The organism is Micromonospora reichwaldensis, assembly GCF_031845925.1.
Lineage (GTDB): Bacteria > Actinomycetota > Actinomycetes > Mycobacteriales > Micromonosporaceae > Micromonospora > Micromonospora reichwaldensis.
The window spans coordinates 230,687-288,357 of sequence record NZ_JAVRFL010000003.1; the positions used below are offsets into that span (position 1 = coordinate 230,687).

Annotated in this window: 44 protein-coding genes (2 of these 44 running past the window's edge); 31 read left to right on the forward strand and 13 right to left on the reverse strand. The window is 74.0% G+C overall.

Going from position 1 to position 57,671, the window contains the following annotated elements; translation table 11 throughout:
• The 7 genes from RM555_RS03420 to RM555_RS03450 all read left to right on the forward strand — a co-directional run.
• Positions 1-1,736: the final stretch of a non-ribosomal peptide synthase/polyketide synthase gene (locus RM555_RS03420; RefSeq protein ID WP_311410395.1), read on the forward strand. It extends 21,628 nt beyond the left edge of the window; the window shows 1,736 of its 23,364 coding nt (coding positions 21,629-23,364); its start codon lies off the left edge, out of view; its stop codon occupies positions 1,734-1,736.
• Positions 1,736-2,719, forward strand: a complete 984-nt coding sequence (locus tag RM555_RS03425; protein WP_132238375.1) for an ornithine carbamoyltransferase — start codon at positions 1,736-1,738, stop codon at positions 2,717-2,719. The genes RM555_RS03420 and RM555_RS03425 overlap by 1 nt, the downstream gene beginning before the upstream one ends.
• The gene (locus tag RM555_RS03430; protein ID WP_311410396.1) at positions 2,716-4,044 is read left to right on the forward strand and encodes an MFS transporter; all 1,329 of its coding nucleotides are present in this window, start codon (positions 2,716-2,718) and stop codon (positions 4,042-4,044) included. The genes RM555_RS03425 and RM555_RS03430 overlap by 4 nt, the downstream gene beginning before the upstream one ends.
• Positions 4,045-4,100: 56 nt before the next feature.
• Complete coding sequence (locus RM555_RS03435) at positions 4,101-5,036, forward strand: TauD/TfdA family dioxygenase (protein WP_132238371.1); 936 nt, start codon at positions 4,101-4,103, stop codon at positions 5,034-5,036.
• Positions 5,037-5,061: 25 nt separating this feature from the next.
• Positions 5,062-5,868, forward strand: a complete 807-nt coding sequence (locus RM555_RS03440) for a thioesterase II family protein (RefSeq protein ID WP_311410397.1) — start codon at positions 5,062-5,064, stop codon at positions 5,866-5,868.
• A 35-nt stretch (positions 5,869-5,903) separates the two neighbouring features.
• Positions 5,904-7,082 carry a class I SAM-dependent methyltransferase gene (locus tag RM555_RS03445; protein ID WP_311410398.1) on the forward strand — a complete coding sequence of 393 codons (1,179 nt, stop codon included), beginning with the start codon at positions 5,904-5,906 and terminating at the stop codon, positions 7,080-7,082.
• 224 nt (positions 7,083-7,306) lie between these two features.
• The gene (locus RM555_RS03450; RefSeq protein ID WP_311410399.1) at positions 7,307-8,110 is read left to right on the forward strand and encodes an SGNH/GDSL hydrolase family protein; all 804 of its coding nucleotides are present in this window, start codon (positions 7,307-7,309) and stop codon (positions 8,108-8,110) included.
• A 698-nt stretch (positions 8,111-8,808) separates the two neighbouring features.
• Here the strand turns inward: RM555_RS03450 and RM555_RS03455 are convergent.
• Entirely contained in the window at positions 8,809-9,612 is an 804-nt protein-coding gene (locus RM555_RS03455) for an aminotransferase class IV family protein (protein WP_311410400.1), read from the reverse strand.
• 26 nt (positions 9,613-9,638) lie between these two features.
• Here RM555_RS03455 and RM555_RS03460 point away from each other — a divergent pair, with 26 nt between their 5' ends.
• The 4 genes from RM555_RS03460 (at position 9,639) to RM555_RS03475 (ending at position 11,619) form a co-directional block, all read left to right on the forward strand.
• On the forward strand, positions 9,639-10,016 hold the full coding sequence (locus tag RM555_RS03460; protein ID WP_311410401.1) for a MerR family transcriptional regulator: 378 nt from the start codon (positions 9,639-9,641) through the stop codon (positions 10,014-10,016).
• A gap of 120 nt (positions 10,017-10,136) precedes the next feature.
• The gene (locus RM555_RS03465) at positions 10,137-10,358 is read left to right on the forward strand and encodes a hypothetical protein (protein WP_311410402.1); all 222 of its coding nucleotides are present in this window, start codon (positions 10,137-10,139) and stop codon (positions 10,356-10,358) included.
• Between the two features lie 96 nt (positions 10,359-10,454).
• On the forward strand, positions 10,455-10,652 hold the full coding sequence (locus RM555_RS03470; RefSeq protein WP_311410403.1) for a hypothetical protein: 198 nt from the start codon (positions 10,455-10,457) through the stop codon (positions 10,650-10,652).
• Between the two features lie 406 nt (positions 10,653-11,058).
• Positions 11,059-11,619, forward strand: a complete 561-nt coding sequence (locus tag RM555_RS03475; RefSeq protein WP_311410404.1) for a hypothetical protein — start codon at positions 11,059-11,061, stop codon at positions 11,617-11,619.
• Between the two features lie 68 nt (positions 11,620-11,687).
• On the opposite strand, the gene RM555_RS03480 is transcribed toward RM555_RS03475, so the two are convergent.
• The 4 genes from RM555_RS03480 to RM555_RS03495 form a co-directional block, all read right to left on the reverse strand.
• Positions 11,688-12,962 carry a rod shape-determining protein MreC gene (locus RM555_RS03480; RefSeq protein ID WP_311410405.1) on the reverse strand — a complete coding sequence of 425 codons (1,275 nt, stop codon included), beginning with the start codon at positions 12,960-12,962 and terminating at the stop codon, positions 11,688-11,690.
• On the reverse strand, positions 12,955-13,476 hold the full coding sequence (locus RM555_RS03485; protein WP_311410406.1) for a SigE family RNA polymerase sigma factor: 522 nt from the start codon (positions 13,474-13,476) through the stop codon (positions 12,955-12,957). Before RM555_RS03485 ends, RM555_RS03480 begins: the two co-directional genes overlap by 8 nt.
• Before the next feature lie 40 nt (positions 13,477-13,516).
• Positions 13,517-13,684, reverse strand: coding sequence for an NUDIX domain-containing protein (locus RM555_RS03490; protein WP_311410450.1), 168 nt, complete (start codon positions 13,682-13,684; stop codon positions 13,517-13,519).
• Between the two features lie 276 nt (positions 13,685-13,960).
• Entirely contained in the window at positions 13,961-15,574 is a 1,614-nt protein-coding gene (locus tag RM555_RS03495; RefSeq protein WP_311410407.1) for an RICIN domain-containing protein, read from the reverse strand.
• A gap of 500 nt (positions 15,575-16,074) precedes the next feature.
• Here RM555_RS03495 and RM555_RS03500 point away from each other — a divergent pair, with 500 nt between their 5' ends.
• From RM555_RS03500 to RM555_RS03565, 14 genes are all read left to right on the forward strand, one after another.
• Positions 16,075-19,344 (forward strand): amino acid adenylation domain-containing protein, encoded by a 3,270-nt coding sequence (locus tag RM555_RS03500; protein WP_311410408.1) that lies wholly within the window; start codon positions 16,075-16,077, stop codon positions 19,342-19,344.
• On the forward strand, positions 19,337-20,395 hold the full coding sequence (locus RM555_RS03505; RefSeq protein WP_132238361.1) for a TauD/TfdA family dioxygenase: 1,059 nt from the start codon (positions 19,337-19,339) through the stop codon (positions 20,393-20,395). Before RM555_RS03500 ends, RM555_RS03505 begins: the two co-directional genes overlap by 8 nt.
• Positions 20,392-21,408, forward strand: a complete 1,017-nt coding sequence (locus RM555_RS03510; protein ID WP_311410409.1) for a TauD/TfdA family dioxygenase — start codon at positions 20,392-20,394, stop codon at positions 21,406-21,408. The genes RM555_RS03505 and RM555_RS03510 overlap by 4 nt, the downstream gene beginning before the upstream one ends.
• Complete coding sequence (locus RM555_RS03515; protein WP_311410410.1) at positions 21,405-26,750, forward strand: non-ribosomal peptide synthetase; 5,346 nt, start codon at positions 21,405-21,407, stop codon at positions 26,748-26,750. The genes RM555_RS03510 and RM555_RS03515 overlap by 4 nt, the downstream gene beginning before the upstream one ends.
• Positions 26,743-27,495, forward strand: coding sequence for a thioesterase II family protein (locus RM555_RS03520; RefSeq protein ID WP_311410411.1), 753 nt, complete (start codon positions 26,743-26,745; stop codon positions 27,493-27,495). Before RM555_RS03515 ends, RM555_RS03520 begins: the two co-directional genes overlap by 8 nt.
• A complete protein-coding gene (locus tag RM555_RS03525) occupies positions 27,492-28,196 on the forward strand; it encodes a thioesterase II family protein (protein ID WP_132238353.1) in 705 nt (234 codons plus the stop codon). Before RM555_RS03520 ends, RM555_RS03525 begins: the two co-directional genes overlap by 4 nt.
• The gene (locus RM555_RS03530) at positions 28,189-29,031 is read left to right on the forward strand and encodes an SDR family oxidoreductase (protein WP_132238351.1); all 843 of its coding nucleotides are present in this window, start codon (positions 28,189-28,191) and stop codon (positions 29,029-29,031) included. Before RM555_RS03525 ends, RM555_RS03530 begins: the two co-directional genes overlap by 8 nt.
• The gene (locus RM555_RS03535; RefSeq protein WP_311410412.1) at positions 29,028-31,847 is read left to right on the forward strand and encodes an amino acid adenylation domain-containing protein; all 2,820 of its coding nucleotides are present in this window, start codon (positions 29,028-29,030) and stop codon (positions 31,845-31,847) included. The genes RM555_RS03530 and RM555_RS03535 overlap by 4 nt, the downstream gene beginning before the upstream one ends.
• Positions 31,847-33,622, forward strand: coding sequence for a condensation domain-containing protein (locus tag RM555_RS03540; protein WP_311410413.1), 1,776 nt, complete (start codon positions 31,847-31,849; stop codon positions 33,620-33,622). The genes RM555_RS03535 and RM555_RS03540 overlap by 1 nt, the downstream gene beginning before the upstream one ends.
• A gap of 12 nt (positions 33,623-33,634) precedes the next feature.
• Positions 33,635-38,611: a non-ribosomal peptide synthetase gene (locus RM555_RS03545; protein ID WP_311410414.1), complete on the forward strand. Its 4,977-nt coding sequence runs from the start codon at positions 33,635-33,637 to the stop codon at positions 38,609-38,611.
• Positions 38,604-39,488: an AzlC family ABC transporter permease gene (locus RM555_RS03550; RefSeq protein ID WP_311410415.1), complete on the forward strand. Its 885-nt coding sequence runs from the start codon at positions 38,604-38,606 to the stop codon at positions 39,486-39,488. Before RM555_RS03545 ends, RM555_RS03550 begins: the two co-directional genes overlap by 8 nt.
• Positions 39,489-39,493: 5 nt before the next feature.
• A complete protein-coding gene (locus tag RM555_RS03555; protein WP_132238343.1) occupies positions 39,494-39,823 on the forward strand; it encodes an AzlD domain-containing protein in 330 nt (109 codons plus the stop codon).
• The gene (locus tag RM555_RS03560; RefSeq protein ID WP_311410416.1) at positions 39,820-40,665 is read left to right on the forward strand and encodes a carbon-nitrogen hydrolase family protein; all 846 of its coding nucleotides are present in this window, start codon (positions 39,820-39,822) and stop codon (positions 40,663-40,665) included. The genes RM555_RS03555 and RM555_RS03560 overlap by 4 nt, the downstream gene beginning before the upstream one ends.
• Positions 40,666-40,786: 121 nt before the next feature.
• Positions 40,787-41,962 carry a trans-sulfuration enzyme family protein gene (locus RM555_RS03565; RefSeq protein WP_311410417.1) on the forward strand — a complete coding sequence of 392 codons (1,176 nt, stop codon included), beginning with the start codon at positions 40,787-40,789 and terminating at the stop codon, positions 41,960-41,962.
• A gap of 21 nt (positions 41,963-41,983) precedes the next feature.
• On the opposite strand, the gene RM555_RS03570 is transcribed toward RM555_RS03565, so the two are convergent.
• Entirely contained in the window at positions 41,984-42,913 is a 930-nt protein-coding gene (locus tag RM555_RS03570) for a diacylglycerol/lipid kinase family protein (protein ID WP_311410418.1), read from the reverse strand.
• Between the two features lie 122 nt (positions 42,914-43,035).
• Between RM555_RS03570 and RM555_RS03575 the strand changes: the two genes are divergently transcribed.
• Positions 43,036-43,356 (forward strand): hypothetical protein, encoded by a 321-nt coding sequence (locus RM555_RS03575; RefSeq protein ID WP_311410419.1) that lies wholly within the window; start codon positions 43,036-43,038, stop codon positions 43,354-43,356.
• Positions 43,350-43,643, forward strand: a complete 294-nt coding sequence (locus tag RM555_RS03580; protein WP_132238335.1) for a hypothetical protein — start codon at positions 43,350-43,352, stop codon at positions 43,641-43,643. The genes RM555_RS03575 and RM555_RS03580 overlap by 7 nt, the downstream gene beginning before the upstream one ends.
• Before the next feature lie 75 nt (positions 43,644-43,718).
• Here the strand turns inward: RM555_RS03580 and RM555_RS03585 are convergent, their stop codons facing one another.
• The 4 genes from RM555_RS03585 to RM555_RS03600 all read right to left on the reverse strand — a co-directional run bounded on the left by RM555_RS03585 (position 43,719) and on the right by RM555_RS03600 (position 48,333).
• A complete protein-coding gene (locus RM555_RS03585) occupies positions 43,719-45,119 on the reverse strand; it encodes a GH1 family beta-glucosidase (RefSeq protein WP_311410451.1) in 1,401 nt (466 codons plus the stop codon).
• A gap of 25 nt (positions 45,120-45,144) precedes the next feature.
• Positions 45,145-45,984, reverse strand: coding sequence for a carbohydrate ABC transporter permease (locus tag RM555_RS03590; RefSeq protein ID WP_132238333.1), 840 nt, complete (start codon positions 45,982-45,984; stop codon positions 45,145-45,147).
• On the reverse strand, positions 45,977-46,963 hold the full coding sequence (locus RM555_RS03595) for a carbohydrate ABC transporter permease (protein ID WP_311410420.1): 987 nt from the start codon (positions 46,961-46,963) through the stop codon (positions 45,977-45,979). The genes RM555_RS03590 and RM555_RS03595 overlap by 8 nt, the downstream gene beginning before the upstream one ends.
• A gap of 71 nt (positions 46,964-47,034) precedes the next feature.
• The gene (locus RM555_RS03600; RefSeq protein ID WP_311410421.1) at positions 47,035-48,333 is read right to left on the reverse strand and encodes an ABC transporter substrate-binding protein; all 1,299 of its coding nucleotides are present in this window, start codon (positions 48,331-48,333) and stop codon (positions 47,035-47,037) included.
• Positions 48,334-48,552: 219 nt separating this feature from the next.
• On the opposite strand from RM555_RS03600, the gene RM555_RS03605 reads away from it, so the two are divergent.
• From RM555_RS03605 to RM555_RS03620, 4 genes are all read left to right on the forward strand, one after another.
• Entirely contained in the window at positions 48,553-49,791 is a 1,239-nt protein-coding gene (locus RM555_RS03605; protein ID WP_311410422.1) for an ROK family transcriptional regulator, read from the forward strand.
• A gap of 174 nt (positions 49,792-49,965) precedes the next feature.
• The gene (locus RM555_RS03610; RefSeq protein ID WP_311410423.1) at positions 49,966-52,590 is read left to right on the forward strand and encodes a discoidin domain-containing protein; all 2,625 of its coding nucleotides are present in this window, start codon (positions 49,966-49,968) and stop codon (positions 52,588-52,590) included.
• A 145-nt stretch (positions 52,591-52,735) separates the two neighbouring features.
• Entirely contained in the window at positions 52,736-53,356 is a 621-nt protein-coding gene (locus RM555_RS03615) for an acyl-CoA-like ligand-binding transcription factor (protein WP_311410424.1), read from the forward strand.
• Between the two features lie 66 nt (positions 53,357-53,422).
• Entirely contained in the window at positions 53,423-55,018 is a 1,596-nt protein-coding gene (locus RM555_RS03620; protein WP_311410425.1) for an MDR family MFS transporter, read from the forward strand.
• A gap of 82 nt (positions 55,019-55,100) precedes the next feature.
• Here the strand turns inward: RM555_RS03620 and RM555_RS03625 are convergent, their stop codons facing one another.
• The 3 genes in view from RM555_RS03625 to RM555_RS03635 are tightly spaced (each overlapping or abutting the next) and all read right to left on the reverse strand, a layout consistent with a single transcriptional unit that may run on beyond the window.
• Complete coding sequence (locus tag RM555_RS03625; protein ID WP_311410426.1) at positions 55,101-56,024, reverse strand: STM4011 family radical SAM protein; 924 nt, start codon at positions 56,022-56,024, stop codon at positions 55,101-55,103.
• Entirely contained in the window at positions 56,021-57,343 is a 1,323-nt protein-coding gene (locus RM555_RS03630) for an STM4012 family radical SAM protein (protein WP_311410427.1), read from the reverse strand. The genes RM555_RS03625 and RM555_RS03630 overlap by 4 nt, the downstream gene beginning before the upstream one ends.
• Positions 57,340-57,671 carry the final stretch of an STM4013/SEN3800 family hydrolase gene (locus RM555_RS03635; protein WP_311410428.1) on the reverse strand. 472 nt of this gene lie beyond the right edge of the window, so the window shows 332 of its 804 coding nt (coding positions 473-804); the start codon falls outside the window, past its right edge; the stop codon is at positions 57,340-57,342. Before RM555_RS03635 ends, RM555_RS03630 begins: the two co-directional genes overlap by 4 nt.

The window sequence follows — 57,671 nt, forward strand, 5'->3', positions numbered from 1 at the left end:
CCGGCCGGCCGGACCTGACCGCCGACCGGTTCGTGCCCGATCCGTTCGCCGCGGACGGCGGGCGGCTGTACCGGACCGGCGACCTGGGGCGCTGGCTGCCGGACGGGCAGCTCGACCTGCTCGGCCGGGTCGACGACCAGGTGAAGATCCGAGGCCACCGGGTGGAGCCCGGCGAGGTCAGGGCGGTGCTGGTGGCGCATCCGGGCGTGCGGGACGCGGTGGTGACCGTCGAGTCGACGGGCGCCGGCGGACCCCGCCTGGTGGCCTACCACGTCGGCGACGCGCCGGACCTGGCCGCGCACTGTGCCCGATGGCTGCCGAGCCACCTGGTCCCGAGCGTCTTCGTCCCGGTGCCGGCCATCCCGCTCAACGCCAACGGCAAGGTCGACCGTCGGGCGCTGCCCCCGGTGGACCTGGCCGCGGCGGCCGACCACACCCCGCCCCGCCCCGGTCTGGAAAAGCTGATCGCCGACATCTGGGCCGGGGCCCTGGAGATCGACCGGGTGGGCCGGCACGACCGCTTCTTCGCCCTGGGCGGGCACTCGCTGCTGGTCGTACCGGTGGTCACGGCGGCCCGGCAGGCCGGAGTTCCGCTGACGCTGCGGGCGGCGATGCTCGACCGGACCCTGGCCGAGCTGGCCGCCTCGCTCGCCCCGACCGGGGCGGCGGCGTCCGTCGAAGCGGCAGATCCGGCGGTACGCGCCGGCGTGGCGCGGGCCGTGCCGGTGCTGCCGGCCGTCGAGCCGCTGCTCGCCGCCCACCGGGTGCCCGGCGCCTCGCTGGCCCTGCTCGCCGACGGCGAGGTGGTGGAGGTCCGCGCCGCCGGGCACCGCGCGGCCGGCGGCGGCTCCCCGGTGACCCCGGCGACCATCTTCCAGGTCGGCTCGGTCAGCAAGCTGGTCACCGCGGTGGGCGCGCTGGTCCTACTCGGGCGGGGGCAGCTCCAGCTCGACACGGACGTCAACGCGTACCTGAAGGGCTGGCAGCTGCCGGCCGAGCGGCCGGTGAGCCTGCGGCAGTTGCTCTCCCACGTCGCCGGGCTGACCCCGACGGGCAGCACCGGACACCCGCGTGGCGGCCCCGTGCCGAGCCTGTCGGACGTGCTGCACGGCCGGGGCGTGCCCACCGGTCCGGTCCGGGCGCTCGACGCGCCCGACGCGGTGGCCGTGGAGCGCAACAGCCACTTCGTGGTGGTGCAGCAGCTCATGGAGGACGTCACCGCGACGCCCTTCGCCGACCTGATGGCCGAACTGGTCTTCGGACCGGCGGGGATGACCGGCAGCAGCTTCGACCAGAGCTTCCCGGAGACGTCCGGCCGGCCGGTGGCCGTCGGGCACGACGAGCGGGGCGAGCCGCTCCCGGGCGGCTGGCAGGTGCGTACGGACCTGGCGGCGGCCGGCCTCTGGACCACCGCCACCGACCTGGCCCAGCTCGTCAGGGAGATCCACCTCGCGTACCGGGGCGACCCGGCCCTGCTGAGCCGGGAGCTGGCGGTGGCGCAACTGACCACCGGAACGGGCGGCGTCTTCGGACTCGGCTGCATGGTGGACCGCATCGACGGGCCCGCCGGGGTACGGGTGGAGTTCACCCACCGGGGCCGCATCCCCGGCTACCAGGCGCTCACCGCCGGCCGGGTGCCCGACGGCTCCGGGCTGGTGGTGCTGACCAACGGCGACCAGGGCCACGGGGTCGTGTCGCGGCTGGCGTCCGACATCGCACTGACGGAGGAAATGTGATGACGACCGTACCGAGCATCCTTGCCACGGTCACCGACCCACCGACCCGGCAGGTGCGGCACCTGGTGTCGATCCGCGACCTGACCGACGACGACCTCTACTCGATCGTGGCCCGGGGGGCGAGGTTCGCCGCCGGCGAGTCCGCCAGCCCGCTGGCCGACCGGGTGGTCGGCACCTACTTCGTGAAGACCTCGACCCGGACCCGGACCGCGTTCACCGTGGCCGCGCTGCGGCTCGGCGCGAAGACGATCCAGTACGGGCCGAACGACCTCCAGGTCAACACCGGGGAGTCCAGCGAGGACACCGGCCGGGTGCTGTCGGGCATGCTCGACGTGTTGGTGGCGCGGACCGCCGCCGACCCGGGGGAGATGCGCGACTGGTCGCGCCAGCACCGGATGGCCGTGATCAACGCGATGAGCGCCGAGGAGCACCCGACGCAGGCGCTGGCCGACCTGACCACCCTGCTTCGGCGCTTCGGCCGCATCGAACACCTGCGGCTGCTCTACCTGGGCGAGGCGAACAACACCGCGACCGCACTGGCCCTGGCACTGACCCGCTTCCCCGGCGTCGAGCTGGAGCTGCGCACGCCGGCGGGGTACGGGCTGCCGGCGGAGATCGCGGCGGTCGCGCGGGAGCAGGCCCAGCGCTGCGGCGCCCACCTCGTCGAACGGCACCACATGGACGACCTGCCGGGTGACCTGGACGCCATCTACACCACCCGCTGGCAGACCACCGGCACCAGCAAGCCCGACCCCGACTGGCGGACGCGCTTCGCCCCGTTCCAGGTGGACCGGGAGCTGTGGCGGCGCAGCCCGCACGCGGTCTTCATGCACGACCTCCCTGCGCACCGGGGAGAGGAGGTGACCGCCGAGGTCCTGGACGGGCCGGCCAGCATCGCCTTCCAGCAGGCGGAGAACAAGCTCTACAGCGCGATGGCCGTGCTCGACTGGTGCCGGGCCACCCCCGCCGGGTCCGCGTCGTGAGCGCGGTCGGGCACCCGGCGGCCACGTCCCGGCAGCCGGGGCGCCTGACCGGCAACCGCGACTTCCTGCTGCTCTGGGTCGGCTCCGGGGTCTCCGCGCTGGGCTCCCGGGCCACCTCGATCAGCTACACCCTGCTGGTCTTCTGGTCGACCGGTTCGGCCACGGCGGCCAGCCTGGTCACCTTCGCCGCGCTGCTGCCCAACCTGGTGACCCAGTTGCCGGCCGGCGCGCTGGTCGACCGCTGGGACCGGCGCCGCACGATGGTCCTCTGCAACGTCGGGCGGATCGTCGCGATCGGCAGCGTCGCGGTCGCGGTCGCCCGGGACTCGGTGTGGCTGCCGCACCTGATGGCGGTCGCGTTCGTGGAGGCCAGCCTGGGCATCTGCTACGCCCTGGCCGAACGCGCCGCCGTGTTCAACGTCGTCCCGGCCGAGCGGTACGGCGCCGCGACGGCGGCCAACGAGTCGCGGGCCAACGCGGCCAGCATCCTCGGCCAGCCGGCCGGCGCCGGGCTGTACGCGCTGACCCGCTGGGCGCCGTTCGGCTTCGCCGTGCTGATGCACGTGATCTCGCTGGTCACTCTGCTGTTCGTGCGGCGGGACCTGCAGGCGCCGAAGGCGCGCGCGGACGAGCCCGGTGGCCTGCTGACCCGGGTGCGGGAGGGCTTCGTCTTCGTCTGGGGCCAGCTCTACCTGCGCCGCGCCCTCGGCCTCTTCGCGGCGAGCAACATCCTGTTCCAGGTGCTGGGCCTGGGCCTCGTGGTGATCGTCAAGAACCTGGGCGGCTCGTCAGCCACGGTCGGGATGCTGCTGATGGTGAACAGCGTCTTCGGCATGGCCGGCGCGATGACCAGCAACTTCTACCTGAGTCGCTGGGGGATCCGCCGGATCATCATGGGGGTCAACATCGCCTGGGCGGTGCTGATGCCGCTGCTCGCGCTGGCACCGGGACTCGCGCTGGCACCGGGACTCGTCGTCCTCGGCGCGATCTTCGCGTTGATCCACTACGGCGCCGGCATCAGCAACGTGGCCGGCATGTTGTACGTGCTCCAGAGCGCACCTGACCACCTGCGCGGGCGGGCCGGATCGATCGTCATGCTGCTCAGCTCGGGAGCCAACTCGCTGGGGGCGCTGTTCGCGGGCTTCCTGCTCGACTCGACGAGCATCACCCAGGCCATGCTGATCGTGGGCGGGGCGATGGGGGTGATCGCGGTGCTCGCGGTGCTCGGCTTCGGCGGTCGGGCCCGGGCCGAGGCGGAACGGGCGGAGGCCGCCGAGCGGGCGGGCCGCGCGACCCGGGACGGTGGCGATATGGACGGAATATAGCGGAGCGGCAGAGCCTGGGAGGGATCGCACAGCTTGGGACGGTGAGGAGCCCCGGAATGAACGAGCACGCGAGCTGGAAGCCGTTGGAGATCACCCCGGAGAGCGCCGGCTGCGCGCCGAGCGCCGAGGGACTGGTCGGCCACCTGCGCGAGCTGGACCTGGCGGAGGTGCTCACGGCCGAGAAGGCGCTCGTCTTCCGTGGCTTCGGGGTGCGGCCGGAGACCCTGGACCCGGTGATGGACCTGCTGCTGCCGAGGCGACTGGCGTACGTGCACGGCAACTCGCCCCGCACCAAGGTGGGCCGCAACGTCTACACGTCCACCGAGTACCCGTCCCGGTACACCATCTCCATGCACAACGAGCTGTCGTACGCGGCGCAGTGGCCGGCCCGGCTGCTCTTCTTCTGCCAGATCGCCGCCGAGACCGGCGGCGCCACCCCCGTTGTCGACGCCGAGCTGTGGCTCGACTCCCTGGACCCGCAGCTGCGCGCCGACTTCGCCGGTGGGCTGCGCTACCAGCAGAACCTGCACGACGGGATGGGGCTGGGCAAGAGCTGGCGGGAGACTTTCGAGACCGACAGCCGCGACGAGGTCGAGGAGTTCCTCGCCGGTGCCGGCGCCACCTGGGAGTGGACCGCCGACGGACTGCGCGTGGTCCAGCTGCGGGAGTCCACCCTGCGGCATCCGGTCACCGGGGCCGAGGTGTGGTTCAACCAGGCCGACCAGTGGCACCCGGCCGGCCTGGACGACGACATCGCCAGGGTGATGACCCAGGTGATGGGCCCGGACGAGTTGCCCCAGTCGGTGACCTTCGCCGACGGCTCCCCGATCCCCGACGAGTACGTCACCCAGATCCGCGACCGGGGCCTGGAGGCGGCGGTCGACGTCGACTGGCGGGTCGGCGACCTGCTGCTGATCGACAACGTGCTCACCGCGCACGGCCGGCGCCCGTACACGGGCGACCGCCGGGTGCTGGTGGCGATGTCGGACTGAGCGGCGCGACCGGGAAGTGCCCCAGATGTCCCTGTCCCGCCCGACCGGCGGCGATCCCTGGCTGCGGGTGTTCCGGGGCGGCGCGCACGCGGGCCTGCGGTTGGTCTGCCTGCCGCACGCCGGCGGCTCGGCCGGGTTCTTCCAGACCTGGGCGGCGCGGCTGCCGGACCCCGTCGACGTGCTCGCCGTCCGCTACCCGGGCCGGCAGGACCGGCTCTCCGAGCCGTGCGTCGACCGGATGGACGTGCTCGCCGACCGGGTCACCGAGGCGCTCACCGGGTACCTGGACCGTCCCCTCGCCCTGTTCGGCCACAGCATGGGCGCCTCGGTCGCCTACGAGGTGGCCGTCCGGCTGGAGGAGCGGTTCGGCGTCGTGCCGGAGTTCCTGTTCGTCTCGGGGCACGGGGCACCGCACGTCACCCGGATCGACCAGCACCCCGACCACCTCGACGACGAGGAGTTCCTCGTCCGGATCGCCGCGCTCGGCGAGGTGGATCCGGTGGTCTTCCGCTCGTCGAAGCTGCGGGAGCTGGTCGTACCGGCACTCCGGGCCGACCTGCGGCTGATCCACGGCTACCTGCCGCGCGCGCCGCGGACCGTGTCCGCGCCGATCACGGCGTACCTCGGCACGGGGGATCCGGCCTGCGACCGGGAGTCGGTCTCCGCCTGGGCGGAGCTGACCACCGGCGGCTTCCGGCTGCGGGCGTTCCCCGGCGACCACTTCTATCTCGTGCCGGCGCGGGCGGAGTTGCTCGCGGACCTGACCGCGCAGCTCGCCGGCCGGCCGACCGTATCCCGTGCCGCGGCATCCGTGGCCGCGCACCTGACCTGACCGGCACCGCCGGATTCGCACCTGGAGGGCGCATCGTGACCGCACCGGACGTCGAGGCGACGCCGCAGCCGCTCGTGGACGTGGACCAGGAACGCCACGCGCGGTTCCGTACCTCCTTCGAGGCGGTGACGGACTTCGGGCGGCGGCTGCTGGCGGCCCGGTTGGCCGCCGCGGGCGTCCTGCCCGCCCCCGGGGCCGTCGCCGGCCGGGAGGAGATCCTGGCCCGGCTCGCGGTGGCTCCCGGCTACCAGCGGCTCGGCGACGCCCTGCTCGACCTGCTGGCGGACGCCGGCCTGCTGCGTTGGCAGGGCGACGGGCTCGCCGTGACCGGACGGGTCGCCGAGGCGGCCGGGTTCGCCGAGGACGACGCGGTCGACGCGGCGGCGGCGACGCTGCGCCGGGAGCACCCGGAGGCCGCCGGATACGTGCCGCTGCTGGTCGCCTGCCAGACGCAGCTCGTCGAGGTGGTGCGGGGCGACCGGCCGGCCAACGAGGTGCTCTTCCCGGGCGGCTCCGCCGACCTGGTCTCCGCGATCTACCGGGACAACGTCCAGCTGGACTTCTACAACCGGCTCTGCGCGGCGCGGGTGCGGGAGCACGTCCGGCAGTTCCTGCGGCGCTATCCGCGGTCCTACGCCCACGTCATGGAGGTGGGCGCGGGGACCGGTGGCACCAGCGGCCCGGTGCTCGACGCCCTGACGGACCGGACGGAGCGGCTGCGGTACTTCTACACCGACGTGGGGCCCGCGTTCCTGCGGCTGGGACGGCAGCGCTTCGGCGTCGACCGCCCCCACGTCGACTTCGCCCGCTACAACGTGGAGGGCGCACCCGAGGACCAGGGCTTCGAACCCGGCTCGATGGACGTCGTGCTGGCCAGCAACGTCCTGCACGCCACCCTGCGGATCTCCGCCGCGCTGCGGCACTGCCACGCGCTGCTCAAGCCGGGCGGCATCCTGGTGGTCAACGAGATGACCAGCCGCCTCGACTACAACACGCTGACCTTCGGCCTGGCCGAGGGCTGGTGGCGGCACGCGGAGGACGAGCCGCGGGTGCCGGCGTCCCCGCTGCTGGACGTGGCGGGCTGGCGGGCCGCCCTGGGCCGGGCCGGCTTCGTCGACGTGCGGGCGCACGCCGTGCCCGGGCTCGACGCCGCCGATCAGGTGCAGACCATGTTCGTGGCGACGGCCACCGGTGGGGGCGGCGCGTCCCGCTGAGGTCCCGCTCCCTCCGCGTACGCCCCGACCGGGGTCGCGACTCGCGGCACCCCGCGGCCGGGACCCCGGTCGGGGCGTACGCGACCCCTGTGCAGCAACGGTTTCGGCGCCTGAACCCGGTAGGTCTCTACCGGCACCCCTATATGTTCCGGCAAGATCTTTCGTTCACGAATATTCGGTGATATCAATCTCGCACTCGATTCCTCTACCCCCGGAGTTGCGACGTGCGGAGAACCCGTCTCGTTTCCCTCGCCCTGAGCCTGGCCACGGCTTTCGGCGTCAGCCTCACCATGGCAGCCCCCGCCCAGGCCGCCGCCACCGACCGCTACGTGGCGCTCGGTGACTCGTACGCCTCGGGCGTGGGCGCCGGCAGCTACACGAGCGAGAGCGGTTCCTGCCAGCGCAGCACCAACGCCTACCCGGCGCTGTACGCGGCCAACATCAAGCCCGCGTCGTACCGCTCGGTCGCCTGCTCCGGTGCCACCACCACCAGCGTGATCAACACCCAGCTGTCGGCGCTCAGCTCGACCACCACGCTGGTCAGCGTGACGGTCGGCGGCAACGACGTCGGCTTCGCCAACATCATGTCCACCTGCGTGCTCCAGGGCACCACGCAGTGCGTGGCCGCCGTGCAGGCCGCCCAGGACAAGGCCCGGGCCCAGCTGCCCGGCCTGCTGCGCAACGTCTACAACGGCATCAAGACCCGGGCGCCGAACGCCCGCGTGGTGGTCGTCGGCTACCCGGTCTTCTACCAGCTCGGCACGGTCTGCGCCGGCCTGAGCGCCACCTCGCGGACGAAGATCAACGAGGGCATCAACCTGGTGGACGACATCACCCGCAGCGCCGCCGTCGCCGCCGGCTTCAAGTTCGCCGACGTGCGCGCGCAGTTCGTCGGGCACCAGCTGTGCAGCTACGGCACGAAGTGGCTGCACGCCCTCAACTTCGCCTCCCTGGGCGTCTCGTACCACCCGACCGCGGCCGGCCAGTCCGGCGGTTACTACCCGGTCTTCCGCTCCGTCGCGGGCTGACCGACGCGCTCCGTCCGGACGCTCCCGGTCCCGCCCCCTCGGGGCCGGGAGCGCCCAGGACGGGAGGACGGGGCACGATCGCCCGCGCGGGCGACCGTGCCCCGGCCGACCCACCCGGTCGGCGCCCCAGCGCTGCTGCAGCTTGCGGCCGACAGCATCGAGTTGGGCGCCGGTAGTGAACACGTCGTCGACACTAGGGCCTGTTTCATAAGGGCGGTCGAGCCGAGGCGGAGTTCGGGCGGTGATCCGGCAATGCGCGGTTTCGTCCGGATACCGGTGTTGTATCCGGACGAAACCGCAACGCCGCCGGTCGTCGTCCGGGCCCGCCGCAGGCCGGCCAGTTCTTATGAAACAGGCCCTAGCAGTACCCGGGCGCCGGCCAGCTCGTCGCGGATCCCGCGGCGGGCCCGCACGGCAGCGGCATGTCGCCGCGCGGCGTCCTGTTTCGCTGCGAGGTCGCTGCCGGCGGAACGCGGTGTCGGCCGGACCTTGACCAGTCCGCGCGGGTGGATCGGCCACCGCTGCTCATCGTCCGCGTCCGCCGCGGCCGCCAGCATCAGCTCCACGTGGGGGTACGGCTGCCGCTCACGGTACGACGGGTTGGGCAAGATCGGGTCGTTGCGGCCAGCCCAACCCGGATGGCCGGCGGTCACGAGCGGGTGACCGCCCACGCCGTTACACCACGGCGCTCTCGACGATCACAGGGCGACCGCAGGCTCTTCGGCATAGGCAGCGTTCAGAATGCGCAGGAATTCCTGGTTTTGAACGAGCGGCTCGTCGCCGAGTCGCGCGACCGCGATGCCCGGCGTCCACGAGTTCATCACCGCGGCCGCGAGACGCCCGCCGAGCTCGCCGCGCCTGACCTCCTGCGTCCGTTGAGGGACTCTTAGTGCGTCGAGTCGGCGCGTCAGGATCTGCATCGTGACGCCGGGGAGGACCTCGGCGCACGGCCAGATGACGGCCTCTCCGTCCCAGAAGGCGAGGTTCCAGATGGTGGCCTCGCTCAGCCGACCCGATCGGTCGGCGAACGCGGCGTCGTCGAAGCCCCGGGCGCTCGCGCGCCTGAGCAGCAGTGTCTTGGACACCTCGCCGACGTGCTTGACGCGGGGGAGATGCCGCTCGTGCACGACGACGTCGAGCGAGAGAGGTCCGGACGGCGCAGTCGCGGGATCGGTGACCTTCACCAGCACGTCGAGGTCAACGTCGTCCCCAGCGGGGGCGAACTCTCCCGGCCGCGAGGAGACGAAGCATGTCAGCGACGCGTCCGGGGGAGCGGCCGCCAGAGCGCTGCGCATCTGCTCGAGGATCGTCTCGTCAGCCAGGTGGCGGCCGAAGAGCTCGTCGCTGGCTTCCCGGAGACGGGCCAGGTGCAGGTCCAGCCCCCGCACACGATGGTCCCGGACCTGCATCGCGGTGAAGTGGGCGAACCCGGCGAAGGCCAGTGGCGCGAGGTCCGCTGCCTCGGCCGCCCTACCATTGAACAGAGTGATCGATGTGGTCATGCAAGCGACCGTAGGAGTTGACACCAGTGGCAGGGGCAAGCGGCGCGACCCAGGGAACGGCGCTGCGGACCGGCGATGTCGCGGCTCTCACGTCGGCCACGCCGCGGATGCTGCGTCACTACGAGAACCAGGGCCTCATCGCCGCGGAGCGCTCGTCCGCCGGCCAGCGCCTGTTCGACCCGTCCGTCGTCGAGCAGGTCCGTTCCATCCGGTGGCTGCTCGGCGCAGGGTTGCCCGTGGAGGCTATCCGTGAGCTCCTCGACTGCATCCACGACACCGACCGCCTCGAACCGTGCGCAGTTCCGCTGCTCGTGGAGCATCTCCAGGCGTACGACGGCCGCATCGCTGAGCTCACGACGACGAGGGACGCGCTACAGGGGCTCATCGACGCGTCGAACGGGTGATGATCGACCATCTGCGTCCCTGATGGCGGCTTGGATCACCGCCGACACGACGTCGTTTCACGTATCAGCGCACGAGCCTCCGCCGATACTTGGATCCGGCGCACCGCCAAAGTGGTGCAGATGCACCTGATCGAGGACCACACCCGTCAACAGGATGCGCCCGACGCTTCATTGATGGACTCCGCCGAAGACCTGCACTGGGCGGTCATGCCGTACGCGGACCCCGAACTGTTCGCGGACGTCGTCGCCAGGCACCCACCGAGCGGAGGCGAGTCATCCGGCCGCAGGGCTCGCGGGATCCTCTCGCTTCTTGGACAAGATCGGATACGGATCCCAACGTGATTGCGGTCGCCGCAAACCACTGCGACCATCGCAATAGAATTGCGCAGAGTTCGAGTAGATCGAGCGGTCGCTTGCCGAGGACGGGCAGGCAACGGCTTGAGCACGCCGGCCTGCCTCTGCCCGATCCGCTGGCGGCACCTCTACGCCATGATCGACGGCATCCGCTACGAGATGGAACCAAGCTCCGTCGACACCGCGACCAGTCTGCTGTTCCGGGCCTGGTGCACCTGCTGCGGTATCGAGTACACCCATCCGTTTCGCCTCAGCGCCACGCGTCACCAGGCGGCGGTCTGATCAGGTGACGTGGGCCAGCTACGCAAGCGCGGACCTAAGCGTTGTTTTTGGTCCGGAAACTACGGGCGACCCCTTCCAACAGCCGAACGGGTCGATGAAACCGGGCAGGTCGACCTCAACGCGTGCCAGCCGACTGTCGAGTTGTTCGCGCAGGCCTCCCTCGCGTTGGCACGTTTGCCAGAGCCGCTTCCCGAACCACCCCCTCACGTAGAGACTCCTGGCGATACCACATGCCCTCCGGGCGCGTTGACCCAATACTGGTGAGAAGTCGCACAAAGATAGACCGTGACCGTTCTTGTAGTGAAGGCCCGATTAATGACAGGGTCGGGTTGTCACATAAACCGCACGGGAGGATCACAGAGTGTCACACTCGCTGGTGAAGCGGTCTCTTGGAACCATCGCTGCCGTGACCACAGGATTGCTGCTGATGGCTGCTCCGGCCCAAGCGGCACCTAAAACCGAAGCGACCGGCGGCGAGCCGGCGAAAATGACGGTTAGTGCCGCCGAGATCGAGGCGAACAATGCCGCCGTGTGGGCGTCGCTGCCGCCGAACGTGACCATGAAGGTTGTCGGGAAGATGCCCAAGCTTCAGGGCCCGATCGACCACTACACCCAGAACGGCCCTACGGTCACGACGGGGGCGATTCCTTTCGCGGTGTCCACAATTCCATTCTCCTTCACCTTCGATGGAGTGTGGAGCATGGACGGCCGAGACTTCAAGTCCACGCAGACGAGTTTCTGTAAGGACATCAAAGCCACGTGGGATTACCCCCAGGGGTCGCACCATCAGTTCAAGGTCAGCCTTTCGGCGGGTGGGACCATCACCGTTCCCACTGACGGCGTAACGCGCACCTGGTGCTGGTCGAGCGTTCCGACGAACACAACGATGCACTTCACCTACTTCTCTACGGGTAACTCCGCCGGTGACATCGCAAAGGCTTCCGGCAGCGGCTCGGTCCACTACTGACCTGTCGACCTGTTGAGGATGCGCGGAGGCGACTCGCCTCCGCGCATCCTCACATGGTCGGGTCGCCGTCAGGGGGCGGACGGCGTCATGATCGACAATCTGGTCAGGTTGGCAAGGTCGGCTGTCGGCGTAAGCTCCACCGTGGTCGCGCCTGCCGCCTTGTCCGCAGACGCTCGCCCGATCGTGACAGCGCCAACCTGACTGCTCTGCTGAGACGGATCCGGCATCAAGACACGGTTGGTCTGGTAAACCTCACCGTCTGCGGGAACGCCTTCCATGACCAGCTTTCCGCCGGTGCCGCGTACGGAACCCGGAACATTACTGATGTTCGTGTACACCTGGCCGGTGAATCCGGTGCTGGTGATGAGGTCGACAGTGGCTTCGCCGCGGACGGCATCGACTGCCGTTACGCGTCCCACCAAACCTTCGGCGACCACGGCTAGTTGCCCCCGCCGGACTCCCTGATCCTTCGGGAACGCCACGACTATCTGTTGGCCGCTCCTGCGGAGCACCTCAGCGGGTACGGCCCGCGCGTCGCCGTCCACACCGTCCTCACCAGGCACCTCGAACACCTTCGTGAGGCTGGCGAACGGTCGCTTCGGCTTGATGAACCCCGCGATCGTCGTCGTCTGCGCGGTCGCAGCGATCGGGAGTTCTTTTAAGATAAGGCGACTGGTGGGTCCGTCTGGCTCTTGTATCATTTCATTATCGACTGCGGTACTCGACACCCGCACCGCTGTCACGCCCGGCATGGCGATGGCGATGGCATAGGTGCCCCAGGGGTCATTACTAACCTCGCCGACGGCTCCAGACAACCGTGGACTGACCAGACTTATCACCTGAGTCTTCACCGGGTCGGGCGCCGGCCGATCAACCCTCATCCGCAAGGCGTCCGCCGCACCAAGATCACCGGTGAAGAACGCCAACCGCGCGTCGCCCTGCTTGTCGTATCCCTGCAGCACGACCACCGTCGACCGTAGGCGTTGATGGCGCGTCGCGACAAGGGCCCGAACATCAGTGTGCGGACCTGCCGAGTTGGTGCGGTCCCAGACGCTGGTGGCCTCACGCACCAGGCCAGCGTCCACGTCTCCCACCGGGGACCAGCCCAGAAACGGGCCATCCGGCGGCGGTGCGGCCAGTTGCGGTGCGGGCCCGAATCCGACAACCCGAAACATCGTGACCAGCACCGCCACGCACACGGCGGCTGCGGCTGCGGCGGCGATACGCCGCCGCCCGCGACGCCGCTCTGCCCGCCGCATGATCCTGCCTTCATAGCCCTCGGCCGGTACCACCGACTCGGCCAGATCCGCCAGGCCGTCACGCAACTTGGTCGTGTTATGCATAGCGCACCTCTTCATCAGCAACAGCGTCGGCCTCAACCCACTGCTTACGCAGAGTCCGCAGACCCCTTGATGAAAGACTCTTGACCGTGCCGACCGAACAACCCAGGACGTGCGCCGTGTCCTGCTCGGACAGGTCCTCGTAGAAGCGCAGTACGACGGCGGCACGCTGTCGTGCCGGCAGCCCGTCCAACGCCCGGCGAAGCAGGTCCCGCTGTTCCACCCCCACGTACTCGTCGCGTGCCTGACTCTCCACCAGCCGGCCCAAGGGCTGTTCCCACCAGGATCGGCGCCGCCTCCAGGTCACGAAGGTGTTGACCAGAATGCGCCGGACGTAGTGATCGACGCCTTCCGACCGTTGCAGTCGAGGCCACGCCACAACCGTCTTGGCCAACGTCGTCTGGACCAGATCCTCGGCCTTCCCTCGGTCTCCGCACAGCAGGAAGGCGGTCCGGAGCAGCGCTCCGTACCGCGCCCGCACAAAGGCCGTCACCTCCTTGTCCTCGCGATCATGCATCAGCCACCCGCACCCTCAGCTTCGATCTCACGGCCACTACTTACGCTCTCGACCCCAGCAAACGTTGCCGTGACTCCGGGACTTTTTGACGATCGATTGTCTCGACCCGCGGGTCGGTGCAGGTGACGACCAGCCCGGTTTCCTCGGTCAGCTCCCGGGCCGCCGCGTCGGCCGCGGTCTCGCCCGGCTCGACGTTGCCGCCGGGCAGGGCCCACCCGCCGCCGTCGCGGCGCTTCGATCATGACGATCCACCGGCCGCCGGTGGTGTCGATGGCGGTCACCGCGCGGCCTCTGGCTCGCGATCGCCACCCTGGCCGCCATCATCGTCGGCGCGACCGCCGGCCTGCTCGCCTGGTCCGGCGGCCTCAACCTACCCACCGCCATCGCACCCGGGCCGGCATAGCGGCCGTCGACCCGGCGTCCCGGTCGACCGTCGACGCCGGACGGCCGGAGCGACCCCGGCGAGCGCGCCGGGGCCGCCCGGTCAGCACCGGACGATCGTGGAGTTGCTCAGCCCGACGTTGCTGATGGTCAGGTTGTCCGCGCAGGGGTTCTCGACGATCCGACTGTTGACCAGGGTGAAGTTGCGCAGCGTGATGTCCCGGTTGCCGGGGAACTCGGTGCGCTCGGCCAGCCGCACCTCGCCGCCGCCGCTGATCGTGCCCCCGCCGGCCGCGATGTCCACGTTCTGGCAGTTCTCGATCAGGACCGCGTTGTTGCCGGTGTTGGCGATGTCCACCCGGTCGATCACGGCGCCGCCGGACTCGGAGACGCAGAAGATCCCCCGGCCGCCGCCGCGCGCACGGACGGTGCCCACCCGGACGTTGGTCGGGTAACCGGAGCCCACGCGTCCGTTGCGGTTGGCCATCCGGAAGGCGGCGTACCCGGTGCCGGCGCCGGCGTTCTCGGCGTCGACGGTGGTGACCGTGGCGTTGATCGTCTGGTTGAGCAGCAGGCCCGACTCGCCCACGTCGCGCGCCGTGACGGTGCCGATGGTCAGCCCGTCCACGCCGTAGGTCTCGACGGCGTGGGAGCTGGCGCCGGAGACGTACGCGCTGTCGATCCGGACGTTGCGGGTCCACTGGCTGGTGTCCCCGCGGTTGTCGATGCGGATCCCGAGCCCGCTGTTGAGCCGCATGTCGATGCGGCCGAGGACGACGTTCGTCACGTTGCGCAGGAAGATCCCGTAGAGCGGGGTGCCGGTGACGGTGAGGTGCCCGACCTCGACGTTTGTGGTGCCGCGGGAGTAGATGGGCGCCTGGTCGCCGCTGCCCGAGCCGGTGACGTTGATGGTGCCGCAGACGTCGATCGCGGTGTGGCTGGGCAGGGAGATCCGTGAACCGGCGCTGATCGAGCCGGAGCCGCGGACGACGACGCGCTGCTTGCTGGTCCGCCCGGCGCTGAGGCTGTTCACGGCGGCCTGGACGGCGGCGCGCATGTCGCTTCCGGTGTAGACCGTGCTGGCGCCGTTGCGGGCGGTCCAGGTGCCGCCGCTGAGCACCGCCTCGGCGTGGAACGTGCCGCTGCCGCAGCCGGTGCCGCCGGAGCCGAGGTTGACCAACCGCCACTGCTGGTTGGCGCCGCCGAGGTCCTGGTACTGGGAGATCATCGCGCCGTCGGCGGTCGACCACTGCCACACGTCCAGCGCCTTGTCGGAGTGCCGGTTGACGAGGCGGACGTGGCCGCCGTCGGAGTCGGCGAGCCGGAAGTGCTGCCGGGTGTTGCCGCTGGCGGCGGTGTTCTGGACGAGCTGGACCCCGTCCTCGGCGCTCGGCAGTTCCAGCACCTTGCCGCTGTGCGCCGAGCGGATCTGGTGGTATCCGCCGCCCACGTCGACGAACCGCCACTGCTGCACGGCCAGGTCGTTGCGGGTGAACTGGTTGACCGGCGCGCCGTCGGCGGTGGACCAGCCCCACAGGTCCATGGCCTTGCCGCTGTGCCGGTTGACGAGGATGTAGGTGGCGCCGGGGTCGACCGTGGCCGCCGCGGCGGGCCGCGGACCGACGGCCACGGCGGCGCCGACGAGCGCCAGCACGGCCGTGGCCACCAGGCCGAGGCGTCGACGGGTGGGGTGTCTGTGCGTGTCGGGGGACCTCATGTGGCTCCTTCGGTTGGCGCGGGGCGGCGGGAGGGGCGCGCGACCACCCCGTCGAGGCCGCCAGCGATCCAATCCCGTCGATGCATAGATGATGGTAAGCGCTTTCCCGTCCCGGCGCGAACGCCGCCGACGCGACCGGCCGCCGGTGGTCGGGGGAGCTGCCCGATACCTGACAGTCGCCAGGTGCCCACATCGGACCCGCTGATCGCGCGGCGGGACGTCTGCCGTGGTGGGGCCCGTCGGGGTGGCCCGGCCACCCGCGGGATCGGCCGGATCTGGGATTCCACGCGGGCGCCACTCGTGTCCCGAATCCTGGGAGACGTCTTGGCAGTGGAATCGGCGGTCGTGGACTCTCTCTGCGGAGAGCGATGGCCCGGTGGCTCATGGTCACGATGTGTCACCCTCTCCGGTCGTCGACCTGGCAGTGGGCGCGCGACCGATCACCGTCGGTAGTGGGGGGAGTGCTCGGTGGGACGCGCCATGCCAGTTTGCGGCTCGCGGTGAGCGCACCCGCGCGCCCCGCCGGGCCGGTCCGTCGGCCCACCCCGTCCCGCCCCGCCGTCCGACCGTCCACCGTCGACACCCTGCACCGGATGGTCGAGGCCCAGGTCGACCGGACCCCGGACGCCGACGCCGTGTGGTGCGACGGGCAGGTCCTCACCTACGGCGAGCTGGACGCGGCGGCCAACAGCTTGGCCGCGCTCCTCGTCGACCGGGGGGTGCGTCCGGGGGACCGCGTCGGCGTCTGCCTGCCCCGCAGCCCCCGGCTCGTGGCCGCGCTGCTGGGCGTGCTCAAGGCCGGTGCCTGCTACGTGCCGCTGGACCCCGCCTATCCGGCCGCCCGGGTCGCCTTCATGACCGAGGACTCCGGGGCCCGACTGGTGCTGACGGTGGCCGACCTCGCCGACCGGTTCGCCGACGCCGCGCTGCGTCTCGACGACCCCGACCGCGACCCCGACGCCCGCCCGGCGGCCCGGCCCGGCCTGCCCGGCGACCCGTCCGACCTGGCGTACGTCATCTACACCTCCGGCTCGACCGGCCGGCCCAAGGGCGTCGCCGTCGAGCACCGCTCGGCCTCCGTGCTCATGCACTGGACGCGGGAGACCTTCACCGACGTCGAGCTGGGCGGCGTGCTCGCCGCCACGTCCGTCTGCTTCGACCTGTCCGTCTTCGAGCTCTTCGGCCCGCTCTGCTGGGGCGGCCGGGTGGTGCTCGTCCGCGACGCGCTGGCCCTGGCCGCGCCGGACGCCGACCGGCTGCCCGTCGCCCTGGTCAACACCGTGCCGTCGGCGATGAGCGAGCTGCTCGCGGCCGGCGCGCTGCCGGGCAGCGTCCGCACCGTCTGCCTCGCCGGCGAGCCGTTGACCGCGGCGCTCGCCGCCCGGGTGCTCGCCCGGCCGCACGTACGCCGGCTCTGCAACCTCTACGGGCCGTCCGAGGACACCACCTACTCGACTTGGGCGGAGGTGCCGGCCGACGGGGGAGACCCGCCGATCGGCCGTCCGTTGCCGGGCACCCGCGTCTACCTGCTCGACGAGGACGGCCGGCCGGTGCCGCCCGGGGAGCCGGGAGAGCTGTACCTGGCCGGCGCCGGGCTGGCCCGGGGCTACCTCAACCGGCCGGAGGAGACCCGGGCGCGTTTCCTGGCCGATCCGTTCCGCCCAGGGGAGCGGATGTACCGCACCGGCGACCGGGTCCGGCTGCGCCCGGACGGGCAGTTGCAGTTCCTCGGCCGGCTGGACGACCAGGTGAAGCTGCGCGGATACCGCATCGAGCTGGGCGAGGTGGCCGCGCGGCTGGCCGCCCTGCCCGGCGTACGCGAGGCGACCGCCGCGGTGCGGACCGGGCCGAGCGGCGACCCGCTGCTCGTCGGCTACCTCGTCGGCGAGCGCCGCGACGACGTGCGGGACCTGCTGCGGGAGGCGGTCCCCGCCCCGCTCGTGCCGTCCGCCGTCGTCTGGCTGGACCGCCTGCCGACCACCCCCAACGGCAAGGTCGACCGGGCGGCGCTGCCCGCTCCGGAGGTCGCCGCCGCCGCGAGCGACGGCGACGGCGCGCCGCTGGCCGGCTCCGCCGCCACGGTCGCCGGCGTCTGGCGCGACGTGCTCGGCCGGCCGGTGGACCGGGCGGAGGCCGACTTCCTCGCCCTCGGGGGCGACTCCCTCCTGGCCGTACGCTGCGCCACCCGGCTCGCCGCCGCGACGGGCCTGCCGGTCGCCCCGGCGGCGCTGTTCGCGCACGCCACGGTGGAGGCGCTCGCCGGCCACCTCGACGACCTGCGTCGGGCCGCCGGACCCGCCGCCGCCACGGGCACCGCCGCGTCCGCCAGCGCCACCGCGTCCGCCGGGGCCGCACCCGGGCCGGGGCACCCGTCGGCTGGCGGCACGCCACCCGCGGCGCCCGTGGACACGGCCCCCCTCTCGGCCGCGCAGACCCGGCTGTGGTTCCTGCACCAGCTGGACCCGGCCGACACCTCCTACCTGGTGTCGTTCGCGGTCCGGCTGCCGCCGGGGACCGACCCGGGGGCGCTCGGCCGGGCACTGCGCCGCGTGGTGGCCCGGCATCCGGCGCTGCGTACCGTCTTCCCGTCGACCCCGGACGGCCCGGTGCAGCGGGTCCGCGACGACCTCGACGTCCCGCTGGTCGTCGACCCGTCCCGGGCCGGGGTGTCGCTGGACGAGCAGCTCGACCAGCTCGCCGCCGCCGAGGCGCGTACCCCCATGGACCTCGCCACCGGCCCGCTGCTGCGCGCCCGACTGGTCGCCGCCGACGACGGGCGGGCGGCGCTGCTCCTGGTCGCCCACCACATCGTCTGCGACGACTGGTCGTTCAGCGTCATCGTGCGGGACCTGGGCCGCGCCTGCGAGTCCGAGTCGGCGGGCGCCGGGGCGGGCCCGCCGTGGCCGGCCGGTCCGGCGACCGGCCCGGCGGAACTCGCCGTGGCCCAGCGGGACTGGCTGGCCGCCCCGGCCGGCCGGGAGGCCGTGGCCGCCGTGGTCGCCGCGCTGCGCGGCGCGCCGACGGTCCTGGACCTGCCCGCCGCCGCACCGGCGCTCGCCGTCGCCACGCCGCCCCGCGCGGACCGGTCCCCGGCCGGGGCCGCCCTGCGGACCCGCATCGACGACGACACCGCCGCCGTGGTCCGCGACCTCGCCCGCGCCAGCCGCGCCAGCCTGCACATGGTCGGGCTGGCCGCCTTCGCCGCGCTGGTCGCCGCGGAGACCGGCCGCACCGACGTGCTGATCGGTGTCGCCTTCGCCGGCCGGACCAGCGTCGCCGCCGAACAGAGCGTCGGCTGCTTCGTCAACACCATGCCCCTGCGCCTGCGGCCCGGCCCGGAGCGGTCCTTCGCCGACCTGGTGGACGAGGCGCGCCAGGTGACCCTCTTCGCCGCCGCCCACCAGGACGTGCCGTTCGACGTCGTCGTCGAGCGGCTCCGCCCAGCCCGGCAACCGGGCCGCAACCCGCTGGTCCAGGTCGCGTTCGGCGTGCAGAACGCCCCGGCGGCCCGGCACGTCGACGCCTCCGGCGGCGAGTTCGTCGGGGTGGAGCTGACCCCCGACACCGCCCGGCTCGACCTGACCCTCTGGCTCGACGAGCGCCGCGACGGGCTGGCGGCGCTCTGGACCTACCGCACCGACCGCTTCGACGGCGAACTGGTCGCCACGTGGCACCGCCGCTTCACCGCACTCCTACGCGACGCGGCCGCCGATCCCCGGCGCAGCCTCGCCCGATGTGCCCACACCCTGGGGGGAACGAGAGATGAGTGAGCAGACCCCGGTCGCGCCGGTGATCCCGCGCCGCGGCCGCGAACGGTCCCTGGTCGACGTACGCCCCGACTGGCCCGGCGGGCCCCTGCCGGCCCTCGTCCTGGCCAACGTGCCCGACGTGGACCTGGCGGCCTGGCTGGCCGGCAACCGGTCCACCGTGGACGAGCTGGCGCGCCGCGCCGGCGCCGTGCTGTTCCGTGGCTTCGCGGTGGACGGCGCGGCCGACTTCCGCACCGTCATGGCCGCCCTCTCCGACGACGTGCTCAGCTACGGCGAGCGCTCGTCGCCGCGCAGCGAGGTGACCGAGGGCGTCTACACTTCTACCGAGCACCCGGCCGACCAGCCGATCGTGCTGCACAACGAGCAGTCGTACACGGTGAACTGGCCGCTGCGCATCGTCTTCCACTGCGAGACCGAGCCCGCCGCCGGTGGGCGCACCCCGCTGGCCGACAGCCGCCGGGTGCTCGCCCGGCTGCGCCCGGAGACGGTCGCCGGATTCGAGCGCCGGGGCGTGCTCTACCGGCGCAACTACCTGCCGGGGATCAGCCTGCCGTGGCAGACGGCGTTCCAGACCGACGACCGGGCCGAGGTCGAGGCGTACTGCGCCCGCGCGTTGATCGACGTCGAGTGGGTCGGCGAGCAGCAGCTGCGTACCCGCCAGGTCCGCCCCGCCGTGCGGGAGCACCCGGTGACCGGGGAGCGGACCTGGTTCAACCACGCCCTGTTCTTCCACGTCACCTCGCTGCCGGCGGAGGTCAGCGCGGGGCTGCGCGCGTCGCTGGCCGAGGAGGACCTGCCCTACCAGACCGCGTACGGCGACGGCACGCCCATCGGCGACGACGTGCTGGCCGAGCTGCGCGCCGCGTACGCGGCCGAGACCCGCTCCTTCGCCTGGCGGCGCGGCGACGTGCTGCTGGTGGAGAACATGCTGGCCGCGCACGCCCGGGAACCGTTCACGCCGCCCCGCCGCATCCTGACCGCGATGTCCGACCCGGTCGCCGCGCCCGAGCTGGCCGCCGCCACCGTGACCTCAACGGGGGTGCGGTCGTGACGGGGCCGGCGCCGCGCCGACGGGGCAGCGGCGCGGTCACCTCGCCGGTGTCCCGCCGGGTGCTGGTCGACGACACGTTCGTGCTGCTGGTGGAGGCCGCCGTGCCGGACCTCGACCTGGCCGGCTGGCTGGCGGGGCGCCGTGACGAGCTGCTGCGCGACCTCGACGCCCACGGGGCGGTCCTCTTCCGGGGCTTCGAGGTGGCCACGGCCGACGACTTCAGCCGGGCCGCCCGCGCGGTCAGCCCGGACCTGCTCGGCTACCTGGAACGCGCCGCGCCCCGGCACGAGGTCGCGGAGAAGGTCTTCACCTCCACCGAGTTCAACGCCGAGCAGTGGATCCCGCTGCACCACGAGATGTCGTACTCGCACAACTGGCCCACCCACCTCTACTTCTGGTGCGCCCAGCCGGCCACCGGCAGCGGCGGCGCGACCCCGCTGGCCAGCGAGCGGGTGGTGAGCCCGCGCATCCCCGCCGAGGTACGCCAGCGGTTCCTCCGGCACGGGGTCAGCTACGTGCGCAACTACGGCCCCCACCTGGACCTGCCCTGGCAGGAGGCGTTCCAGACGACCGACCGCGCCGAGGTGGAGAAGTACTGCGCCGACTCGGCCACCGAGTACACCTGGCTCGACGGCGACGGGCTGCGGACCCGGGCCCGCCGGCAGGCGGTGGCGACCCACCCGCGCACCGGCGAGACGGTCTGGTTCAACCACGCGCACCTGTTCCACGTCTCCAACATGCCCGCCGAGGTCTCGGCCGCCCTGCTGCGCGAGTACGGGCCCGAGGGGCTGCCCCGCAACGCCTACTACGGCGACGGCGAGCCGATCCCCGACGAGGTGGTGGCCGGCATCCGGGACCTGTATCGGGAACACGCGGTGTCGGTTCCCTGGCAGCGCGGCGACGTGCTGGTGGTGGACAACTTCCTCGCGACCCACGGTCGCGAGCCCTTCAGCGGCGACCGGCAGATCCTGGTCGCCATGTCCGACCTCTACCTCAACCGGAGCGTGGTGTGAACGGCTACCGTCTGTCCCCGATCCAGCGGCTGGCCTGGTCCGGGGCGCAGGACCTGGTCCGCGCCCGGGTGCTGCTCGACCGCCCGCTGGACCGGGCCCGGTTGCAGACCGCCCTGGACGCGGTGGTCGCCCGGCACGAGGCGCTGCGCCTGACCCTGGTGCACCACCCCGGGCTGCGGGTGCCGTTGCAGGACGTCGACGACGGCCGCAGCGTCGTCGTCGGCGCCCAGGGCGAGCTGTCGGTGACCGTCACCGACGACGCCCTGGAGCTGGCCGCCACGCCGTTGATCGCCGACCCGGCGAGCCTGCGGCTCGTCCTCGCCGACCTGGCCCGCGCGTACGCCGACGGCCGGCTGGCCGACGACCCCGACGCCCTGCAGTTCCTCGACGTCACCGAGTGGCAGCTGTCGCAGCGGCAGGAGGCCGACCCGTTCGGCGCACCCGCCGCGCCGGCCGCGCGGCTGGTCACCCCGCACGGGGACGACCCGGCCGAGGTCGGCACCGCGACCGCGCCCGCCGCGGCGCTGAGCGCCGCCGCGCGGGAGGCCGGCGTCGGCGTCGCGAACCTGCTCTTCGCCGCCTGGGCGCTCGCGCTGTCCCGCCGGGCCGAGCCGCCCGCCGGGGTCGACGACGCGGACCTGGTGCTGGCCCGGTGGAGCGACGGGCGGCAGGCCACCGGGACGGCCGGTGTCGTCGGCCCGCTGGGCGGCCACGCGCCGGTCCGGCTGGGCCTGCCCCTGCCGGCCGCGCCCAAGGCGCTGCTCGACGAGGTACGCGCCGCCGAGTCCGCCGCCGAGGAGGCGTTCCACCTGGTCGACCCCGTCGGCGAGCACTCCGACGCGGTCGCCGGTTTCGCCGTCGTACCGGCCGGGGACCCGGCGGCCCTGGGTGGCCTGGGCGCCACCGCCGTCGAGGTCTCCGCGCCGCCCGCGACGGCCGGCCCGCAGCTGACCGCCGTGGTCGGCGACGACGAGGTGACCCTGCGGGTCGTCGGGGGCCGCTGGTTGCTGGAGGGTCTCCTGGCGATCCTGGGGTCGCTGCCCCGGGCGCTGGCCGACGGCACGCCGCTGGTGTCCATCGGCGAGGGGGAGGCCCGCTGGCTCGCCGACGCGGCCGGCGGGCCGTCCCGCGCCGCGGTGCGCACCCTCGTCGAGCTGCTCGACGACGGGCTGGCCGGCGCCGACCAGCACAGCCCGGCGGTGGTCGCCGCCGACGGCACGTACACCGTCGGGGAGCTGCGCGACGTCGCGGCCCGCGTCGCCGCCGGCCTGGTCGAGCGGGGGCTGCACCGCTCGCCTGTGGGCGTGCTCGCCACCCGGTCCCGGGACACCGTCGCCGCGTTCCTCGGCGTGCTGCGGGCCGGCGCGGTGTACGTACCGCTGGATCCGGCGGCGCCGGCGGAGCGGCTCGCCGCGCAGGTCCGCGCGGTCGACGCCGGGCTCGTCGTCGGCGTGGGCGGCCCGGCGGGGCTCGCCGGCGCCACCGTCGCCGAGCTGGCCGCCGGCACCGCGACGGCGGCCGTGCCCCCGGCCGCGCCCACCGATCCCGCCTACGTCATCTTCACCTCCGGCTCCACGGGCACGCCGCGACCGGTCCAGGTCCCGCACGGCGCCGCGGCCCACCTGGCGTACGCGCTCGAGGAGACCGTGTACGCGGGCAGCCGGGCCGGGCTGCGGGTGGCGGTGAACGCCCCGCTCACCTTCGACGCCTCGGTCAAGCAGCTCGTGCAGCTGGCCCACGGCCGCAGCCTGTACCTGGTGCCCGAGGACGCCCGGCGCGACGGCGCCGAGCTGGCCGCGGCCCTCGCCGACAACCGGGTCGACGTGCTCGACCTGACCCCCTCCCAGCTGCGCATCCTGCTCGCCGGGGCCGGCGACGCCCGGCTGCCGGAGCTGCTGCTGGTGGGCGGCGAGGCGATCCCGCCGGACCTCTGGGACACCCTCGCCGCGCTGCCCGGCGTCCGGGCGGTCAACCTGTACGGGCCCACCGAGTGCACCGTGGACAGCACCGCCGCCGAGATCCGCCCCGCGACGGCGCCGACCATCGGCCGTCCGCTGCCGGGCGTCGGCGTGTGGGTCCTCGACGAGCGGCTGCGGCCGGTGCCGCCCGGCGTGGCCGGCGAGCTCTGCGTCAGCGGGCCGCAGCTGGCCGACGGCTACCTCGGCGACCCGGAGACGACGGGCCGCCGGTTCGTCCGGGCCGCCCTGCCCGGCGGCCGGACGGAGCGGGTCTACCGCACCGGCGACCGGGTGCGCTTCGACCCCGAGGGGCGCCTGTGCTACCTGGGCCGGCTGGACGACCAGGTGAAGATCCACGGCTTCCGGGTGGAGCCGGGCGAGGTGGCCGCGACGCTGCGGGCGCACCCGGAGGTCGCCGACGCGGCGGTCGTGGCCCGCGACGACGACGGGCACGGCGACCGCCTCGTCGGCTACGTCCGCCCGGCCGCGCCGGCCGTCGACGTCGACCTGGACCGGGTCGCCGGGATCAACCCGCACGAGACCCGCTACCTGTACGACGAGATCTTCACGCAGCGGGTCTACCTGCGCGACGGCATCGTGCTGCGCCGGGGCGCGACGGTCTTCGACGTCGGCGCCAACATCGGCATGTTCTCGCTGTTCGTCCACGCGGCCTGCCCGGACGCGACCATCCACGCCTTCGAGCCGGTGCCGTCGGTGGTGGCGGCCCTGCGGCGCAACGTCGAGGAGTTCGGCGTGCCGGCCACCGTGCACCCGGTGGGCCTGTCCACCGCGCCGGGGCAGGTCTCCTTCACCTACTACCCGGGCTACTCGATGATGTCCGGCCAGGCCGCGTACGCCGACCCGGCGGCCGAGGTCGCCGTGATCAAGCGGTTCCTCGCCAACGAGCGCGACCGGGGCGAGTCCGACCGGGACACCCTGCTGGAGCGGGTCGACGAGCTGCTGGCGGAGCGCTTCGACGGCGCCGAGGTGACCGTGGACGTGCGCCCGCTGTCGGAGGTCATCGACGAGGTCGCGCCGGAGCGCATCGACCTGCTGAAGATCGACGTGCAGCGGGCCGAGGCCGACGTGCTCGCCGGCATCGAGGAGCGGCACTGGCCGCTCATCGCGCAGGTCGCCATGGAGGTGCACGACGCCGTCGGCACCGACACCGAGGGGCGCCTGGACGAGCTGATCGCCCTCTTCGAGGACCGCGGGTTCGACGTGGTCACCCGCCAGGACGACCTGCTCACCGGCACCGACCGGCACACCCTGCACGCCGTGCGCCCCGAGTACGCCGCCGACCCGCGGCCCGCGGTGGCGGTCCCGGACGGCCCGGCCGCCGGCCCGCTGGAGGCCCGGTTGACCGACTGGCTCGCCCAGCGGCTGCCCGCCCACCTGGTCCCCGCGGCCGTGGTGCTCCTCGACGACCTGCCGCTGACCCGCAACGGCAAGCTCGACCGGGCCGCGCTGCCCGCGCCGGAGCTCGACCGGGCCCGGCGGGAGCCGGCCGTGGCGCCGGTCAACCGGGCCGAGGAGATCCTCGTCGAGGCGTGGCGGGAGGTCCTGGGCACGCAGTCGGTCGGGGTGACCGACAGCTTCTTCGCCCTCGGCGGCGACTCCATCCGCAGCATCCAGATGCAGGTCGCGGCGAACCGGCGCGGGCTGTCGTTCCGGCTCGGCGACATCTTCGTGCACCAGTCGATCCGGGAACTGGTCGCGCACGGCGAGATCACCCTCACCGGGCCCGACGCCGACGCCTCCGACGCCTCCGACGTGGCCGGGGCGGCGGAGCCGTTCGCCCTGGTCGCCGCCGCCGAGCGGGACCGCCTGCCCGCCGGGCTGGCCGACGCCTACCCGATGACGGCGCTGCAACAGGGCATGGTCTACCACTGCGAGCTGACCGGCGACCCGGCGATGTACCACAACGTCACCGCGCACCGCGTCGACGCGCCGCTGGAGGCGGAGGCGCTGCGCGCCGCGCTGGCCGACCTGGTGGCACGCCACCCGGTGCTGCGGACCGGCTTCTCCCTCGGCGCCTTCAGCGAGCCGCTGCAACTGGTGCACGCCGAGGTGCCGGTCGAGGTGCCGGTGACGGAGCTGACCGACGCCGACGGGGCCACCCGCCGGGCCCGCGTCGACGAGCTGGTGGCGGCCGAGCGGGTGCGGCCCTTCGACTGGGACCGGCCGCCGCTGCTGCGGCTGCACGCCGTCCGCGACGACACCGACACCTTCACCCTGATCGTGGCGGAGTGCCACGCGATCCTCGACGGCTGGAGCCTGCACCTCCTCCTCGGCGAACTGCTGGCCGCGTACGACCGGCGCCGCGCCGGGCTGTCCGTGCCGCACCGCCCGACGTTGCCCTTCCGCGCGTACGTGGCGGCCGAACGCGAGGCCGTGGCGGACGCGGAGTCGCGCCGGTTCTGGCTCCAGGGCGCCGGCGGCGTGCCGCCGCTGCTGCTCGGCGGGGCGGAGCCACGGATCACCACCACCCGGCGGGTGCCGCTGGCGGCGTCCACCACCGACGCCGTCACCGAGGCCGCCCGGGCCGTCGGCGTACCGGCCAAGTCCTGGCTGCTCGCGGTCCACCTGCGGGTGATCGGGGAGGTCGCCGGCCGGGACGAGGTGGTCACCGGGCTGGTCGTCGGCGCCCGGCCCGAGGCCGAGGGGAGCGACGCCACGCTCGGGCTGTTCCTCAACACCCTGCCGGTGAGCGCCGTGCTGGGCACCCGGTCGCTGGCCGAGCTGGCCGCCAACGCCTGGCAGGCGGAGCGGTCGCTGATGGGCCACCACCGGTTCCCGCTCGCCGAGATCGTCCGGGCGGGTGGGGCCGGGCCCCGGTTCGACCACTTCTTCAACTGGACCCACTTCCACGGCGGCGCCGAGGACGGCGAGGGCGGCGAGGGCCGTGGCAGCCGCATCGTCGACAGCCGGGGCATCACTGTCGACGTGGCGTTCAGCCTCGCCGTCGACGTGGAGGTGGACCCGGCGACCGGCCAGCTCGCCCTGACCCTCCAGTACGACGCCCGGCACGTCGACGAGGCGCGGGCCGACCGGCTGGCCGAGGCGTACCGCCGGCTGCTGGCGACCGACCCGACGGCGCCGCTGCCGGCAGTCGGACCGTCGGGTCCCGTCGTCCCCGCCCCGCGCGACGGGGACGCCCGGGACCGCTGGGCGGCCCGGGTGGCGTCGGTCTGGCAGGAGGTCGTCGGCGTGGCGCCGCGCGGCGAGCGGGCGGAGTTCCTGGCCGCGGGCGGCGACTCGCTGCGCGCGCTGCGCCTGGTCACCGCGCTGCGGCAGCGCCACGGCAGCACCATCACCCTGCCGGAGTTCGTCGCGCTGGGCAGCTACGGCGCCATCGTCGAGCGGGTGAGCCGCGATGGCTGAGAACCCGTGGCTGGTGGTCCGGGCGCCCGTCGCCCGGCCCGCCCTGCGCCTGTTCTGCCTGCCCTACGCGGGCGGCAACGCCGGGGCTTTCGAGACCTGGCGGGCGGGGCTGCCGCGCGCCGTCGAGGTGAACGCGGTGCAGTACCCGGGCCGCCGCGAGCGGGCCGCCGATCCCGCGCCACGGCGGATGACGCCGCTGGTGCAGGCCCTCGAGGCGGCCCTGGCGCCGCACCTGGACCGGCCGTACGCTGTCTACGGCGACTGCCTCGGCGCGTACGTGGCGTTCGAGCTGGTCCGCCGGCTGGAGCGACGCGGGCACCGCCCGGCCGATCTGCTGGTGGTCTCCTCGGCCGTCGCCCCGCACCGCGCCGAGGTCGAACCGGACCACTCCGGCGCCGACGACGCCACGTTCCTCGCCGAACTGGTCGCGCTGGGCACGATGCCGGCGGCCGTCGCCGCGCACCCGGAGCTGGCCGCCGCCGCGCTGCCGGCGGCCCGCGCCGACTTCGAACTCGGCCGCAGCTACCGATACCGCGACGCCGGCCCGATCGGCGTGCCGGTCACGGCGATCCGCGGCGACGCCGACCCGCACGTCGACGACGTCGGGACGGCGGCGTGGGCCGACCTCACCACCGCCGGCTGCACCACCGTCACCGTCCCGGGCGGGCACGACCTGCTCGCCCGGGCCGACCCCGGACTGCTCGGCGCCGTCCGGTCCGCCCTCCTCGGCAAGGAGCCGTCTTGACCGTCACGTCACTGCTCTGCTTCCCGTACGCCGGCGCGGGCGCCTCGGTGTACCAACCGTGGCAGCGGGTCGCACCGCCCGACCTGGAGATCCTCCCGGTGCAGTTGCCGGGCCGGGAGAAGCGCTTCGTCGAGGAGCCGTACCGCCGGATGGACCAGGCCGTCGACGGGCTCCTCGACGAGGTGCTCGAACTGGTCGCCGGCCGTGACCGCGTGGCGCTGTTCGGCCACAGCATGGGCGCGGTGCTCGCGTACGAGATGGCCGGCCGGCTGGCCCAGGCGGCCGGGGTGCGGCTGGCGCACCTGTTCGTCAGCGGCTCGCCCGACCCGTGGTCGGGCCGCGACCACACGGCCGCCGACCTGCCCGACGACGAGTTCGTGGCGCGGGTGGAGGAGTTCGCCGGCTACACGCACCCGGCGCTGGCCGACCCCGACATGCGGGAGCTGCTGCTGCCGACCCTGCGCGCCGACGTGGAGCTGCACGAGGGCTACCGGCCGGGCGGCGACAAGCGGCTCGACGTGCCGGTGACCGCGCTGCGCGGCGCCGACGACACCCTGGTGGCCGCCTCCGCGCTGGCCGGCTGGGACCGGGTCACCTCCGCCGGGTTCGCCTCCCTCACCGTCGCCGGTGGACACATGTACCTCGCCGACGACCCGGCCGAGCTGCTGGCGCTGGTGCGACGGAGGCTGGCCGGTGCCTGAGCCGACGCCGGGCCGGCTGGCCGGCCGGACCGCGATCATCACGGGCGCCGCGCGGGGGCTGGGCCGGGCCTGCGCGACCGCCTTCGCGGCGCAGGGCGCCGACCTGGTCCTGGTGGACGTGGCCCACGACCTGCCCGACGTGCCGTACCCGCTCGGCTCGGCCAGCCAGCTCACGCACACCGCCAAGCTCTGCGCGGAGCTGGGGGTGGCCGCGTACCCGGTCGAGGCCGACGTGCGGGACCTCGACGCGGTCCGGGCCGCCGTCGCGCTCTGCCTGGACCGGTTCGGCCGGATCGACGTCCTGGTGAACAACGCCGGCATCGCGGCGCCCTCCGGCAAGCCGGTGCACGAGATCAGCGAGGCCGAGTGGCAGCTCATGCTCGACGTGGACCTCTCCGGCCCGTGGCGGATGGTCAGCGCGGTCGGCGCGGTGATGTGCCGGCAGCGCGCCGGGAGCATCGTCAACGTGGCGTCGACCGCCGGCCTGGTCGGCTACCGGCACTTCGCCGGGTACGTCGCCGCCAAGCACGGCCTGGTCGGCCTGACCCGGGCCGCGGCGCTGGACTACGCGCCGCTGAAGGTGCGGGTCAACGCCCTGTGCCCCGGCTCGGTGCGCGACGACCCGTACGTCGAGGGTCGGATGCTGGCCGAGATCGCCCGGTCGCTGGAGGTGCCGGTCGCCGAGCACGAGGAGACGTTCGTCCAGGCCCAGCCGATGAACGCGCTGATCGAGCCCGACTCGGTGGCCCAGGCCGCACTCTGGCTGGCCTCCGACGAGTCGTCGCAGGTCACCGGCTCGGTCATCACCGTCGACGGAGGATTCACGACCCGATGAGCAGCCGTCCACAGCCCACCCGACAGCAGTCCGACCCGGGCCGCTCCTGCCACGCGGCGGCGGTGGCCGTCGCCGGGGACCCCGACGAGGTCGCCGCCCGGTTCGCCGCCGCGCTGGCGCGGCGGGGCCTCGACGTCGCCCGGCTCTGGGTGGACCGGGTGCCCGCGTCGGCGGCCGCCGCGCGCCGCGCCGCCGAACTGGCGCGACCGCTGCCCGCCGACGGTCCGCCGGTGCGGGCGGTGCTGCTGCGCCACGACGCCGGCGCCGACCTGGTGCTCGTCGCCCGGCGTGGCCCGCTCACCGGCCGCGCGCTGGGCGAGCTGGCCGTCGAGACGGCCGGGACCGCGCCGCCGGCCGGGGCGGAGCCGACCGCCGGCCCGGGGCCCGGGGACCGCACCGAGGATGTCGAGCCGGAACCGGCCGGGCAGCCGGGGCCGGCCGGGCAGGCGGAGTCGCCGGGGAGCGCCGCCGGGGAGACGGCCGGGACCGGGGCCGAGGACGACGGGAAACACGAGGGCGACACCGCCTGGCGGGGCGGGAACCCGCGCGCCGACCGGACCGCGTCGTACGCCTTCGCGGTGCCCGCCGGGACCGACCTGCTGGCGCTGACCGGCGCGGTCGGCGCGGTGCTGGCCCGCTTCGGCGGCGTGCGCCGGGTGCGGGTCGGCACGCTGCGCGACGAGGGGCCGGCGGTCGTGCCCGTATCGGTGGACGGCACCCTGCGCGCCCTCGCGGCCCGGCCCGCCGAGCCGGCCCCGTGGCCCGCCCCCGGGCGGACGCCCGACGCCGGGCCGCCGGAGGCCGTGGTCGGCGTGCTGACCGCCGACAGCCCGGCGGACACCTACCTGCCCAGCCTGACGCCGCCGTGGCCGCTCACCCTGACGCTGCGCGGCAGCACCGTCACCTGCGACTTCCGCACCGGCGTGTGGTCCGCCGAGGTGGTCGCCACGGTGGCGGGCTACGTCACCCGCGTCCTCGGCCAGCTCCTCGCCGACGGCGACCGCGCGCTGGCCGACTGCGACCTGTTCGACGACGCCGAGCGGGACCGGGTCGCGGCGCTCGGCGGGGCGGCCGTCGACCTGCCCGAGCTGACCGGCGGCATCCACGAGCGGGTGGCCGGGTGGGCGCGGGCCACCCCGGACGCCCCGGCGGTGTCCTACGGCGACGACCGGCTCACGTACGCCCAGCTCGACGCCCGCGCCGGACGGATCGCGGCGGCGCTGCGGGCGCGGGGCTGCGGCCCGGGCACCCGGGTCGGCGTCTGCCTGGAACGCTCCGTGGACCTGGTGGCGGCACTGCTCGGCGTGCTCAGGGCCGGCGCCGCCTACGTGCCGATCGACCCCACCTACCCGGCCGAGCGCATCCGCTACACCGTCGAGGACTCCCGCGTGAGCCTGCTCGTCGGCGCCGACGGCGTGGAGGTCGACGAGTTGCTCGCCGACGACACCGACGACGCGACGGGCGGCGGGGCGGCGACGGCCGGCCCGGACGACCCCGCGTACGTCATCTACACCTCCGGCTCCACGGGCCGGCCGAAGGGGGTCCAGGTCCCGCACCGCAACGTGCTGGCCCTGGTCGCCGCGACCCGGGACGAGTTCGGGCTCGGCCCGGCGGACACCTGGACGATGTTCCACTCCAGCGCGTTCGACTTCTCGGTCTGGGAGATCTGGGGCTGCCTGCTCACCGGCGGGCACCTGGTCGTCGTTCCGCACCTGGTGGTCCGCGACCCGGCCGAGTTCCACGCCCTGCTGCGCGCGGAGCGGGTCACCGTGCTCAACCAGACCCCGTCGGCGTTCGCGCAGCTCGTCGACGCCGACCGGCGCGCCGCGGACCGGCTGGGGCTGCGCCTGGTGGTGTTCGGCGGCGAGCCGCTGGACGCCGGCATGCTGACCGGCTGGTTCGACCGGTACCCGGAGCGCGACTGCCGGATGGTCAACATGTTCGGCATCACCGAGACCACCGTGCACGTCACCGCGCAGACCATCGACCGGGGCCTGGCCCTGGCCGGCACCCGCTCCGTGGGCCGCCCGCTGCCCGGCTGGTACGTCCACGTGCTCGACCCGGCGGGGCGGCTGCTGCCGCCCGGCGCCGCCGGGGAGATCCACGTCGGCGGCGCCGGGGTGGCCGACGGCTACCTGCACCGCGACGAGCTGACCGCCCAGCGCTTCCTGCCCGACCCCTGGCGGGGTGGGCGGATGTACCGCAGCGGCGACCGGGGCCGGCTGCTCCCGGACGGGCGGCTGGAGCACCTGGGCCGGCTCGACGACCAGGTCAAGATCCGGGGTTACCGGATCGAGCTGGACGAGATCCGCCAGGTGCTGCTCGACGACCCGGACGTGCTCGCCGTGGCGGTCACCGTGGACACCGTCGACGCCCGGCTGCACGCGTACGTGGTGCTCGCCGACGGGGCCGACCCGCCCGCCGAGCTGCGCCGCCGGGTGGCCCGGATCCTGCCCGAGTACATGGTGCCGGCCACGGTGACGCCGCTGCCCGCGCTGCCGCTCACCGCCAACGGCAAGCTCGACGCCGCCCGGCTGCCCGCGCCGGCCGCCCGGCCCCTGCCCGCCGCCCGGGAAGCCGCCGACCCCGGGGCGGGACCCGGCCGCGCCGAGCGGATCCGGGTGGTCTGGGAGCGGGTGCTCGGCGCCGAGGTGGGGCCGGAGGACAACTTCTTCGACCTCGGCGGCAACTCCCTGCTCGCGTTGCGGCTGCTGCGTGAACTGCGCGCGCAGGGCCTCGGCGAGTTCACCCCCCGCCACCTGTACGTGCACCCCACGGTGCGCGCCCTGGTCGGCGCGACCGGTACGGAGCGGTGATGGCCGACGTCGACACGCTGACCCGCCTCTGGCCCCAGGTGCGCGAGGTGGCCGTGAAGGGCGGCTGCGCGTACGTGGTGTCCGACGACTACCTCGACCCGCTGCACCTGCGCGGCCTGCTCGCCCGGGAACTGCCCGACGCCGAGCTGCCCCGGCACATCGTGCAGGTCGACTCCCTCGACCCCGCCGACCTGGTCGAGCCGGACGACCGGTTCGGGGCGTACCTGCCGCCGCGCGACGACACCGAGCGCGTCCTGGTGCGCATCGCGGAACGCCTGCTCGGCGTGCCGAAGCTGGGCGTGCTCGACGACTTCTACGCCGCCGGCGGCGACTCGCTCGCCGCGACGGGACTGGCCGTCGAGGCGCAGCGGGCCCTCGGGGTGGGCGTCTCCCTCGCCGCGGTGCTGCGCCACCCGACGGTGGCCGGTCTCGCCGAGGAGATCGGCCGGGCCCGGGCGGCGGTGCCGCTGCCCCGCGCCGAGGCGGCGGACGCCTACCCGCTCTCCCCGCAGCAGCGCCGCGTCTTCCTCGCCCAGTCCCGCGACCCCGCGTCGGTGACCTACAACCTGCCGCTGCTGGTGCCGCTGCCGGCGGACGTCGACGGCGCCCGGCTGGCGGACGCGTTCCGCGCCGTCATCGCCCGGCACGACATCCTCCGTACCGCCTTCGGCACCGAGGGGGGCCGGCCGGTGCAGCGGGTGCTGCCGGCCGTCCCGTTCGACCTGCCGGAGGTCGAGGGCACGGGGACGCTGCCGGTCGAGCCGTTCGACCTGGCCGCCCCGCCGCTGCTGCGGGCCGGCCTGCGGCGTACCGGCGACGGCCCGGTGCTGGCGTTGGACCTGCACCACATCGTCACCGACGGCCTCTCCCTGGCGTTGCTGCTGCGCGAGGTCGACACCGTCTACGCCGGCAACGAGCCACCGCCGGTCCCCGCCCAGTACGCCGACTACGCGGTGTGGGCCACCGCCGGGGAGCCGCCCGGGGGCGACTACTGGCGGCGCCGCTTCGCCGAGCCGCCGGCGCCCCTGCGGCTGCCCACCGACGCGGCGCGGCTGACCGGCCGCCCGGCGACGGCGCGGGCCGGCACGGTCGAGTTCGACGTCGGGGCAGAGCGGACCGCAGCGCTGCGGGCGCTGGCCCGGCGCGAGGGCGTGACCCTGTTCCAGGTGCTGCTCGCCTGCTACGCGACCTTCCTCGCCGCGGCGACCGGCGGGACCGACGTCACGGTGGGCACCCCGGTGGCCGGCCGCGGCGCGCCGGGCCTGGACGCGACCATGGGGATGCTGGTCAACACGGTCTGCCTGCGGCACCGGGTGCGGCCGGAGGCCACCTTCCGGGAGTTGCTGACCGAGGTGGCGCACGACGTGGTCGACGCGTTCGCGCACCAGGACTACCCGTTCGACACGCTGGTCGCCGAGGTGCTGCCGGTCCGCGACCAGGACCGGCATCCGCTCTTCGACACCCTGTTCGCGATGCAGCACGCCGAGGTGGCCGCCGCCGACTTCCTGGGGCGGCGGGTCGAGTTGGCCGTCGCGCCCACCGGTCAGGCCATGTTCGACCTGGACATGCAGGTCTACGAGCGCGCGGACTCGCTGCGCGTGCACTGGGCGTACGACGCCGGGCTGTTCCTGCCCGGGACCGTGCGGGCCTTCGCCGACCTCTGGCTGGAGATCGCCGACACCGTCCTGGCCGACCCCGGGGTGCCGGTCGGCGAGCTGACCGGGGCCCGCCGGGTCGCCGCCGGGGCACCCTCCACCATCGACATCGAGTTGTGAGCCGGAGAGATCATGCAGTCGCTGATGACGCGGGGCCAGCTCAAGATCGCCGCGGCGCGCCGCCCGGAGCACGCCCGCCACTGGCGTGCCGTGCTCGGCTCCGGCGCCGACCCGGTCGGCTTCCCCGCCGACCGCACCCCGGCGCCCGGCGCCCCGCCCGAGCCGGCGGCCGTCACCGTGCCGCTCGACGAGGCGGTGGTCGAGCGGCTCGCCCGGGCCGGCCGGGGCGGCGAGGACGCCCGCCAGGTCCTGGTGACGGCCGCGGTGGCCGCCCTGCTGCGCCGCTACACCGGCGCCGACGACATGCTCGTCGGCCGTCCGGGCGCGCCGGGGCAGCTGGCCGGGATGCTGCCGTTGCGGGTGCGCTGCGCGGCGGAGAGCAGCTACCGCGACCTGGTCGGGCAGTTGCGCACGGCGGTGCCCGAGGCGGCGCGCCACGCCGACTACCCGGTCGAGCTGCTGGCCGAGGAACTGGCGGCGGACGCCGGTCCCGGCCCGCACCCGCTCGTCGACGTGGCCGTGGGGGGCGGCGCCCCGGACGGCGCCGGGGTCGGGGTGTTCTTCGCCCTCGGCGCCGCCGAGGTGACGGTCCACCACGACGCCCGCCGCTACGACGGCGCCACGGCCGAGCGGATCGGCGCCCACCTGGCGCTGTTGCTGGGTCGGGCGCTGGCGGAGCCGGACGCGCCGGTGGCGGACCTGAGCCTGCTGACCGACGGCGACCGGGACGTGCTGCGGGAGGTCAACGACACCGGCGTCGGCCAGGACCCGGCCGGCCGGCCGGACGAGTGGGTCGCCCGGTGGGCCGCCGCCCGCCCGGACGCCGTCGCCGTGCGCACCGCGGCCGGCAGTTGGACGTACGCGGAACTGGAGGCCCGGGTGGCCGCGTACGCCGCGCGGCTGCGCGGCGCCGGGGTGGGCGCGGAGTCGATCGTCGGCGTGCTCGCCGAGCGCTCCCGCGAGCAGTTGGTGGCGATCCTGGCCACCCTGCGGGCCGGCGGCGCCTACCTGCCGGTCGACCCCGGTTACCCGGCGGCGCGCGTCGCCTACCTGCTCGACGACAGCGGGGCCGCCGTGGTGCTCGCCGCCGACCCGGCGCGGGTCCCGGACGGCGTGCCGGTGCTCCCGCTGCCGACCGCCGGCCCGGTGCCCGCCGCCGTCGGGTCGCCCGGCCCCGACGCGCCGTGCCACGGGGAGGACCTCGCGTACGTCATCTACACCTCCGGCTCGACCGGCGCCCCGAAGGGCGCGATGATCGAGCACCGCTCGCTGGCCAACCGGCTGGCCTGGATGCAGCGGCTGTACCCGATCGGCCCCGCCGACGTGATCCTGCACAAGACCCCCACCACCTTCGACGTGTCGGTGTGGGAGCTGTTCTGGTGGGCCCGCGAGGGCGCCTCCGTCTGCCTGCTTCCCGCCGGCGCGGAGCGCGACCCGGAGGCGATCATCGGGGCGGTCGAGGCGCACGGCGTCACCACCGTGCACTTCGTGCCGTCGATGCTGGGCGCGTTCCTCGACTACCTCGGCACCGCCGACACCGACCGGCTGGCGAGCCTGCGGCAGGTCTTCGCCAGTGGCGAGGCCCTCGGTCCCCGGCAGGTGGACCGGCTCGCGGAGCTGCTGCCCGGCGCGACGCTGGTCAACCTGTACGGGCCCACCGAGGCCACCGTCGACGTCACCCACCACCGCTGCCGGCCCGGCCGGGAGCGGGTGCCGATCGGCCGGCCGGTGGACAACACCCGCCTGTACGTGCTCGACGAGCGGCTGCGCCCCCAGCCGGTGGGGGTGCCGGGCGAGCTGTGCGTCGCCGGGGTGCAGCTCGCCCGGGGCTACCTGAACCGCCCGGAGCTGACCCGGGACCGCTTCGTCGCCGCGCCGGAGGTGGGCGAGGAGCGGGTGTACCGCACGGGCGACCTGGCCCGGCTGCTGCCCGACGGCACGCTCGACTACCTCGGCCGCCTCGACCACCAGGTGAAGGTGCGCGGCTACCGCGTGGAGCTGGGCGAGGTGGAGGAGGCGCTGCGTGGGCACCCGGCCGTCAAGGACGCGGTGGTGGTGGCCCGCGACGGCAACCTGATCGGCTACGTTGTCGCCGACGAGCCGGTGGGCGAGGCGACGCTCACCGCCCACCTGGGCACCCTGCTGCCGGGCTACCTGGTCCCCGCCCGGGTGGTCGAGCTGGCCGAGTTCCCGCTGTCGGGCAGCGGCAAGCTGGACCGGCGGGCGCTGCCCGAGCCGGCCGCGCCCGAGCGGCCGTACGTGGCGCCGCGCACCGGGCCCGAGCGGATCCTCGCCGACATCTGGGCCGAGGTGCTGGGTCTCGACCGGGTCGGCGTGGAGGACAACTTCTTCGCCATCGGCGGCAACTCGATCCACTTCGTCACCGTGCTGGCCCGGGCGCACGCCGCCGGCGTGGACCTCACGTTCCAGCAGCTGTTCCGCCACCCGACGATCGCGGCGCTGCTGGCGGCCGGCCCGCCGGGCGCGGAACGGGCGGTGACGCACCCGCCGTTCGCCCTGCTCGACGAGGCGGACCGGGCCCTGCTGCCGGACGGGGTGGTCGACGCGTACCCGCTCGGGCAGCTCCAGGCGGGGCTGATCTACGAGAACGAGCTGTCCCGGGGCGCCGCCCAGTACCACGACATCATCAGCTTCCTGATCAACGCGCCGTTCGACGAGGCGACGTTCACCGAGGCGGTGCGGATCCTCGTCGCGCGGCACCCGATCTTCCGGACCAGCTACCACCTGACCGGCTTCGGCGAGTACCTGCAACTCGTGCACGCCGACGCGCCGAGCCCGCTGTGGGTGGTGGACCTGCGCGACCGCGACCCGGCCGAGCAGGAGCGCTGGCACGCCGACTGGCACGCGCGCGAGCAGTCGTACCGGTTCCGCTGGCAGGAACCGGGCCTGGTCCGCATCCACGTGCACGTCCTCGGCGACGAGCTGTACCGCTACAGCGTCAGCCAGCACAACTCGGCGTTGGACGGCTGGAGCATCACGCTGCTGCACACCCAGCTCTTCGACACCTACTACCGGCTGCTGGCCGGGGACCGGCCGGACGAGGGGCCGGCGGAGAACCACTTCCGCGACTACATCGGGCTGGAACGCCGGGCGCTGGAGTCGGCGGCGGACCGCGACTTCTGGCACGGCGTCCTCGCCGCGGGCGGGGTCACCGAGCTGCCCCGGTGGCAGCCGCCGGAGGCGCCGGCCGAGCGGCCCGTCGTCTTCCACGAGGTGGAGATCGACGACGCGCTCTCCGAGCGGCTGCTGCGCGCGGCCGACCGGTTGGCGGTGCCGCTGAAGACCGTGCTGCTGGCCGCGCACGTCAAGGTGGTCGGCGCGCTCGCCGGGGACACCGAGGTCGTCACCGGGTACGAGCAGAGCGGCCGGCCGGAGGCGGAGGGCGCCACCGGGGCGCTGGGGCTGTTCCTCAACACTGTGCCGATGCGGGTGGACCTCGGCGGCGGCTCCTGGGCCGACCTGGTCCGGGCGGTGTACCGCGCGGAGGCGGACCTGCTGCCCCACCGGCGCTACCCGATGGCGCAGATGAAGGCGGACGCCGGCACCACCGACCTGCTGTTCGAGACCGTCTTCAACTACACCCACTTCTACCTGCTCAAGCAGCTGCGCGAGCTGCCCGGCTTCGACCTGCTCGACGTGCAGGTGAGCACGGAGACGGAGTTCGCGCTGCGCGCCGAGTTCATGCGGGACTTCTTCACCGACCGGGTCCGGCTGAGCCTGCACTACCATTCGGCGGCCTTCACGTCGGAGCAGGCGGCGGGCATCGGCGAGGTGTACCGGCGGGTGCTGGCGGAGCTGGCGACCGACCCGGAGCGCGCCCACGACGGGCTGCGGCCCGGCCTGCCTGAGCCCCGCCGCGCGCCGGCCCGGCGCCGCTTCGACCGGGCCGCCCCGGCGACGCGCCGACCGGCGGCGCCGGCGGGGCGGACCGCGCCGGGCACGCCCGTCGCCCGGCGGATCGCCGAGGCGTGGGCGCGGGCGCTCGACGTGCCGGTGGCCGGGATCGCCGAGGAGGACAACTTCTTCGACCTGGGCGGCAACTCGCTCGCCGCGATGCGGGTGATCGCCGCGCTGCGGCCCCTGGTCACCCTGCGGCAGCTGATGACCACCTCCACGCTCGGCCCGCTGGCCCGGGCCGTCGAGGCGGACGCCGCGCCGGAGGACCGGCTGCTGCAACCGCTGTCCCCGCCGGACGCCGCCCACGACCGGGTCCTGGTCTGCTTCCCGTACGCGGCGGGCAGCCCGCTCGCCTTCCGGCCGCTGGCCGAGGCGCTGGCCCCGCACCGGATCGCGGTGCACGCCGTGGCGCTGCCGGGGCACGACGTCAGCCGGCCCGAGCTGCTGCTGGACCTGCCGGAGCTGACCCGCCGGGTGGCCGCCGAGATCGGGGAGCTGGGCGGCCGGCCGGTGCTCATCTGGGGGCACTGCGTCGGCGCGGCGGCGGCGATCGAGGTCACCCGGCTGCTCGCCGCCGCCGGCCGGCCACCCGAGCGGCTGTTCCTCGGCGGCAAGCTGCTGCGCGGGCCGGAGGAGATCGACGCCAGCATCGCGGAGGTCACCGGCATGGCGTCGGCGGACGTGGTGGGCTGGCTGGTGGACCAGACCGGCTTCACCGAGCTGGACGGCCTGGACGCGGGGCACGTCGACGCGCTGGTCGCCGCCTTCCGGCACGACGCCGTCGGCTCGCACCGCTACCTGCGGGACCGGGTGGGGGAGCCGCTGCCGGTGCCGGTGACCGTGGTCGTGGCCGCCGACGACCCGTTGACGGCCGGGCCGGGCGCGGCGCACGAGGCGTGGCGGCGGGTCGCCGCCGACGTGGAGCTGAGGGAGATCGACGGGGGCGGGCACTACTTCTGCCGCACCCGCGCGGCCGACGTGGCCGCTATCGTCGGCGCGACGGGTCCGGGCGCGCCGCCGGCGGCAGCCGCCGTACCGTCCGCCCGCCGTCCTGGGGAGAACCATGTCTGACCGTACGCCGACCGCGCGGGACGAGTTCGTCGCCGGCGCCCGCTCGATGGTGCCGTTCCTGCTCTCCGCCTTTCCGCTGGGCGTGATCGGCGGCACCCTCGGCCTGGCCGCCGGCCTTTCCTACCTGGAGACGTTCGGCCTGGCCATGGTGGTCAACTCCGGGACCGCCCAGTTCATCGGCTTCAAGCTGATCTCGGAGGGGGCGGCCTGGCCGGTCATCGTCCTGACGACGCTGATCCTCAGCCTGCGGATGCTGATCTACTCCACGCTGCTCGCGCCGCACGTGCGCGAGCTGCCGCAGCGCTGGCGGCTGCTGCTGGGCTTCGGCCTGATCGACGCGGTGTTCTTCGTGGCCTTCGACCGGATCAAGGGCGACGAGCCGGCCCGGCGCAAGAGCATGTTCTACTTCGGCGCCTCGGCGGTCATGTACGTCAACTGGGCGGTCGCCACGGTGGTCGGCATGATCGCGGGGCACCTGCTGCCGGAGCGGCTGCGCTCCGGCCTGGACTTCCCGATGACCGCGGTCTTCCTGGTCGTGCTCGCCTCGGCGCTGGTCGGCTGGAAGGTCTGGACGACGGCGGTCTCCGCCGGGGCGTTGGCCCTGCTCCTGCTCGGGCTGCCCTACAACCTCGGCCTGATCGTGGCGGCGTTCGGCGGCGCGTTCGTCGGCATGGCCTGCGAGCTGGTGGAACGGCGGTGGTTCCCGCCGAAGCCGGCGGAGCCGGGCGAGCCGGGAGAGTCGGGCGGGCCGGGGGAGACGCCGGCGGAGTCGGGCGGGCCGGAGCCGGAGCCGCGAACGCCGCAACCGCGGACCGCCGGGGCGGCGGCCGGGGAACGCCGGGCCGCCGAGACGGCCCGTGACACGGACGGAAGGTGACCGGAATGTCCATGCTGCTGCTCATCCTCGGGATGGGGCTCGCCACCTTCGCACCCCGGTACCTGCCGCTGCTGGTCTTCCGCGACCGGGTGCTCCCCGACGACGTCAAGGTCTTCCTCGGTTACCTCCCGCCAGCGCTGCTGGCGGCCATCGCCGTCCCGTCGGTGATCGCCCCGGTGGACAACCGGATCGAGATCACCGTCGTCACCGTCCCGTACCTGGTGGCGGGCCTGGTCACGCTGGTGACCGGCCTCTTCGTCGAGCGTTTCATGATTGTCTGGACGGTGGGCCTGGTGGTCTTCTTCGGCCTGCGCTGGTGGCTGGGGGCCGCGTGACGGCCGCCCACCTCGCCGGCCGCGCCCCGCTGCGGGTCGCGGCCGCCCAGGTCACCGCCGTCCCCGGCGACCTGGCCGGCAACGCGCGGACCGCGGTGCGGAGCATCGCCGAGGCGGCGGCCCGTGGCGTCCACCTCGTCGTCTTCCCCGAGCTGTCGCTCTGCGGCTACGACGTCGGCCTGCTGCGCGACGACATCGCGCGGTGCGCCGTCGAGGCGGGCGGTGACCCGCTCGACGTCGTCGCCGAGGCCTGCCGCACCCACCGGGTGGTGGCGGTGGTCGGCGGCTGCCGGCGACGCGCCGACGGCTGGGCGATCGGCGCCCTGGTGGTCGGCGCGGACGGCCGGCCCGCCGCCGCGTACGACAAGCGCCACCTGGACCGCGACGAGCGCGAGCTGTTCGTGCCCGGCCGGGCCGACTGCCTGGTCGAGGTGCGCGGCTGGCGGCTCGGCCTGGGGGTCTGCTACGACGCGAGCTTCCCCGAACACGCTCGCGCGCTGGCCGTCGCCGGCGCCGACGCCTACCTGTGTCCGAGCGCGTTCACGACGGGCGACTCCGACCACCGGCGCGGCGTGTACTTCCCGGCCCGCGCCCTGGAGAACAACTGCTACGTGCTGTTCGCCAACTTCGCGGGAGCGCACGGCGGCTGGCAGTTCGCCGGTCGCAGCGCCGTGTACGCTCCCGACGGTCGGGTCCTCGCCGACGCCGGCACGGGCCCCGGGCTCGCCGTCGCCGACCTGGACGACGCCGTGCTGCGCCGGCACCGCGACGCGCTGCGGATGCTCACCGACCGGGCCGCGCCCGCGCCGCCCCCGGCGGCCGTGCCCGTCCCGGCCGGGTGACCGCCCGTCCGTCGGGAGCGTCCACGCGGACGAGCCGTCGTCGGGCGCCCGCCGCCCGGATGACGCCCGCACCTGTCCGACCCGCCGTCCCGGCGGGCAGCCCACCACGTGAGGAGAACCTGTGACCGGCACCGGCACGATCGCTGTCCACGGCGACGACGGGTTGAGCCCGGGCGGGGCGGTGTCGCCGCCGATCGTGCAGAGCGCCACCTTCAGCGCCGAGTCCGACGAGCAGTTCGCCGCCGTCGCCACCGAGACCCGGGGCAACGCCTTCTACACGCGCTACGGCAACCCGAACCACGCGCAGGTCGCCGCCGTGGTCGCCCAGCTGGAGGGCGCCGAGGCGGGCCTGGTCACCGCCTCCGGGATGGGCGCGATCAGCACGATCGCCCTGGCCCTGCTCTCCGCCGGGGACCACGTCATCGTGCAGCGCAGCACGTACGGCGGCACGACGTCCCTGGTCACCGGCCTGCTGGCCCGCTTCGGGGTGGCCTTCACCCAGGTGGACCAGACCGACACCGAGGCCTTCGTCCGGGCGCTGCGCCCGCAGACCCGGCTGGTCCTGGTGGAGACCCCGAGCAACCCCCTGCTCGAACTGACCGACCTGGCCGCCGTCGTCGAGCTGGCGCACGCCAACGACGCGCTGGTAGCGGTCGACAACACCTTCGCCACCCCGGTCAACCAGCGGCCGACAGAGTTCGGCGCCGACCTGGTGTGGCACAGCGGGACGAAGTACCTCGGCGGGCACTCCGACGTCTCGGCCGGGGTGGTCGTCGGCTCCGCCGACCTCGTCGACCGGGTCTGGCAGACTGCCATCGTCACCGGCAGCACCCTCGGCCCCATCGACGCCTGGCTGCTGCTGCGGGGCATCCGCACCCTGTCGCTGCGGGTGGACCGGCACAACGCCAACGCGCTGGCCCTGGCCCGGGCGGTCGAGGGCCACCCGGCGGTGCGGCGGGTCCGCTACCCGGGGCTGCCGACGCATCCCCAGCACGAGCTGGCCGGCCGGCAGATGACCGGCTTCGGCGGGGTGCTCAGCGTCGAGCTGCGCGACGGGCGGACGGCGGGCGGGCTGCTCGACGGCCTCCGCCTGGCCAAGCGGGCGGCCAGCCTGGGCAGCGTCAGCACCCTCGTGGTGCACCCGCGCTCGATGTGGGCCGGGATCGTCGACGCCGAGCAGTTGGCCGCCACCGGCATCGGCGAGGGCCTCGTCCGGGTCTCCACCGGCATCGAGGACACCGAGGACCTCGTCGCCGACTTCCTGGCGGCCCTCGACGCGGCGGACCGGGCACAGTAGCGCCCCGGCCGGCCGCGCGGGTCAGCGGTCCGGGCTCCCGGCCGGCGCCATCACGCGCAGCGCGTTGGCGTCCAGGCCGATCCGGATCGGCGTACGGCCGCACAGCTCGCCGTCGACCTCGACGCGCGCCGGCCGGTCGGTCTCCAGCCACAGCTCCCCGACGGCGAGGAACGGCTCGTCGCCGACGGAGCGCCGGTGCCCGGTCACCGCGTTGCGGGCCGTGTCGCGCAGCAGTCCACGGCGGTTCGCGCCGCCGACCGGGTACGCGACCAGCAGCCGGTCGTCGGCGTCGGCGTCGGCGGCGATCGGGCGCCCGGCGTGGAAGCCGCCGTTGGCCACGTACACCTGGTGGGTGCGGAACTCGTGCCGCGCGTCCCCGGCCCGGACGGTGACGCGCAGCGGGCGGTGCCGGGCCAGCAGGGCCAGGGCGGTGAGCGGGTACGCCAGCCGCCCGGTGACCCGCTTCAGGCGCGGCGGCGTGCGCAGCATGATGTCGGCGGAGAGGCCGACGCCGACGTGGTTGGTGAACCGCATGTCGCCGGCGAGGCCGAGGTCGACGTCGATCACCGTGCCGCCCGTCAGCACGTCGACGGCCCGGTCGAGGTCGAGCGGGACGCCGACGGTGCGGGCGAAGTTGTTGGTGGTGCCCAGCGGCAGCAGGCCGAGCGCCATGTCGCGGTGGGCGAGCAGCCGCGCGGCGGTGCTGAGGGTGCCGTCCCCGCCGCCGGCCACCAGCAGGTCCGGCCCGAGGTCGACGGCCGCGGCGAGGACGCGTTCGAGCTGGCCGGGCTGCTCGACGGGGTGGTCGCCCAGCAGGCGGAAGCCGGCCGCCGTCAGCCGGGCCCGGGCCCGCTCGTGCAGTTGGCGGCCCCGGCGGGAGTGGGCGTTGACGACGAGGACGGCCCGCCGGTCCCGCCGGATGACCGCGCCCAGTTCCTGCTTCGTCCGCATGGGCCCCGACCCTATCGGCATCCCGGACGCCGGCACGAGGACGCGGGGGATCGCAGGCATAGAAGGTTTTCGACGTATTCGTTAGGGTGGCGGGAAGGAAGGTTTCCACCCCGGAGGTGTCGATGCGAACACAGGTGATCCGCGCGGTCGGCGTCCTGGCGGCGGGCGGGGTCCTGGCGACGCTGGGCGCCACCGGCGCGCAGGCCGACCCGGTCGTGCCGCGGCACGCCGTGATCGTCTGCCAGAGCGCCAGCTTCTACGCCAACTACGACTCGGCGAGCGGCCCGCACGGGTTCAAGCGCACGCTGGCGTACGGCAACAAGATCGGCCACACGCCCGGCGCGCACCCCGTCTACAACGGCTGGGCCGCCACCTTCGACTTCGGGCCCAACGACTGGGGCTACGTGCGCAGCGAGTGCATCGGAGGCTACGACTCATGGTGAGCGGAGGAGTGCCGCGCCGGCTCGGCGCGTTGCTGGCGACCGTCTGCGCCGTACTGGCGCTCACGCCGTCGGCCGGGCACGCCGCGAACGGGACGATCGGGCAACGGGAGACGGTGTGCGCCGAGGACCTCTTCGTCCGCACCGCCCCGGTCGGGGCGTGGATGGGCACCCTCTACCGCGGCCAGACGTTCCTCGTCGAGGGGCCGCGCAGCGGCGGCTACGTCTACGGCTTCGCCTACGGGCACGTCAACCGGCGCGGCTGGGTGCAGGACGGCTGGTTCTGCTGACCCCGCCGGGCGGGTGACGCACGGAGCCCCGGGTGGCGCCCGGGACCCCGTGCGGCCGGGCGGATCGTCCCCGGCTCACCGGGAGGGCGTCAGCCGCCCGGTCCGCCGCCGGTGGGCGCGGATCAGGTCGGCGTAGCGCAGGCCGCTCGCCTTGACCGTCCGGCGCTGGGTGGGGTAGTCCACGTGCACCAGCCCGAAGCGCTTGTCGTACCCGTACGACCACTCGAAGTTGTCGAGCAGCGACCAGACGAAGTAGCCGGCCAGCGGCACGCCCCGGTCGACCGCCGCCGCGCACGCCGCGAGGTGCCGCTCCAGGTGGTCGGTGCGCTCCCGGTCCTCGACGGTGCCGTCGGCGGTGACCTCGTCCCGCCACGCCGACCCGCTCTCGGTGACGACGACCCGCGCCGGGGCGTACTCCTCGGTCACCGCGACCAGCAGTTGCTCCAGCCCGGCCGGGTACGCCTCCCAGCCCATCGCGGTGTGCACCGCGCCCGGTACCGGCACCTGCCGGGCGTACGGCGGCGGCCCCGTCGGGTCGTCGGCCACCACCTGACGGAAGTAGTAGTTCAGGCCGAGGTAGTCGGTGGGGGTGGCGATCACCGTCAGGTCGTCGCCCCGCACCGGCGGCTCGACGCCGTACGCGGCGACCATGTCGGCCGGGTAGCCGCGTCCGTGCAGCGGGTCGAGCCACCACCGGTTGACGTGGCCGTCCATCCGCCGGGCGGCGGCCACGTCCTCGGGCCGGTCGCTCGCCGGCTCGCAGGGGCTGGGATTGAGCACGATCCCGACGGAGGCGGGCCGGGCGGCGGCGGCCCGGATCGCCCGGGTGGCCAGCCCGTGCCCGAGCAGGACGTGGTGCGAGGCGCGCACCGCCCTGGCCAGGTCCCGCTCGCCGGGCGCCATCCGGCCCTCCAGGTGCCCGATCCAGGACACGCAGAGCGGCTCGTTGACGGTGGTCCAGTCGGCGACCCGGTCGCCGAGGCGGGCGGCCACGACGGCGGCGTAGTCGGCGAACGCCTCGGCGGTGTCCCGCTCCGGCCAGCCGCCCCGGTCCTGCAACGCCTGCGGCAGGTCCCAGTGGTAGAGCGTCACGAACGGGCGGATCCCCGCCGCCAGCAGGGCGTCGACCAGCCGGTCGTAGAAGTCCAGGCCCTTCGGGTTGACCCGGCCGACGCCGTCGGGCCGCACCCGGGGCCAGGCCACCGAGAACCGGTACGCGTCCACCCCGAGCCGCCGCATCAGCGCCACGTCCTGCGGCCACCGGTGGTAGTGGTCGCAGGCCACCGCGCCGGTGTCGCCGTTGTCGACGGCGCCCGGCACGTCGCAGAAGGTGTCCCAGATGGACGGCGCGCGGCCGTCGGCGCGGACGGCCCCCTCGATCTGGTACGCGGCGGTGGCGACCCCCCAGAGGAAGTCGGGCGGCAGCGTGGACAGGTCCGGCACGGGTGGGCTCTCCTTCGGATGTGCGGCCGACATGGCCTCGTGTGCGGCCGTCACGGCCTCACCTGACCGCGCCGGCGGTGAGGCCGGCGACGAAGTAGCGCTGCAACGCCAGGAAGCCGGCCACCACCGGGACGCTGACCACCAGCGACGCGGCCATCACCTGGTTCCAGTAGACGTTGAACTGGGTGGAGTAGCCCTGGAGGCCGACGGCGAGGGTGCGGCTGCCCTCGTCGGTCATCACCGAGGCGAAGAGCACCTCGCCCCAGGCGGTCATGAAGGCGTAGACGGCGACGGCGACGACGCCCGGCACCGCCGTCGGCAGGATGACCCGGAACAGCGTGCGGAGCGGGCCGGCGCCGTCGACCTGCGCCGCCTCGTCGAGGCCGCGGGGGATCGAGTCGAAGTAGCCGACCAGCATCCAGATCGAGAACGGCAGGGAGAACGTCAGGTAGGTGATGATCAGGCCGGTGCGGCTGGCGTACAGCTGGATGCCGGTGGCGGTGCCGAGGTTGACGTAGATCAGGAACAGCGGCAGCAGGAAGAGGATGCCGGGGAACATCTGGGTGGACAGGACGGTCACCGAGAACAGGCCCCGGCCGCGGAAGCGGTACCGGCTGACGGCGTACGCCGCGAAGATCGCCACGGTGACCGAGAAGACCGCCGCCACGGTCGAGACGACCAGGCTGTTGACCAGGTAGCGGCCCAGCGGCACGGTCGACCACATGTCGACGAAGGCCTGCGCGGTCGGGCGCCGGGGCCACCAGGTGAAGGCGCCCTGCACGTCCTGCAACGGCTTGAGCGCCGAGCTGAGCATGACGTAGAGCGGGACGAGCACGAAGAGCGCGAGCAGGGTCAGCACGATCCGGCGGGCCCAGCGCTCGGCGGCGGTCTCACGCATCGTTCCTCCGGCGGTTGGTCAGCAGCAGGTACCCGGCGGTGACCAGCAGCAGGAACAGCAGCAGCGCCACCGACATCGCCGATCCGGCCCCGAAGTCCCAGGTCTTGAAGGAGCTGCGGTAGATGTGCAGGGAGAGCAGGTTCGCCTGCTCCGGCGCGGAGCCGCCGAAGAGCACGTACGGGGTGTTGAAGTCGTTGAAGGTCCAGAGGAACAGCACCAGCACCAGCACCAGGTTGACCGGGCGCAGCATGGGCAGCGTCACCGAGCGCAGCCGCCGCCAGAATCCGGCCCCGTCCATGGCGGCGGCCTCGTACAGCTCGCCGGGGATGTTCTGGAGGCCTGCCATGACGCAGAGGAAGGCGAACGGCCAGGACCGCCAGACCGAGACGGTCAGCAGCGCGACGAAGCTGTTCTCCCCGATCAGCCAGAACGGCCGGTCGTCGAGGAGGTGGAGCTGGTCGACCAGCACGTGGTTGACCAGGCCGGTGTCCCGCTGGAACAGGAAGCTCCAGGTGATCACGGCCGTGTAGACGGGCAGCGCGTACGGGGTGAGGAAGAGCGCGCGCAGCACGGCCCGGCCGCGGAAGGGTCGTTGCAGCAGTACGGCGGCGGTGGTGCCGAGCACCCAGGAGAGCCCGACCGAGGCCACCGTGTAGCCGACGGTCACCCCGAACGAGTGCAGCAGCTGCGCCCCGACCGCCGAGTCGACGTCGAGCACCACGCGGTAGTTCTCCCAGCCCACGAAGGGCGCGGTGGACCAGTCGCGGATGTGGAACTGGGTCAGCTCGCGCAGGCTCATCCACGCCCCGACGAGCATCGGCACGACGTGGACCGCCAGCTCCAGCACGACGGCCGGGGCGAGCAGCAGGTACGGCAGCAGCGACCGGCGGCGGCCGGGTGACCGGCGCCGCGCCGGGGCCGCGCGGCGGGCGGGCCGCTCCGGTGCGGCGACGTCCCGGGCGGGCGTGGTGGTGGCCATCGGGGTCAGGTCCTTCCGCTGGGTGGCCGTGGGAGGGTCGGCGTCCCTCCCACGGCCACCGGTCCGGCGGGTCAGCGCATCTGCTGCTGGGCCCGGGTCAGCTTCTGCCGGACGCTCCCCTCGGTGACCGGTCTGCCGCTGGCGGCGTCGGCGAAGAGTTCCTTGATGGCGGTGCCGACGAGGGTCTCGAAGGTGCTCTCGTCGGGCACCTGCGGCAGCGGCGCCGCCGTGGTGGCGAGGGTCTGCTGGAGCACCTTCTGCTCCGGGGCGGCGAACGCCGGGTCGTCCGCCACGGTGGCGACGGCGGGCAGCGAGCCGTACGTCCTGTTCAGCGCCACCTGCTCCGCGTCGCTGGTCATGAACTTGACGAACTCCAGCGCGGCGTCGCGGTTCTTCGTGTGCTTGAACACCGCCATGTTGATCCCCGCGACCATGCTGTTGACCTTCTTGCCGCCCGGCGGCGGGGCGGCCGGGAACGGCACCGGGGCGATCCCGTACGCGTCGGGGGCCATGTTCTGCGACTTCAGGTTGGACCCGGCGGCCTGCCAGAGCAGCATGGCCGCCTTGCCGTTGGCGAAGTCGGAGACCGACTGGTTCTGCGCGTACTCGGCGTTGCTCGGGTTGACGATCCGGTCGGCGGCCATCAGGTCGACGTACCGCTTGACGGCGGTGACGTTCTGCGGCGTGTCGAAGGTGGGCTTGCCGGCGGAGTCGAACCACTCGCCGCCGTACTGCTGGCTGAAGGTGAAGGCGTGGTGGGCGTTCTCCGACGGGTTGGCCCCCTCGACCGCGAGGCCCCAGCGGTCACCGCCGGTCAGCTTGCGGCCGACCTCGGCCACCTGCTCCCAGGTGGTGGGTGGGCTGGTGACGCCGGCGTCGGCGAACGCCTTCTTGTTGTAGTAGAGGGCGTAGGCGAGGCTGTAGAGCGGCACCGCGGCCGGCGGCTTGCCGGGCGCGCCCGCGGCGGCCAGCGCGGCGGGCACGAACCGGTCCTTCCCGCCGACCTTGGCGAGGGTGGCGTCGTCGAACTCGACAAGCGCACCGGTGGCCTGCAACGACGCCGACCAGGTGTTGCCGATGTTGACCACGTCCGGGCCCTGGCCCGAGGTGGCGGCGGTGAGCAGCCGGTTGAGCAGGTCCGACCAGGGCACCACCTCGACGTTGACCTTGATGCCGGTCTGCTGCTCGAACTTGTCCAGTTCGGGCTGGAGGGTCTGCTTGTCGGCCTCCAGGCTGGCGCCCTGGTTGCTGGCCCAGTAGGTGAGGGTCTTCCCGGCCGCGCCGGAGGAGTCCCCGGAGTCGCCGCAGGCGGTGAGTGTGGTGGCGGCCAGCACGGCCGCCGTGAGTATCGCGAGGTGTCGTCTCGACACGTTCGGCCCTTCCGTTGCGCGGGGTGGGGGTCGCCGGCGTCGCGTCGGGGCACGGGGGTGAGGGCGCCGGCGGGCGGTGGGCGGGGCGCGCCGGCGGGGCCGACGGCTCGAAGTTCCATCACGACTTAATGAATGTGGTCATTAAAGTGGTTGGCCGAGGGGCCGTCAAGCACGGGGTCGTACAGTCGCTCCCGAGGGCCGAGGGGATCGAGGTGGCAGGTGGAGTTGGCGCGCGCGACCAACCGGGGCGTCCGGCTGCGGAACCGGTCCGCCCTGCTGTCGAAGGTCTTCCTGGACGGCCCGCTCACCCGGCAGGCTCTGGTCCGCAGCACGGGGTTGAGCCAGCCGGCGGTCAGCAACGTGGTCGCCGACCTGATCGACGAAGGGCTGATCGCCGAGGCGGGCGCCGCCGAGTCCGACGGCGGCCGGCCCAGCATGATGCTGCGGGTCGCGCCGCGCTTCGCGTTCGTCATCGGGGTGGACGTCGGGGAGACCCGGGTCCGGGTGGAGCTGTTCGACTTCGCGATGGCCCAGCTGGCCAGCGTCGCGTACCCGCTCGATCCCCGGCGGACGGAGCCGGCGGAGGTGGCCGGGCACGTGCTGGCCGGCATCGACGCGGTCACGGCCCGGGCCGGGGTGGCCGTCGACGAGGTGCTCGGCGTCGGCATCGGCGTCTCCGGGGTGGTCGAGCAGGGCCGGGAGGCCGTGGTGCACGCCCAGTCGCTCGGCTGGGACCGGGTGCCGTTGGAGCGGCTGATCGCGGCGGGCACCGACCTGCCGCTGCACGTCGACAACGGGGCGAAGACGCTCGGCCAGGCGGAGATGTGGTTCGGCGCGGGCCGGGGGGCCCGGCACGCCGTCTTCGCGCTTGTCGGCTCGGGGGTCGGCACCGCGGTGGTGACCAACGGGGTGACCTACCGGGGCGCCTCCAGCAGCGCGGGGGAGTGGGGGCACACCACCCTGGTCTACGGCGGGCGGCCCTGCCGCTGCGGGGCCCGTGGCTGCCTGGAGGCGTACGTCGGCGCGGAGGCCGTCATCGACCGTTACCGCGAGGCCCGGGGCGGCCACCCGGTCCCGGGCGACGACGAGGAGTCCCAGCTGGCGGCCCTGATCGACGCGGCCGGCACCTCGGCCGCCGCCCGGCGGGTGCTGGACGAGACGGCCGAGTACCTGGGCGCCGGGGTGGCCAACCTGATCAACCTGTTCAACCCGGAGCGGGTCGTGCTCGGGGGCTGGGCCGGCATGGCGCTGGGCGGCCTGCTGCCGGCCGTGCGGGAGGCCGCCGGCCGCCAGGCGTTGCGCCAGCCGTACGAACAGGCCTCGATCGAGCTGGGTCTGCTGGGCGTCGACGCGGTGGCGCTCGGTGCGGCGACGCTCCCGATCGCCCGGCTGCTCACGGCCGGCGGGGTGCGCTCGGCGAATCGGCGGGTTACCGATCAAATCGAACTTCACGGATAAATAACAGCGTTATTTATCGATGCCTTGACGGCTGCGCGACGACGCCGCAACACTCGGACGAGAGCGCTCTCTCCCGTCCCGGCACCGTCCGGCGTCGCCGCCCCGCAGTGCCGTGGCCCCCTTCGTCATCCCGTCACGCCCGAGGTCCCCCACCCTCTATCGACAGGCGAAGTCATGACATCTCGCGCTACATCCGTACGCCCGACGCCGCCGCCAGGGCGACCCGCCCGGCGGTCGCTCATCGGCCTCGCGCTGCTCCTCGTCGCGGCGCTCACCCCCGCCGCGACGCCCCCGGCGCAGGCCGCCCCGAGCCTGCTGTCCCAGGGGCGGCCCGCGACCGCCTCGTCGACGGAGAACGCCGGCACCCCGGCGTCCGCCGCGGTCGACGGCGACGCCGGCACCCGCTGGGCCAGCGCCTCCAGCGACCCCCAGTGGATCCAGGTCGACCTCGGCACCCGGGCCACCCTCAGCCAGGTGGTCCTGTCCTGGGAGGGCGCCTACGGCCGGGCCTTCACGATCCAGACCTCCGACGACGGCGCGGCCTGGACCACCGTGCACAGCACCACCGCCGGCACCGGCGGCACCCAGACGGTGAACGTGACGGGCGCCGGCCGGTACGTCCGGATGCACGGCACCGCGCGCGGCACCGGCTACGGCTACTCCCTCTGGGAATTCCAGGTCTACGGGGAGGCCGGCGGCACCGCGCCCACCTGCGGCAGCGCCAACGTCGCCCAGGGCCGGCCGGCCACCGCGTCGTCGGTGGAGAACGCCGGGCTCCCGGCCTCGGCGGCGGTCGACGGCAACCCCGGCACCCGCTGGGCCAGCGCCGCCGCCGACCCCCAGTGGCTGCGGGTGGACCTCGGCACCGTCCGGTCGATCTGCCGCGTGGTGCTGACCTGGGAGGCCGCGTACGCGCGGGCGTTCCAGCTCCAGACCTCGGCCGACGGCAACGCCTGGACCACCGTGTACGGCACCACCACCGGCACCGGCGGCAGCCAGTCGCTCGCCGTCGCCGGCAGCGGTCGCTACCTGCGGGTGTACGGCACGGCGCGGGCCACCGCCTACGGCTACTCGCTCTGGGAACTGGCGGTGAACGTGGCGGGCGGCGACGCCCCGCCGGTGGAGCCCACCGACCCCCGCAACCCGGACCTCGGGCCGAACACCTTCGTCTTCGACCCGTCCACCCCGACCGCCACCATCCAGAACCGGCTGAACACGCTCTTCGCCCAGCAGGAGCGCAACCAGTTCGGCCCCGAGCGCTACGCGGTGCTGTTCAAGCCCGGCAGCTACACCGCCGACGTCAACCTCGGCTTCTTCACCCAGGTCGCCGGCCTCGGCATGAGCCCCGACGACGTGAACCTCAACGGGCACGTCCGGGTCGAGGCGTTCTGGATGGGCGGCAACGCCACGCAGAACTTCTGGCGGGCCGCCGAGAACCTGTCGGTGACCCTGCCGGCCGGGGTGAGCGTGGAGCGCTGGGCGGTCTCGCAGGCAGCGCCGTACCGGCGGATGCACCTGCGTGGCGCGCAGAGCCAGATCCAGCTCTGGAACGGCGGTGACGGCTGGTCGAGCGGCGGCCTGATGGCCGACACCCGCATCGACGGCCTGGTCGTCTCCGGCTCGCAGCAGCAGTGGTACTCGCGCAACAGCGAGTTCGGCAACGGCTGGACCGGCTCGGTGTGGAACATGGTCTTCCAGGGCGTCACCGGCGCTCCGCCGCCGCACTTCCCGAACCCCTCGCACACCGTCATCCCGCAGACCCCACAGGTACGCGAGAAGCCGTTCCTCTACGTCGACGGCACCGGCGAGTACCGGGTCTTCGTGCCGGCGCTGCGCACCAACTCGTCCGGCACCAGCTGGTACGGCAGGACCCCGGCCGGCTCGTCCATCTCGCTCAGCCAGTTCTACGTCGTGCGGCCGGGCACCGGCGCGGCCACCATCAACGCCGCGCTCGCCCAGGGCCGGCATCTGCTGTTCACCCCCGGCGTGCACCACGTCACCGAGCCGATCCGGGTGGACCGCCCCGACACGGTGGTCCTCGGCCTCGGCCTGGCGACCATCCAGGCCGACAACGGCACCGTCGCGATGCGGGTCGCCGACGTGGACGGCGTGAAGGTGGCGGGCATCATGTTCGAGGCCGGCCAGGTCAACTCGCCGGTGCTGATGGAGGTCGGGCCGCCCGGCTCGGCGGCCAGCCACGCGGCCAACCCGACCTCGCTGCACGACGTCTTCTTCCGCATCGGCGGGCCGGGCGTCGGCCGGGCGACCCACACGTTGACCGTCAACAGCGACCACGTGATCGGCGACCACATGTGGCTCTGGCGCGCCGACCACGGCGACGGCGTCGGCTGGGCGGTGAACACCGCCGACACCGGCCTGACGGTCAACGGCGACGACGTGACCATGTACGGCCTCTTCGTCGAGCACTACCAGCGGTACCAGACCGTCTGGAACGGCAACGGCGGGCGGACGTACTTCTACCAGAACGAGATGCCGTACGACCCGCCGAACCAGGCCGCCTGGATGAACGGGGCCACCCGGGGCTACGCGGCGTACAAGGTGGCCGACGGGGTGAGCAGCCACCAGGCGTGGGGGATGGGCAGCTACTGCTACTTCAACGTCGACCCCGCGGTCGTCGCCGATCGCGCCATCGAGGCGCCGACCAGCCCGAACGTCCGGTTCACCAACATGGTCACCGTCTCCCTCGGTGGCGTGGGCACGATCAACCGGGTGGTCAACGGCACCGGCGGCACCGCCAACGCGGGCAACCAGGTGGTGTACCTGACGAACTATCCGTGACCCGTACGGCGACGGGCCCGGCCGGAGCGTCCCGGCCGGGCCCGTGGCCGCTTCCGGTGCCGCCCGGCGACCCGGGAGATGGCCGGCGTCACTTCACACAATAAAACATTGCAGTACCTGCAAGATCGCTAGTAGTGTCCGGCGCGTGAATCCCGCCGGCACCGAATCCGCTCCCGGGCGGCGCGACCGCAAGAAGCGCCGGACCCGGGCCGCGCTGACCGAGGCGGCCCTGCGCCTGGTCGCCGAGCGCGGCCTGGCCCAGGTGACGGTGGAGGAGATCAGCGAGGCGGCCGACGTCTCCCCGCGCACCTTCTTCAACTACTTCGCCTGCAAGGACGACGCCCTGGTCGGCGACCAGGCGGGCGACGCGGCGCGCCTGGTGGCCCGGCTGGCCGCCGTGCCGCCCGAGGTGCCGGTGCTGACCGCGCTGCGGACGGCCCTCGACGAGGTGATCGACGAGGTACGCGCCGAGCGCGAGCTGTGGTGCCTGCGGATGGAGGTGGTGACGCGCAACCCCGCGCTGCTGCCCCGCCTGCTGGCCGGCAACGCCGAGACGGAACGCGCCATCGTCGAGGTCGTCGCGGCACGGGTGGGCGTCGAACCCGACCACGGCTACCCGGCGCTGGTCACCGCCGTGACGGGCGCAGCGCTGCGCCACGCCATGACCCGGTGGGCCGCCCACCCCGACCGGCCGGACCTGGCCGACCTCGTCGACGAGGCGTTCGCCGCCCTCGCCGCGGGGCTGCCGCAACCCGACCGGCCCTGACCCGCAAGCCCCTTCCGGGAATGGTGCCCGGGAGGCCGTGAAACTCGTACCCGGTAAGGAAGGTCGATGACCGCCACCGTGCCCGCCGAGACCCTGAAGGTCGGCGCCGGCCGTATGTCCCGCCGCGAGGTGCTCCAGGCACTCTCCGGCCTGATGGTCGGCATGTTCGTGTCGATCCTCGCCTCCACGGTCGTGGCGAACGCGCTGCCGCGCATCATCGCCGACCTGAACGGCACCCAGACCGTCTACACGTGGATCGTCACCACCGAGCTGCTGGCCATGACGGCGACCGTGCCGCTGTGGGGCAAGATGGCCGACCTCTACAACAAGAAGCTGCTGATCCAGCTCTCCCTCGGCCTCTTCGTGGTCGGCTCGCTGATCGCCGGGCTCACCCCGAACGTCGAGGTGCTCCTGGTCAGCCGGGTCGTGCAGGGCATCGGCGCCGGCGGCATGACCGCCCTGGCCACCATCGTGATGGCCGCCATGATCCCGCCCCGCGAACTGGGCCGTTACGCCGGCATCTTCGGCGCGGTGTTCGGCGTCGGCACCATCGCCGGGCCGCTGATCGGCGGCGTGCTGGTGGACACCTCCTGGCTCGGCTGGCGCTGGTGCTTCCTGATCGGCGTCCCGTTCACCCTGCTCTCCATCTTCCTGCTCCAGCGCACCCTGCACCTGCCGGTGACCCGCCGCCGCAAGGTGAAGATCGACTGGCTGGGCGCGCTGCTCATCACCTCCGGGGTCTCCACCGTGCTGGTCTGGTCGTCGCTGGCCGGCAACAAGTTCGCCTGGGCCTCGGGCTGGACGGCGCTGATGGTCGGTGGCGGTCTCGCCCTGCTGGCGCTGGCGGTCTGGGTGGAGTCCCGCGCGGACGAGCCGATCGTGCCGCTGGACATCTTCCGCAACCGGACGGTCTCGCTGACCACCATCGCCAGCATCCTGGTCGGCGTGGCGATGTTCGGCGGCACCGTGTTCCTGTCCCAGTACTTCCAGCTCTCACTCGGCAAGTCGCCGACGGTGGCGGGGCTGATGAGCCTGCCGATGATCCTGGGCCTGCTGGTCTCGTCGACGGTCGCCGGCCAGCTGATCACCAAGTACGGCCGCTGGAAGCGTTACCTGGTGGCCGGCGCCGCCGTGATGGTCGTCGGCATGCTGCTGCTGGCCACCATCGACGCCGAGACCAGCATCCTGCTGCTCAGCGTCTACATGGCGGTGCTCGGCGTCGGCGTCGGCATGCTCATGCAGAACCTCGTGCTCGCGGCGCAGAACGACGTCCCGGCGCACGAGCTGGGCGCGGCCACCTCCGTGCTGACCTTCTTCCGCAGCATGGGCGGCACGATCGGCGTCAGCGCGCTCGGCGCGGTGCTGGCCAACCGGGTCGCCTCGCTGAGCGCGGAGAAGCTCGGTCCGCTGACCGGCGGCGCCCCGGGCGGGGAGGGCTCCACCGAGGTGCCCGACCTGTCCGCCCTGCCCGAGCCGGTGCTGAGGATCATCCAGGACGTGTACGGCACCGCGACCGGCGAGCTGTTCCTGGTGGCCGCCCCCTTCGCGGTGCTCGCCCTGGTGGTGGTGTTGTTCATCCGGGAGAAGCCGCTGCACACCCTCAGTGGTGAGGAGCGGCGGGCCAAGGAGGAGGCGGCTGCCGTCCTACCCGGCGCGCACTGAGCCACCCGTCCAGGGGCGGTCCGGCCTGCGCCGGGCCGCCCCTGCTCCACGTCCGTGCGCCGGTTCGCCGGCCCGCTCCGCGCTACGCCGGCGGAGGCGGCGCGGGGGCGGCCACCGGCGCGTGCGCCGGCGCGGCCAGCAGCACCGGCCGGCGTACGGGCGGCCAGGCGGCCGGGATGCGTTCCAGAACCCCGCCGGCGAAGACGTCCCGCAGCCCGAGCGGCTTGAGGTGGACGTACCCGATGTGACAGTCGCAGACCGCGTTGCCGCACGGGCGCGGGCGCAGCGCCGAGCGCCACGACCCGTCGTAGAGGTTGCCGATCGGCTCGTCGATGAAGTGGCAGCGGCGCACGGTGCCGTCGCCGCGCACCGAGATCGCCGTCTCTCCCGCGTGGCACGGACGGTCGAGCGACACGTGCGGGCGGACGCTGTAGCCGAACAGCGGATCCAGCTCCGTCCAGGTCGCCTCCTCGGCCGCGTCGTAGCGCCGGCCCTCGGCGGCGTTCACCCACAGGTAGACCTCGGCGGGCAGGGCGGCGCGCAGCGCCCGCGCCTCGGCGAGGTGCTCCGGCAGGCCGACCACCCCGACGGAGTAGCGGACGCCCAGCTCGGTCAGCCGGGCGCAGCGGCGCAGGAAGCGGTCCCGGTCGACCTGGCCGGGGTGGTAGGTGGTCCAGAGGGCGGCGGCGCGCGGGTCGGCGTCGGCCAGCCAGTCCACCCGGGCGGCCAGGTTGGTCTGGATGACCACCCGCTCGACGTGCGGCAGGTGCGACAGCGACACCATCGCGTCGCGGTACCAGCGGCGGGTCAGCCCCTCGCCCCACGGGGTGAACAGCACCGACAGCCGCACGTCGGAGGTGGCCGCCACCCAGCCCGCGAAGCGGTCCAGCGCCGCCCGGTCGGCGCGCAGCAGCTCCGGCGGGTCCCGCCGCTTGGCGAACGGGCAGTACGGGCAGTCGTAGTTGCAGCTCGCCAGGGGACCCCGGTAGAGGATCGCGAGGTTCACCTCGGCACGTACCCGGTCATCGCGTCGCGTACCCGGGCCGAGGTCAGCCACGGGCCGATCGCGTCGGAGCGGGCCAGCCCGGCCGGCGTCAGCCGCAGCCCGCCGTAGCCGGCCCACCCCCGCTCGACCAGCCGGCCCAGCTCCGGGAAGTCGTCGCCCGGAAGCGCGCCGAAGCGGGCCCGGTAGGCCGCCGCGTCGACCCCGTCGGCGCGCAGCAGCGACTTGAGCAGCCACCGGCGGCGCTGCTCCGCGCCGTCGAGGGCGAACCCGAACTCGGCGAAGCGGAAGTCGTCGGCCGGGCGGGCCAGGTAGTCGTCGAGCACCGCCCGCACCTGCGACACGCCGACCGCGTAGTCGAACGAGTAGTGCAGGGACGTCGTGTAGGAGCGGGCGCCGCAGCCCAGGCCCACCATGCCGTCGTCCTGGCAGCAGTAGTCCGGCCCGTCCGGGGTGGGCGCGCCGGCCCGGCGGAACTGCCGCATCGACTCCTGCCGGTAGCCGGCCGCGCCCAGCGTCGCCACCGCCTGCTCGTAGAGGGCGAGCCGCTGGGCGTCCCAGTCCGCGCGGCCGTGCGCCCGCCGCCCGAGCCCCGTCAGCGGTCGCACGTACAGCGGGTAGAGGTACAGCTCCTCGGGCCGCCACGCCAGGGCCGCGTCGAGGCTCTCCCGCCAGGTGTCGGCGGTCTGCCCGTCGATGCCGTAGATCAGGTCGATGTTGAGCACGGGGATCCGGGCGTCGCGGATCGCGGCCAGGGCCGCCTCCACCTCCGCGCGGCGCTGCGGCCGGCCGGCGGCGCGGGCCTCGGCGTCGAGGAAGCTCTGCACGCCGATGCTCACCCGGGTGGTGCCGTGCGCGGCCAGCACCGCGAGCCGGTCCGGCGTCGCGGTCGCCGGCGAGGTCTCCACCGACAGCGGTACGCCGGGCAGCCGGGCCCCCATCGCGGTGGCGATGCCGAACAGCTCGGTCAGCTCGTCGGCGGTCAGGTAGGTGGGGGTGCCGCCGCCGAGCGCCACACGGGCGTAGCCGGCGTCGCCGCCCAGCGCGTCGGCGACCCGTCCCGCCTGCCGGCGCAGCTGCCGAAGGTAGTCGGTCACCTGCTCGGCGGGCGCGTTGGCGCGGGTGAACAGGTTGCAGAAGCCGCAGCGCATCTCGCAGAACGGCAGGTGCACGTAGAGGAAGAGCGCCTCGCGCGCCTCGGCCCGCCACACGTCCGCCAGCAGCGGGCGCGGTCGCAGCGGCCGGTAGGAGGTCTTGTGCGGGTACGCGTAGAGGTACTGCTGGTACGGCGAGCCGTCGAGGCCCGTGTCGGTGCTGGTCACCATTCCCCCGGTCGCAGGACGAAGTGGGCGTACGGGACCGTCCACACCACGTCGTGGCCGATCCGGTGGCCGGTGTGGCCGTCCTCCCCGTAGGCGGTGCCGTGGTCGGAGCAGACGATCGCGAACACCGGCCGACCCCGGCCGGTGAGCAGGGCGAACAGCCGGTCGATCCGGCCGTCGACGTACTCCAGGGCGGCGGCGTGGCTGGCCAGGTCGTCGACCTGCGCCCCGGGCAGGTGGTGCCGGTTGGGCTGGTGCAGGGCGGCGACGTTGAGGAACGTGAACAGCGGCTGCCGCGCCGGCACCCGCGGCAGCACCTCGGTCAGCC

Excerpts from the sequence above, each read along its gene's own strand:
- RM555_RS03425 (WP_132238375.1), top strand. The coding sequence starts at position 1,736 with ATGACGACCGTACCGAGCATCCTTGCCACGGTCACCGACCCACCGACC.
- RM555_RS03435 (WP_132238371.1), top strand. The coding sequence starts at position 4,101 with ATGAACGAGCACGCGAGCTGGAAGCCGTTGGAGATCACCCCGGAGAGC.
- RM555_RS03440 (WP_311410397.1), top strand. The coding sequence starts at position 5,062 with ATGTCCCTGTCCCGCCCGACCGGCGGCGATCCCTGGCTGCGGGTGTTC.
- RM555_RS03455 (WP_311410400.1), bottom strand. The coding sequence starts at position 9,612 with ATGACCACATCGATCACTCTGTTCAATGGTAGGGCGGCCGAGGCAGCG.
- RM555_RS03465 (WP_311410402.1), top strand. The coding sequence starts at position 10,137 with ATGCACCTGATCGAGGACCACACCCGTCAACAGGATGCGCCCGACGCT.
- RM555_RS03480 (WP_311410405.1), bottom strand. The coding sequence starts at position 12,962 with ATGCATAACACGACCAAGTTGCGTGACGGCCTGGCGGATCTGGCCGAG.
- RM555_RS03485 (WP_311410406.1), bottom strand. The coding sequence starts at position 13,476 with ATGCATGATCGCGAGGACAAGGAGGTGACGGCCTTTGTGCGGGCGCGG.
- RM555_RS03495 (WP_311410407.1), bottom strand. The coding sequence starts at position 15,574 with ATGAGGTCCCCCGACACGCACAGACACCCCACCCGTCGACGCCTCGGC.
- RM555_RS03505 (WP_132238361.1), top strand. The coding sequence starts at position 19,337 with ATGAGTGAGCAGACCCCGGTCGCGCCGGTGATCCCGCGCCGCGGCCGC.
- RM555_RS03520 (WP_311410411.1), top strand. The coding sequence starts at position 26,743 with ATGGCTGAGAACCCGTGGCTGGTGGTCCGGGCGCCCGTCGCCCGGCCC.
- RM555_RS03535 (WP_311410412.1), top strand. The coding sequence starts at position 29,028 with ATGAGCAGCCGTCCACAGCCCACCCGACAGCAGTCCGACCCGGGCCGC.
- RM555_RS03540 (WP_311410413.1), top strand. The coding sequence starts at position 31,847 with ATGGCCGACGTCGACACGCTGACCCGCCTCTGGCCCCAGGTGCGCGAG.
- RM555_RS03545 (WP_311410414.1), top strand. The coding sequence starts at position 33,635 with ATGCAGTCGCTGATGACGCGGGGCCAGCTCAAGATCGCCGCGGCGCGC.
- RM555_RS03550 (WP_311410415.1), top strand. The coding sequence starts at position 38,604 with ATGTCTGACCGTACGCCGACCGCGCGGGACGAGTTCGTCGCCGGCGCC.
- RM555_RS03555 (WP_132238343.1), top strand. The coding sequence starts at position 39,494 with ATGTCCATGCTGCTGCTCATCCTCGGGATGGGGCTCGCCACCTTCGCA.
- RM555_RS03570 (WP_311410418.1), bottom strand. The coding sequence starts at position 42,913 with ATGCGGACGAAGCAGGAACTGGGCGCGGTCATCCGGCGGGACCGGCGG.
- RM555_RS03575 (WP_311410419.1), top strand. The coding sequence starts at position 43,036 with ATGCGAACACAGGTGATCCGCGCGGTCGGCGTCCTGGCGGCGGGCGGG.
- RM555_RS03580 (WP_132238335.1), top strand. The coding sequence starts at position 43,350 with ATGGTGAGCGGAGGAGTGCCGCGCCGGCTCGGCGCGTTGCTGGCGACC.
- RM555_RS03585 (WP_311410451.1), bottom strand. The coding sequence starts at position 45,119 with ATGTCGGCCGCACATCCGAAGGAGAGCCCACCCGTGCCGGACCTGTCC.
- RM555_RS03590 (WP_132238333.1), bottom strand. The coding sequence starts at position 45,984 with ATGCGTGAGACCGCCGCCGAGCGCTGGGCCCGCCGGATCGTGCTGACC.
- RM555_RS03595 (WP_311410420.1), bottom strand. The coding sequence starts at position 46,963 with ATGGCCACCACCACGCCCGCCCGGGACGTCGCCGCACCGGAGCGGCCC.
- RM555_RS03610 (WP_311410423.1), top strand. The coding sequence starts at position 49,966 with ATGACATCTCGCGCTACATCCGTACGCCCGACGCCGCCGCCAGGGCGA.
- RM555_RS03620 (WP_311410425.1), top strand. The coding sequence starts at position 53,423 with ATGACCGCCACCGTGCCCGCCGAGACCCTGAAGGTCGGCGCCGGCCGT.